Origin of the sequence: Chlorogloeopsis sp. ULAP02, assembly GCF_038404745.2 — a bacterium.
Classification (GTDB): domain Bacteria; phylum Cyanobacteriota; class Cyanobacteriia; order Cyanobacteriales; family Nostocaceae; genus Chlorogloeopsis.
Genome location: NZ_JAYKTT020000049.1, coordinates 1 through 57,671 on the forward strand (window position 1 = coordinate 1; position 57,671 = coordinate 57,671).

The 57,671-nt window shown below is 42.4% G+C and carries 50 protein-coding genes and 2 pseudogenes (1 of these 52 running past the window's edge); 12 read left to right on the top strand and 40 right to left on the bottom strand.

The window, feature by feature from the left end:
• On the top strand, positions 1-1,364 hold a 1,364-nt coding region (locus U2718_RS16935), incomplete at its 5' end, for a hypothetical protein (RefSeq protein WP_411813314.1).
• Between the two features lie 301 nt (positions 1,365-1,665).
• The gene (locus tag U2718_RS16940) at positions 1,666-1,893 is read left to right on the top strand and encodes a hypothetical protein (protein ID WP_342001744.1); all 228 of its coding nucleotides are present in this window, start codon (positions 1,666-1,668) and stop codon (positions 1,891-1,893) included.
• Between the two features lie 182 nt (positions 1,894-2,075).
• Here the strand turns inward: U2718_RS16940 and holA are convergent, their stop codons facing one another.
• From holA to U2718_RS17000, 12 genes are all read right to left on the bottom strand, one after another.
• Complete coding sequence (gene holA / locus U2718_RS16945) at positions 2,076-3,029, bottom strand: DNA polymerase III subunit delta (RefSeq protein ID WP_342001742.1); 954 nt, start codon at positions 3,027-3,029, stop codon at positions 2,076-2,078.
• Positions 3,026-4,462: a DNA polymerase III subunit gamma/tau gene (gene dnaX, locus U2718_RS16950; protein WP_342001740.1), complete on the bottom strand. Its 1,437-nt coding sequence runs from the start codon at positions 4,460-4,462 to the stop codon at positions 3,026-3,028. The genes holA and dnaX overlap by 4 nt, the downstream gene beginning before the upstream one ends.
• Positions 4,463-4,708: 246 nt before the next feature.
• Positions 4,709-5,062 (bottom strand): XisI protein, encoded by a 354-nt coding sequence (locus U2718_RS16955; protein WP_099066952.1) that lies wholly within the window; start codon positions 5,060-5,062, stop codon positions 4,709-4,711.
• A 253-nt stretch (positions 5,063-5,315) separates the two neighbouring features.
• Positions 5,316-6,767 carry a DNA polymerase III subunit beta gene (gene dnaN / locus U2718_RS16960; RefSeq protein ID WP_342001737.1) on the bottom strand — a complete coding sequence of 484 codons (1,452 nt, stop codon included), beginning with the start codon at positions 6,765-6,767 and terminating at the stop codon, positions 5,316-5,318.
• Positions 6,768-6,966: 199 nt separating this feature from the next.
• Positions 6,967-7,518, bottom strand: a complete 552-nt coding sequence (locus tag U2718_RS16965; RefSeq protein WP_342001735.1) for a WGR domain-containing protein — start codon at positions 7,516-7,518, stop codon at positions 6,967-6,969.
• Positions 7,519-7,809: 291 nt separating this feature from the next.
• Complete coding sequence (locus U2718_RS16970; protein ID WP_342001733.1) at positions 7,810-9,426, bottom strand: AAA family ATPase; 1,617 nt, start codon at positions 9,424-9,426, stop codon at positions 7,810-7,812.
• Entirely contained in the window at positions 9,423-9,680 is a 258-nt protein-coding gene (locus tag U2718_RS16975) for a hypothetical protein (RefSeq protein WP_099066956.1), read from the bottom strand. Before U2718_RS16975 ends, U2718_RS16970 begins: the two co-directional genes overlap by 4 nt.
• A 241-nt stretch (positions 9,681-9,921) precedes the next feature.
• Positions 9,922-10,128, bottom strand: a complete 207-nt coding sequence (locus U2718_RS16980; protein ID WP_342001729.1) for a DUF2997 domain-containing protein — start codon at positions 10,126-10,128, stop codon at positions 9,922-9,924.
• 3 nt (positions 10,129-10,131) lie between these two features.
• Positions 10,132-10,578 carry a DUF1257 domain-containing protein gene (locus tag U2718_RS16985; RefSeq protein ID WP_342001727.1) on the bottom strand — a complete coding sequence of 149 codons (447 nt, stop codon included), beginning with the start codon at positions 10,576-10,578 and terminating at the stop codon, positions 10,132-10,134.
• Between the two features lie 373 nt (positions 10,579-10,951).
• Positions 10,952-12,028, bottom strand: a complete 1,077-nt coding sequence (locus U2718_RS16990; protein ID WP_342001725.1) for a hypothetical protein — start codon at positions 12,026-12,028, stop codon at positions 10,952-10,954.
• A 153-nt stretch (positions 12,029-12,181) separates the two neighbouring features.
• On the bottom strand, positions 12,182-12,304 hold the full coding sequence (locus tag U2718_RS16995) for a hypothetical protein (RefSeq protein WP_342001723.1): 123 nt from the start codon (positions 12,302-12,304) through the stop codon (positions 12,182-12,184).
• A gap of 30 nt (positions 12,305-12,334) precedes the next feature.
• The gene (locus U2718_RS17000) at positions 12,335-13,216 is read right to left on the bottom strand and encodes a tyrosine-type recombinase/integrase (protein WP_342001721.1); all 882 of its coding nucleotides are present in this window, start codon (positions 13,214-13,216) and stop codon (positions 12,335-12,337) included.
• On the opposite strand from U2718_RS17000, the gene U2718_RS17005 reads away from it, so the two are divergent.
• The 3 genes from U2718_RS17005 (at position 13,207) to U2718_RS17015 (ending at position 14,745) form a co-directional block, all read left to right on the top strand.
• Complete coding sequence (locus U2718_RS17005; protein WP_342001719.1) at positions 13,207-13,338, top strand: hypothetical protein; 132 nt, start codon at positions 13,207-13,209, stop codon at positions 13,336-13,338. The two genes, U2718_RS17000 and U2718_RS17005, sit on opposite strands and share 10 nt — an antisense overlap.
• A gap of 206 nt (positions 13,339-13,544) precedes the next feature.
• Entirely contained in the window at positions 13,545-14,084 is a 540-nt protein-coding gene (locus U2718_RS17010) for a hypothetical protein (RefSeq protein ID WP_342001718.1), read from the top strand.
• Positions 14,071-14,745, top strand: a complete 675-nt coding sequence (locus tag U2718_RS17015) for a hypothetical protein (protein WP_342001715.1) — start codon at positions 14,071-14,073, stop codon at positions 14,743-14,745. Before U2718_RS17010 ends, U2718_RS17015 begins: the two co-directional genes overlap by 14 nt.
• Positions 14,746-14,817: 72 nt before the next feature.
• Here the strand turns inward: U2718_RS17015 and U2718_RS17020 are convergent, their stop codons facing one another.
• From U2718_RS17020 to U2718_RS17035, 4 genes are all read right to left on the bottom strand, one after another.
• Positions 14,818-16,344 (bottom strand): vWA domain-containing protein, encoded by a 1,527-nt coding sequence (locus U2718_RS17020; RefSeq protein WP_342001713.1) that lies wholly within the window; start codon positions 16,342-16,344, stop codon positions 14,818-14,820.
• A 26-nt stretch (positions 16,345-16,370) separates the two neighbouring features.
• Complete coding sequence (locus U2718_RS17025; RefSeq protein ID WP_342001711.1) at positions 16,371-17,591, bottom strand: AAA family ATPase; 1,221 nt, start codon at positions 17,589-17,591, stop codon at positions 16,371-16,373.
• A 38-nt stretch (positions 17,592-17,629) separates the two neighbouring features.
• Positions 17,630-19,054 (bottom strand): hypothetical protein, encoded by a 1,425-nt coding sequence (locus U2718_RS17030; RefSeq protein WP_342001709.1) that lies wholly within the window; start codon positions 19,052-19,054, stop codon positions 17,630-17,632.
• 166 nt (positions 19,055-19,220) lie between these two features.
• Positions 19,221-19,505 (bottom strand): hypothetical protein, encoded by a 285-nt coding sequence (locus tag U2718_RS17035; RefSeq protein WP_342001707.1) that lies wholly within the window; start codon positions 19,503-19,505, stop codon positions 19,221-19,223.
• A gap of 371 nt (positions 19,506-19,876) precedes the next feature.
• Between U2718_RS17035 and U2718_RS17040 the strand changes: the two are divergent.
• Positions 19,877-20,119 (top strand): annotated as a pseudogene (locus U2718_RS17040) (transposase family protein); the annotation flags it as partial.
• A 157-nt stretch (positions 20,120-20,276) separates the two neighbouring features.
• Here U2718_RS17040 and U2718_RS17045 read toward each other — a convergent pair.
• The 3 genes and pseudogenes from U2718_RS17045 to U2718_RS17055 form a co-directional block, all read right to left on the bottom strand.
• Complete coding sequence (locus U2718_RS17045; RefSeq protein ID WP_342001705.1) at positions 20,277-21,773, bottom strand: ATP-dependent RecD-like DNA helicase; 1,497 nt, start codon at positions 21,771-21,773, stop codon at positions 20,277-20,279.
• A gap of 6 nt (positions 21,774-21,779) precedes the next feature.
• Positions 21,780-22,139: pseudogene (locus U2718_RS17050) on the bottom strand (phosphotransferase); the annotation flags it as partial.
• 30 nt (positions 22,140-22,169) lie between these two features.
• A complete protein-coding gene (locus tag U2718_RS17055) occupies positions 22,170-22,331 on the bottom strand; it encodes a hypothetical protein (RefSeq protein ID WP_342001703.1) in 162 nt (53 codons plus the stop codon).
• A 153-nt stretch (positions 22,332-22,484) separates the two neighbouring features.
• Here U2718_RS17055 and U2718_RS17060 point away from each other — a divergent pair, with 153 nt between their 5' ends.
• Positions 22,485-25,205: an ATP-binding protein gene (locus U2718_RS17060; protein ID WP_342001701.1), complete on the top strand. Its 2,721-nt coding sequence runs from the start codon at positions 22,485-22,487 to the stop codon at positions 25,203-25,205.
• 324 nt (positions 25,206-25,529) lie between these two features.
• Here the strand turns inward: U2718_RS17060 and U2718_RS17065 are convergent, their stop codons facing one another.
• The 8 genes from U2718_RS17065 to U2718_RS17100 all read right to left on the bottom strand — a co-directional run bounded on the left by U2718_RS17065 (position 25,530) and on the right by U2718_RS17100 (position 38,092).
• Complete coding sequence (locus U2718_RS17065) at positions 25,530-26,450, bottom strand: hypothetical protein (protein WP_342001699.1); 921 nt, start codon at positions 26,448-26,450, stop codon at positions 25,530-25,532.
• 272 nt (positions 26,451-26,722) lie between these two features.
• Positions 26,723-28,342, bottom strand: a complete 1,620-nt coding sequence (locus U2718_RS17070; RefSeq protein WP_342001697.1) for a hypothetical protein — start codon at positions 28,340-28,342, stop codon at positions 26,723-26,725.
• Between the two features lie 17 nt (positions 28,343-28,359).
• Positions 28,360-29,091 (bottom strand): hypothetical protein, encoded by a 732-nt coding sequence (locus tag U2718_RS17075; RefSeq protein WP_342001695.1) that lies wholly within the window; start codon positions 29,089-29,091, stop codon positions 28,360-28,362.
• Between the two features lie 92 nt (positions 29,092-29,183).
• The gene (locus tag U2718_RS17080; RefSeq protein ID WP_179075923.1) at positions 29,184-30,302 is read right to left on the bottom strand and encodes a hypothetical protein; all 1,119 of its coding nucleotides are present in this window, start codon (positions 30,300-30,302) and stop codon (positions 29,184-29,186) included.
• A gap of 310 nt (positions 30,303-30,612) precedes the next feature.
• Positions 30,613-31,431 (bottom strand): hypothetical protein, encoded by an 819-nt coding sequence (locus U2718_RS17085; RefSeq protein WP_342001691.1) that lies wholly within the window; start codon positions 31,429-31,431, stop codon positions 30,613-30,615.
• A 33-nt stretch (positions 31,432-31,464) separates the two neighbouring features.
• Positions 31,465-34,812 carry a hypothetical protein gene (locus U2718_RS17090; RefSeq protein ID WP_342001689.1) on the bottom strand — a complete coding sequence of 1,116 codons (3,348 nt, stop codon included), beginning with the start codon at positions 34,810-34,812 and terminating at the stop codon, positions 31,465-31,467.
• Between the two features lie 597 nt (positions 34,813-35,409).
• Positions 35,410-36,042: a hypothetical protein gene (locus U2718_RS17095; protein ID WP_342001688.1), complete on the bottom strand. Its 633-nt coding sequence runs from the start codon at positions 36,040-36,042 to the stop codon at positions 35,410-35,412.
• 22 nt (positions 36,043-36,064) lie between these two features.
• Positions 36,065-38,092, bottom strand: a complete 2,028-nt coding sequence (locus U2718_RS17100; RefSeq protein ID WP_342001687.1) for a hypothetical protein — start codon at positions 38,090-38,092, stop codon at positions 36,065-36,067.
• A 291-nt stretch (positions 38,093-38,383) separates the two neighbouring features.
• On the opposite strand from U2718_RS17100, the gene U2718_RS17105 reads away from it, so the two are divergent.
• Complete coding sequence (locus tag U2718_RS17105; protein WP_342001686.1) at positions 38,384-41,461, top strand: hypothetical protein; 3,078 nt, start codon at positions 38,384-38,386, stop codon at positions 41,459-41,461.
• Between the two features lie 70 nt (positions 41,462-41,531).
• On the opposite strand, the gene U2718_RS17110 is transcribed toward U2718_RS17105, so the two are convergent.
• Positions 41,532-44,903, bottom strand: coding sequence for a hypothetical protein (locus U2718_RS17110; RefSeq protein WP_342001684.1), 3,372 nt, complete (start codon positions 44,901-44,903; stop codon positions 41,532-41,534).
• A 252-nt stretch (positions 44,904-45,155) separates the two neighbouring features.
• On the opposite strand from U2718_RS17110, the gene U2718_RS17115 reads away from it, so the two are divergent.
• Positions 45,156-45,482: a hypothetical protein gene (locus U2718_RS17115; RefSeq protein WP_342001680.1), complete on the top strand. Its 327-nt coding sequence runs from the start codon at positions 45,156-45,158 to the stop codon at positions 45,480-45,482.
• Positions 45,483-45,610: 128 nt separating this feature from the next.
• Here the strand turns inward: U2718_RS17115 and U2718_RS17120 are convergent, their stop codons facing one another.
• Positions 45,611-46,753 (bottom strand): hybrid sensor histidine kinase/response regulator, encoded by a 1,143-nt coding sequence (locus U2718_RS17120; RefSeq protein WP_342001678.1) that lies wholly within the window; start codon positions 46,751-46,753, stop codon positions 45,611-45,613.
• Positions 46,754-47,578: 825 nt separating this feature from the next.
• Between U2718_RS17120 and U2718_RS17125 the strand changes: the two genes are divergently transcribed.
• Complete coding sequence (locus U2718_RS17125) at positions 47,579-48,295, top strand: response regulator transcription factor (RefSeq protein ID WP_342001751.1); 717 nt, start codon at positions 47,579-47,581, stop codon at positions 48,293-48,295.
• A gap of 74 nt (positions 48,296-48,369) precedes the next feature.
• On the opposite strand, the gene U2718_RS17130 is transcribed toward U2718_RS17125, so the two are convergent.
• From U2718_RS17130 to U2718_RS17155, 6 genes are all read right to left on the bottom strand, one after another.
• Positions 48,370-49,284 carry a ThiF family adenylyltransferase gene (locus tag U2718_RS17130; RefSeq protein WP_342001676.1) on the bottom strand — a complete coding sequence of 305 codons (915 nt, stop codon included), beginning with the start codon at positions 49,282-49,284 and terminating at the stop codon, positions 48,370-48,372.
• Positions 49,275-49,967, bottom strand: a complete 693-nt coding sequence (locus U2718_RS17135; protein ID WP_342001674.1) for a hypothetical protein — start codon at positions 49,965-49,967, stop codon at positions 49,275-49,277. The genes U2718_RS17130 and U2718_RS17135 overlap by 10 nt, the downstream gene beginning before the upstream one ends.
• A complete protein-coding gene (locus tag U2718_RS17140; protein WP_342001672.1) occupies positions 49,951-50,709 on the bottom strand; it encodes a hypothetical protein in 759 nt (252 codons plus the stop codon). The genes U2718_RS17135 and U2718_RS17140 overlap by 17 nt, the downstream gene beginning before the upstream one ends.
• Positions 50,682-51,506: a hypothetical protein gene (locus U2718_RS17145; protein WP_342001671.1), complete on the bottom strand. Its 825-nt coding sequence runs from the start codon at positions 51,504-51,506 to the stop codon at positions 50,682-50,684. The genes U2718_RS17140 and U2718_RS17145 overlap by 28 nt, the downstream gene beginning before the upstream one ends.
• A gap of 258 nt (positions 51,507-51,764) precedes the next feature.
• Positions 51,765-52,202, bottom strand: a complete 438-nt coding sequence (locus U2718_RS17150; RefSeq protein WP_342001669.1) for a hypothetical protein — start codon at positions 52,200-52,202, stop codon at positions 51,765-51,767.
• A 5-nt stretch (positions 52,203-52,207) separates the two neighbouring features.
• Entirely contained in the window at positions 52,208-52,852 is a 645-nt protein-coding gene (locus U2718_RS17155; protein WP_342001667.1) for a hypothetical protein, read from the bottom strand.
• Positions 52,853-52,976: 124 nt separating this feature from the next.
• Here U2718_RS17155 and U2718_RS17160 point away from each other — a divergent pair, with 124 nt between their 5' ends.
• Positions 52,977-53,540, top strand: a complete 564-nt coding sequence (locus U2718_RS17160) for a Uma2 family endonuclease (protein WP_342001664.1) — start codon at positions 52,977-52,979, stop codon at positions 53,538-53,540.
• Positions 53,541-53,861: 321 nt separating this feature from the next.
• Here the strand turns inward: U2718_RS17160 and U2718_RS17165 are convergent, their stop codons facing one another.
• The 4 genes from U2718_RS17165 to U2718_RS17180 form a co-directional block, all read right to left on the bottom strand.
• Positions 53,862-54,440 carry a siphovirus Gp157 family protein gene (locus tag U2718_RS17165; RefSeq protein WP_342001661.1) on the bottom strand — a complete coding sequence of 193 codons (579 nt, stop codon included), beginning with the start codon at positions 54,438-54,440 and terminating at the stop codon, positions 53,862-53,864.
• A 2-nt stretch (positions 54,441-54,442) separates the two neighbouring features.
• Positions 54,443-54,628, bottom strand: coding sequence for a hypothetical protein (locus tag U2718_RS17170; protein ID WP_342001659.1), 186 nt, complete (start codon positions 54,626-54,628; stop codon positions 54,443-54,445).
• Between the two features lie 157 nt (positions 54,629-54,785).
• Positions 54,786-55,232, bottom strand: coding sequence for an HNH endonuclease (locus U2718_RS17175; RefSeq protein ID WP_342001656.1), 447 nt, complete (start codon positions 55,230-55,232; stop codon positions 54,786-54,788).
• A 2-nt stretch (positions 55,233-55,234) separates the two neighbouring features.
• Positions 55,235-55,465, bottom strand: coding sequence for a hypothetical protein (locus U2718_RS17180; RefSeq protein WP_099068956.1), 231 nt, complete (start codon positions 55,463-55,465; stop codon positions 55,235-55,237).
• A gap of 181 nt (positions 55,466-55,646) precedes the next feature.
• Between U2718_RS17180 and U2718_RS17185 the strand changes: the two genes are divergently transcribed.
• Positions 55,647-56,267 carry a hypothetical protein gene (locus U2718_RS17185; RefSeq protein WP_342001653.1) on the top strand — a complete coding sequence of 207 codons (621 nt, stop codon included), beginning with the start codon at positions 55,647-55,649 and terminating at the stop codon, positions 56,265-56,267.
• Positions 56,268-56,419: 152 nt separating this feature from the next.
• Here the strand turns inward: U2718_RS17185 and U2718_RS17190 are convergent, their stop codons facing one another.
• Positions 56,420-57,671, bottom strand: the 3' portion of a protein-coding gene (locus U2718_RS17190) for a hypothetical protein (protein ID WP_342001651.1). It continues 104 nt past the right edge of the window; the window shows 1,252 of its 1,356 coding nt (coding positions 105-1,356); its start codon lies beyond the right edge, outside the window; its stop codon occupies positions 56,420-56,422.

Consider the following 57,671-nt stretch of genomic DNA (forward strand, 5'->3'; position numbering starts at 1 on the left):
AACAGCAAGAAATAAGAGAATTTGATTGGATATCTGTTCTAAGTCTCTGCAATTGGTTAGCAGAGAAATCTGAGGAATTCAAGAAATCTCAAACAATTTATAATGACCCCACCAGCAATTGGCTCGAACCTTGCCGAACAGTGGTAAACTTGCTTGGAGTCGGACTGAACGTTGATACAATAGCAATTCAGTTTAATTTTCGTAATCAGGTTTGGAACATCCTCAGACTTTTAACTCAACATCCAGACCCCACACCACAAAGAGAAATGGAGTACCATAGCTCAAATAATAATTATAGTGACCTGGCAATTAATACTGTTCGCGGGAAAGCAATGCACACAGTTGTTCGCTATGCCCTCTGGATTCGTCGCCACTTTGAGCAAATACCTGAGAGTGCAGAGCAGTTGCAACGAGGTTTTGATGAAATGCCAGAAGTACGGCAGGCACTTGATGAACATCTTAACCCAGATATAGAGCCATCTTTAGCAATACGCTCAGTTTATGGTCAGTGGTTTCCTTGGCTGGCTTTACTAGATCCGCTATGGGCAAATCAAAGCATAGGAAAAATATTTTCACAGGATGAGACTTTTAGCAATCTGCGACGTGCTGCTTGGGAAAGCTACATTAATTTTTCTGGTGTTTATGACAATACCTTTGATTTACTACATGAGGAATACCGCTATGCAGTTGAACAAATCGATCCCACTTTGATTGAACAAGAAAAACTGACAGATACTGATAAAGGCCTTGCCAATCACTTAATGACTTTCTACTGGCGTGGGAAGATGAATTTGGATGAGCCAGGAGCATTACTAGCACGATTTTTTGAGTTAGCTTCTGATACGTTGCGTGGCTATGCTCTTGAATTTGTGGGGCGAAGCCTTAAGAACACACAAGATGAGATAGATCCGCAAATCCTTAATAGTCTCCAATTGCTCTGGAAGAAGCGTTTTGAAACAGCGTTTAATTCTGCTGAAACTAGTTCCTACGCTACTGAACTTGCTGCTTTTGGCTGGTGGTTCGGTTCAGCAAAATTTGAGGACGCTTGGGCTATTGCACAGATTAAACAGATTCTTGAGTTAACTGGCAAAGTAGACCCTGATTTTTTGCTGCTGGAACGTCTAGCTGTACTTGTTGATACGATGCCAGAATCATCTGTCGAGTGCCTTGAACTGATGATTAAAAATGATAAGTCTGGTTGGAGTACCTATGGTTGGCAGAATGAAACTAAGGCTATCCTCAGTAAAGCTATTCAAAGCACCAGTGGCCAAGCAATAAAAACTGCTGAAAATATTATTCAAGATTTGGGCAAACGCGGACACTGGGAATATCGGAATTTACTTCCTCCTTCTGGAAGCAAATAACCCTATTTCGTCAAAGTGGACAGTAAGTCATCCAGCGAATGCAAAACTTAATTGCTTTTTCAGTTAAAGGATCTAAATTAGCTGTAGATTCATCTAAAGTAAAAATTGGTGGATTATTGATGATTGCCCTGGCGATGCCTGCGGCGGGCTACGCCTACGCTAATCGCTGCTTCTGCCCTCACTGCGCCCGATACTGTATCATATTTTCGCGGAAATTGGCTAAATGTAAGAGGCTGAGGCTTTGGATTTAGAGATTAAAATAGAGTTAGTAAAGGTAGAGTTTACTTGATTGGGAGGTTCTATGATGAACTTACAAGAAATTATTAATTCTATTGAAAGTTTGCCTACAGAAGAACTGGACTATTTGTTTGAGTTTCTCCGTAAAAAAAAGGAGGAATCTAGAGGGGATAATTTTTGGGAGGGATTACAAAAATTTAGAAGCGTAATCCAAAGCGAGGGGATTATCTTTACTGATGATGATTTCGCTGACTTACGAGAGCGCAGTGTGGTCAGAGAAATTGAACTATGAGCTTGAAATACTTACTTGATACCAATATTCTCAAGAGAGCCAGCACGTCCTATTCCTAAAATGAGAAACATAACTTGTGAAAGTTTTGTTAGATACTAATATCATTATTAGTGAATTTGGATTTTAGACTGAAATCAAATATACAATCCAAAATCCAAAACTCTCAGTCAACTTTATGTTGATTAAGTTAACTTAAATAACCTGCTAACACTAAGAATTATTAGCAGTAAATCCTTACTTTCAGCACCCCTCTTAATAGACATTTCCAAGTCCAGCATCATAGTTACTGCTTTAGCTAAAGTATTGATAGTTGTATTTGCTACCTCCTGACGCAAGTAGTAAATGCGATTAGGATTGCTGATACTGCACAGTTGAGCTAATTCACTATCTTTCTTAACCCCAGAAACAATTGCAGACTTAACCCACAGCCAAGTTCTAAACTGTGTTAGGAGAGTAGCAACAATCACCATTAATGGTTCCGATCGTGACAGTAAATCATCCAGCAGGTGCAAAACTTGATTGCTTTCTCCTTGGCGAATAGCAGATGCCAGTTGTAGGCTATTCTGAGTCTGACATGGCACTAACTCTTTTACTTCTCCAAGTTCAAGTTGTCTGCCATTACCATAAATATACAGTTTGCGTAACTCTGTGGCTGCACGAGTCATGTCGTTACCAATTGCTTCTGCTAGATATTCCACTGCACCCTTTGACAGCACCAGCTTAATTTTTTTAACCTGAGTACTGATCGCTTTTTCAATTAAATCAGTACGCCAAGGTGGTATCAATGGAAACTCCAACAACTTGGCATACTTGACAAGATGTTTGTAAATCTTCAGGCGCTTATCTACATTGGTGGCGACAAACACCAGAATTGTGAATTCAGGCACTTGAACAAGCTGCTGCAAAGTTTCTAACTCAGTATCACCCCACTGCTTGAGGTGGCAATTTTCCACAATCACCAGTTTTTTACCACCAGTCAGGGAACGAGTGCGAGCTACGCTGATAGCTTGGTCAAGGTGATCGGCTGGAAATCGGTGATAGCAAAGTGTGAGCCATTGGGTATCAATCTCTGCTTTGTATTGGTTGAGCTGTTCCTGGATGGCATATTCGTCGTCACCTGTCAGCAAGACAATCATCCTTTTACCCTCCCATTACTGCTCTTGTTTGCAGTTTTAATTAGCACAGTCATTGGTTTTTGACTTTGGGTAGCTCGTTGCAGCATTTTAGCGATCGCCTCTTTACTACTCTCAAACTTCTTGAGGTAAGCTGGTGTAACCTCTAAAATTGCCTTGTCACCTTGCAATTTAACGAGATTTGCATGAGCCAACAGCTTTTGATTGCTGGGTTTAGCTGTATCCATCACAGAAAGCCAAATTTGAGCCAGGTTAGCGGTATTGGCTGCAACTGCTGGTAACAATTTGCTATCATGCCCTTTGTCATTTACAGGTTTAGCAGTTAGCGTCTTGGTTGCACTGACAGGCAATAAACTGGGTATCAGGTTCAGTAAGCAAACTTCTAGCCACACAGCAGCATTTACTGTGTACCGAAGATAGTTTTCTGCTTTTTGTAACTCTGTTAGAGACAAGTTAAGCGTCTCGAAATTCCAGTGATTTGCTAAAGCCTTGAGTTGAGCATAGCTAACACAACCAGTTAGCAGGGATTGGTCTTTGGGTGCAGACTTGATAATCAATAAATCTCGGTATGTTTGCAGTAAGTTGGAGAGAATCAATTTGGGCGTTTTTCCAGAATCTACTAAAACTCTTGCTACTTGCAGCAAGTTAAAGGTGTTATTCGTGGATATTGCCTGTAAAATTGACATTAATTCTGTTTCTGTCACACCACCAGCAATTTCCATGACATGATTGGCAGTGATATCTTCATCTAAAAGACTCACCTGACCGAGTAATTGCAGTGCATCTCTGAGTCCACCATCGCCCAGGCGTGCGATCGCTGTTAGTGCCTGATCATCAATAGAGATAGATTCTGCATCTGCTACAATACCGAGGTGCTGCACAATTGCCTGAACAGACAAAGTGCGGAAATTAAACACCTGACAACGGCTGACAATGGTAGGTAACACCTTGTGCAATTCTGTAGTGCAGAGAATGAATACTACATGAGGTGGCGGTTCTTCAATACACTTAAGTAAAGCATTGAAGGCGTTACCGGTTAGACAATGGCACTCATCGAGAATAAAAATTCGGTAACGTCCTGCAACAGGTGCTAAGGTACTGCGCTCAATTAAAGCACGGGCATCATCTACACCATTATTAGAAGCAGCATCAATTTCACTAACATCTAGGCTATTACTGGTTTCAATTGAACGGCAGGATTGACAAATACCACAAGGTTGGTCAGTTGGTTTTTTAGTGTTGAGGCAGTTCAGTGATTTAGCAAATATCCGAGCAGTTGAAGTTTTACCTGTGCCTCTAGAACCTGTGAATAAATAAGCTGGTGCAATTTGCAGGTATTTTACAGCATTAGTCAGAGCAGTTTTGATGTAGGGCTGTCCAACTAATTCGGCTATTGTCTGGGGTCGATATTTTTGATGTATGGCGACTGTAGACATAGGATTCATTAACCTTAAGTTGTCGCCCTTACCCCTGTTAAGGGGGTGTAATTTTGAATCCAAAATAGGCTGATTTGCTCAACCGTTACCAGTAAGATTTACCAATACCAGAAGTTGAGTACACCTAATTATTTAAACGTTGAAACAGGTGGATAAATTTATTGAATTTATAACCGAGCTATAGCGATTTTAGAATTCATATCCTTGGCTCATACAATGCTAAATTTCTATTTTTTACCTGTCTCCTTAAGCAGTAGCGAATTCTGTTAAACCTCGTTTACTGGGATGATGGAAACCCAAAACAATATCGGCTTGGGGTATTCCGGCTGATAGTAAATCATCAACAACGCATAAATTAGTTGCATCTTCTTCCACCCAAACTTTGCCGTTTTTAATGCAGAGATAGATGATAATATACTGTATTTGCTTTTTGTCATCCCAACCAAACCTAAACCAAAGATATTGATCTCTTGTTTCATCAAAAGCCAAGCGATCGCTTACTTCAACTCCCGCATCTTTTACAACTTGAGTCTTAGTAGTTTCGTAATACTCAGTCAATATTTTCTTGATAGCATTGCGATATTGGTCTAGCTTATCCATTGCCGAATTTCCTCCTTTTCTGTATTTACAACTATTAACAGCAGGTGATTTTCATTAATAACTGCTTGTTTGGTATTTTGGCGGCAACTAGTCGGATATTTACCGCCAAAATGCACAGTTTCTATTTGTCAAAATCGAGGATTTTCGTTTATATTGTCCAGTTTTGTCCAGAGTTGCTCAAATCCCCGTCTAAAATAAACACTACTCGTATCCAAAACAACCTACAAAACTTCAAGATTGCGGTTAACATTTATTAAGTATTTAGAGTGTACAGTGGCAATAAGAATTGACGCATTTCCATTTGCAGTTCTGGATTTGGTCTATCTCCATAAGGAACCAACATGGCAGGATGATCTGATTGTTGCAAGTGCATTTTGATAGCGGAACTAGGAATTGCTTTGGCTGCTTCTACTAAATACTTGAGGTTAAACTGGATATTCAATGACATTTCTGATGGTAGATGAGCAGCAATAACCTGATCGCCTTTGCCAAACTCCCGTTCAATTGATAATCGTAACTGCTGCAAACTTCCATCAAACTGTAAATAAATACCTTTCTCTTTTTTATCTGTTAACACAGATAAGCGTTCCAGTGCTTTGACTAAGAATGCTTTTTCTAGGATTACTTCTCGGTCAAAGCTAAATTTTGCCAATAGCTGTTCGCAGTCAGGGTAAGTTCCTTCCAGACATTGACATCTGAGGATAATATCTTGCCAAGCAAAACCCAAGCGATTACTTTGGGCATCATACAACAGATTAATGAATTCGACAGAATCATCCAAGTTACGCGCTAGTTCCTTGAGGACTCGACCGGGAATAGTAAATTGTATCTCTGAAGATTCTACTTGTTTACGGGGTTTTCTACCAATTCCTTGAGTTGAAAGTTCAGTGGTTGCGACTCGATGCCCATCAGTACCAATAAACTTTAACTTCTCCTGTGTAAGTTGGATATGAACTCCGGTCAAGATATATTTATTTTCATCAGTGCTAATAGCATAAATCACACCTTTCAAACCATCTTTGAAAACTGTTGTTGGCAGAGGAATGGGAGTAGCATCAATTGTAGAACTAGGTGGAAATTCTTCAGCACTAATGCCTCTAATTTCATATTTTCCATCAGCATCAGATAAACTGAGAGAGCAGATTTTGGTTTGCTTATCCTCATCATTAAGCTGTATAATCTGAGTCTGACTACTAAGGCTAATATTACCATTAGGGCAATGCTTAACTATTTCAAATAGCATTTCTACTGGCACAGTGATTTCACCCTTGAGCAACACCTGGGCTTCAAAACTTGCCTGAATTATTAATGCTAAATCAGTAACAGTTAAATGTATCTGTTGTCTTTCGACATCTGCAATGATTAGAACATTAGCAAGAATCGGATGGGTAGGTTTAGCTGGGGTAGCACAACTAACTAAAGAGAGTGCATCGTGAAATTTAGTTTGTGAGCAGATTACCTCCATTCCTGATTCTATAAATGGTTGAGAGTTTAACTCTGATTTGGCAGAACGTTTATTAGTACGCTTATTTGAGATAGGCTCAGTTGAAGTATCAGCATCTGAAGATGTAGGTTTTTTCTTTTTACCTGTAGATATTTCTGGGATATTTGCTGATACTTCATTTTCGCCTTTAGGATTAGCTACACTTGTTTGTTTTGTCTGATTGGCAGGCTTTACCCTTTGTTTCGATGCTGTTTGAGTCATGATAATTTCTTTCTGGTTGCGTCATTGTTAGAAAGGTGACTGCGATAGCAGAAAATAAAGGATGTGAAGTTTTGAATCAGATGCTTTTACTCTGTGAGACATACGGAAGTTTACTGATATATCCCATTTAAGCGCTCTCAAATAAGCCTTTATTCTAATCGTAGCTTTGGGAATATCTGGCTCCGCTCCTGAATTATTTCTACAAATGCCTCCAAAAGTTCTTTCCAATGCTTTTTAAACTGATAACTTTGCTGTTATTAGCAGATTCTTCTGTAGTGTTATCAGCCAGCACAGAATCAGTTTCCAACAAAGAGTTCAGCAGTGATAGTTGATGTTCAACATCTGCCACATCGCGGTATATTCGAGACGGGTCTATTTTCATTCCTAAAGGTGTAGGAACGATTTTCAAATATTGGTTTAATGTCTCTAGATAATTTCTATTGGCAAATTGTCTTTGTGCTACATAAGGGCGCAAAATCTCCAGTAATTGGATAGCTCTTTTGATTTCTAGAGAATCAGAAGTACTATCAATTTGAGGTTGGCTTTCTCGGTAGCCTTTCATTTTCTTCTCAGCCACGAGATTATGAAATTTAGAAACTGCTTGTTGATAATTACCGAAAGAGTGAACTTTTTGCTGAGATTTGTAGCCGACCCTACCCCACTCAACAGTTAGATTACCTTGCTCAACTTTTGCACTCCAGAATTTGTTACTGTTCTGAGCTGCATTTACAAATATTAAGTAAATTTCCATATTTTTGACCTAATTTAAAGTACAATATTGCCATGTCAAATGAACATCTGTTGTTAAAATGTTCATTTGATAAAAGCTTCAAATCATTACTAATTAGGCATTGCCAAATTAGTAAAAATTTAACGTGGAGTAACTTATTTCATTTTGTCGTTCGTTTCTCTTTTTAGGCTGCGCCCTAAGCGAAGCTATGCCGCAGGCTTTACGAGACCCTATTCGCGATGGGCTACGCCCCCCTGTTCGCGATCGCTCACCGCAGACATCGCTTCTTGGTCTTAGAAGAAGCGCATTTATCTAATTAGTGCGGAACCTAGAAGTGCGAAGACCTTTCTTAGACACCTGCACAGGACTGGAAGCTGGTCGCGCAATCTTTGACCAAGACTGCATCCGTTCAACAGCAGCAGCATCTTGAATCGCTAAAGGGGTAATGTTTTGCTGACAATTTTCCAAATCAGCCAGTGTGACCTGCTGAGGTCTTCCCTCATCGAAAGCCAGTAGAGCTGCTTCTGATGCCAGGGTTTCTAACTCAGCACCACTAAATTTGTCGGTGCCAGCAGCGATCGCCTCTAAATATTCCTGTGGAACTTCTATACCAAACCGTTCCAAATGAATCTTGAGAATCTGGCAGCGTTCCAACTCAGTAGGCAGGTCAATGAAGAAATTCTCGTCAAACCGCCCTTTCCTTTTGAACTCAATAGGCAGCGCTGTTGGATCATTACAAGTTGCCACCACAAACACCCCCGCCGTACATTCAGACATGAAAGTGAGGATATTTCCCAGAATCCTTTGTGAGACTCCAGAGGTATCGCCATTAGCTGAAAGTGCTTTCTCGACCTCATCAATCCACAAAATACAGGGTGCAATAGCTTCAGCAGTCTTGAGTGCGCGGCGGACATTGCCCTCAGATTCTCCAACCAGGCTACCAAGCATCGAGGCAATGTCTAATTGCAGCAGTGGAAGGTTGAGTATGGTTGCAATGTTTTTCGCCACTATCGATTTACCTGTCCCTGGTGGCCCTGCTAGTAGCACCCCTTTAGGTTGGGGTAGATTTAGCGATCGCGCTTCTTGGGAAAATAACCGGCTGCGGCGTTGCAACCAATCCCGCAATAAATCCAAACCACCAAAGGGTATAGTCGCCGGTTTACCTAATTCGATACCCATCTGAGCCAATAGGCGGGTTTTGTATTCGACAACCAAAGGGATGACCGTAGTATCAATTACTATACCTTTAGAAGTTAATCGCTCCTTAACAGTGAGCCGGAGAAAGTCGCTAATTTCCTCCAAGGTTAGCCCTAATGCTGCTCTTGCGAAGGTTTCTTTATCTTCAGTGGTGAGAGATACGGTAAAAGTTACCTCTTGCTCACTGGCAGATTCTTGCAAGTACAGCAAATATGATTCTAAGTGTTCTTGAATTTGCTCAATGCTGGGCAAAGGAACTTCACAGCAAGGAATTAGTCTCAGCAAGGATTCGTGCAGTTGAATGTTTTGACCTAAAAACACAATTCGCTTTTCAGTCGGTTTGAGGCGATGGTACAAGTTTTTTACTCTGGTGAGGACTTCCCAACTCAATTGCAGAGAGTTTTTACCGACAAAAGGGTGAACATCTCCCAGGATAAAAACCCCATTACCGCCGAAATTGTTGATGTACTCGAACACATATATTAAAGGGTCTATGTTAGGAGGCTTTTTATAAGTTTCGACTGATTTGAACACCAGTCCACCGTCGTCAGCAATCAGACATTGCTCCAAGCCGGAAACTCCCAAATTCCAGAAGTACACAGGACTGTTAAGTTTGTCCATCACTTCAGTAGTTAACCACTGAATGATAGTGGCTTCTTCGGGGGACAGAACTTCTAAAGCCACGATGGGTATTTGAGAATCAATGGTGGTAATCAAGTTTGATAGTTTCATTGTTGCGAATTTTGATCGGGTACGGGAGAAAGTTTTTCGTGAGTGGTAACAAGATGCACGACTACTTCGTAAACTTCGGCATCGCCGTTAAACACTTCAGCAACTCCAGAAGAATTTGGATGAGCAATGGCGGAAATTAGGGCATTAACTAAAGCGCACAGTCCCTCCGCATTTCCTTTGATAATTACTGGTTCCCGCGCTCCTTTTGAGGGGTAAATATGGAGCATCGGATAATCTTCAGGTAGTTCGCTCATAGAAAAATTGTGCGGGGGAATTTTCCTCGTTCCCCCATCGAATGTTTATAGGTGGAATGACACGAAAACAAGGAAGAATTATTAAAGTCCCCTATCTTCTTTGTCTTTCCACTTTCCCTTGTCATCATTTATTGGCGTTGCATAAATGCGGGATTATTTATCTCACGCAGAGACGCAGAGAGAATAGGGAGTTTTAAATTTCAATACGTAAAATTTCATCCCATAATTCAGCAATGCCCATTTATTGGTACAACTGTTGTTGATGAGTAATCGTGCTACGAAGCTGTTGTTGAGATTCTGGTTTGTAAGTGCGATCGCCCTGTACCACACCCAAAGCTTCCTCAAAGGGTTGGGTTGCTTCTAGACATGACAAACCCTCAAATCCCTCGGCTTCTATTTTCACTTCGCCTGTAACAGTGTCAAAATGTATCAATATTGCCCGTTCCATAAGTTACCTCCGTACTTGTTGAGTTTGCTGATGTGTTGAAAATGCAAGACGCAGGGTATGTACCTGACCGTTGGTTTCTTCTGTAATGCTGCATTCTCCCAGATGTTCTTGTAACTGGGCTGCTTTAGCGCGAACCATGTTCTTACCGTAGGCTTCCATGAGGGTGTGAGAAAAGAAGTTTTCTCCTAGTCGAGGTACAGTTTCATAGGCATCATGAATGAGTTGATACACTCCTGCCTCTCGATCCCACTTAAACCCGATATCTGCGCGGACACTTAAACTACGACCAGGGACAACAATCTCAGCACTTTTCCCTTGGGAGTCGCTGTAATAACCTCTCAGCGATTGTGGTTTTTCATAAACTTGGACGGTAAGCTGCAAATTTTGTAGAGCTTGTACTAAGCATTCACGGTTAGTTAGTTTTGTAGTGACAGTTGAAAAGTGTGACATTTCCTACCTCTAAATACTGTGGATTGGTAAATTAATGGGAACAGTGGTGATAGACAAGGAAGCAAAAAGTTCCTACCTATCACTTCCCCTCTTAGTTCCGTAGCAAGCTTGGGAAGTGTGGGCGTATTATTTTGCTCTACAACGCCACTTGACGCCAGTCGCCTCAAGTCGGGAAACCCGCCCACAGCGCTGGCTCCTTTATGCCGAGAAACCCGTCCACCCTTCGGGTTCAGCAGTCCCCCAGACGCTCGAGGACTCGCTAACGCTGCGCTATCGACGGGAACCGCCAAGATGGGGGCTGCTTCACCGCAATGGCTCCCCCACACCTCGTTTTCGATCAAGGACGATACAGACACATTCTTGATTGTTTTTTCTAGCGAAGTTTGAGAGACATCGCTGTGGCTCTGGTTAAACCCATGCCCTCATCACTTGCTAATCGTTGGAGATGGCGTTGTTCATCCAGAAGCTTGAAGCAAATTTCATCCATTTTTTCCTGTAACTGAGAACGCCCTTGTGAATCCAGCTTTTTGGCATCCACAGAAACGTTTTCGAGAATATTCTCTAGATGAGTCATCATTTGTCCAAGACTGCTACCGGCTTCAAAGCTGGCGTTAGCCAAAAGCATTTGGACTTTCTTGAAATGACGTTCCATCTTTCTCTTGAAGTTGACTGGCTTGCGTCCTGGTTCCCAATTGCTCAAATCTTCGAGCAACTGGGCTGCTAGTTGTTCACCGAGAGCGATCGCTGATTCCCTCAGTGTTTGTTCTAAATTTCTGTCATACTGTTCGATAAATCGAGTTATTTGCCCTAAGCATTCAGCTTGTTTCTCTGACAATTGTTCACTGATGGCGGGAATAATGACAGGACGACCAATTACTACTTGTAAATAGTCCTCTAGTTCCTCTAAACAGGGAAAAGCTTTGGCTAAGTTCTGCTTAACTTCTTGTTGTTGTTCTACAGATAATTGCCAAGCATTGAGTGAAAGAAATTTGTCAATACGTTCTTGATAGTCTGTGTACCCCTTTTCATACTCTTCTTTAAGTTGAGTGCGTAAAACAGGTGCAATATTATCTCGAATTCCGATTAGTTGATTCCAGACCAAGGGCGCTAAGTCTATAGGACAAATCCAATCACCATTGTCATAATTCATCCATTCTTGGACTGAAGCAATTTCTTGCCTTAGTTGGTTTGCTGCTTCGTCCAAAGCTTTGAAAACTTTGATGCCCTTTAAACCAACTTCTGAGGTTGTAACCTTCACTAAGTCAGATTCTTGTTCATCTTGAGAATATTTGAGAACATCTGTCCATTTTGGAGCATTACTTTTGGTTGTCTTCTTTAACTGAATCTTGAAACGGATGCGAGTTTTATTCAAATTAGAGATGTTATATCTTTCAACAACAGCATCTTTTAGAAATGTTTCGCTTGAATTGCTAATCACTGCTGGTACCACATTTACTAGGAATGATAATGTTTTCCCCTTCAGTAAAATAAAGCGAAAGCTTTACCTTATAGCCACTAAATTTGGCTATGATTTTTGTGATTTCAACCATAACCTTGCCACAAGTGCGTTGCAGTTTCGCTAAAGAAATCTCATCTTTGATATCTACAAGATATTGGGCGATCGCCTACGGCGGGCGCTTTGCACCATCGCAGTTTGCCACTTTTGGACATCTTCATCAGGATTGTTGCGATTGGCTTTGCCAGTGCCCCTTGGGCAATCGCACAAGAGCGATAAATGGAATGTGGAAGATTGATTTCAGTGACCTGCCCCAGACGAAGGGTTGTGCTTGCGACGCTTAGTTTCATAAAATGCTGCTTCCGCCGCTTTTTGATCCGCTGCCTTCGTGTAGCGACGAAAGCTCTGCACAGACTTGTGCCGCGTCAAAGTCATCACATGATACGGGTTCATGCCATCAAGTACTAAATTCGTCGCGTAGGTATGCCGGAACTGATGGGCATGGAATGGAATGCCCGTCTGCTGTCTCAACTGTGTGACGAGTTTATCGATCGTGTCATAGCCAATTCGCGCTCCCGCATTGCGCCGTGAATGCGACACAAACAGCGGACGCTCCGGCTGCAACACTTCTCCTTGACCCTTGCGCCAAGCTAAGTAAGCCTCAATCTTTCGCTGCCCATCCTCATCCAATGGCACCACGCCTTTACTGTCCGCTTTATCCTGATGCACATGGAGCCGGACTCCATCAAAATCCTCAATGTTCAGCAGCGTTGCCGCTTCTGCTCGAATGCCGTGTTGCAGCACCGCGATCAGCGCTAAATTGCGCTCCCTCAACCGCGTTTCGGCAGCGGCAGCTAAAATTCGCTCCACCTGCTCATCGCTTAAATTCCCAGCTTCCGGTTCCACCAAATTGGGCAACTGCACTTCGAGGGTTGGGTCGCGATCGACATAGCCACAACGCCATAGCCAGCCATAAAACGCCTTAAGTGTCCCCAGAATGCGCCTGACGGTTGCATTCGACAACACTTGTTTTCCGTCTTCAACTCGTAACAAATGCGCTTTGAACTGTGCCACCTGGTGCGGTGTCACAGTTGCCCACGCTCGATCAATCCAGCGCAAAAAATGCTGCAAATCCTGGCGATAAGCTTTTTGGGTTTTGGGAGAGAGCGATCGTGCCTGCAAATACTCCTCAACTCTTACCATTCGCATTTCGGTTGGCTGGGTTGGCTTTTGGAGTTCGATTGAATCGTTGCGATCAATTTGAATCAGGACGGGCGTGGGAACGCTTTTGCGGGGAAGCATAGTACATTTGTTCTGAGCAGGATATTCGAGATAACTAATCTTCTCTCGAATAAGACGAGTCTAAGACAAAATAGGCAATTGTGGTAGAATCGACGAAAGCAAAATTAAAAACGCCTGCTATTTCGTTGCAGTTTTTTGAGGAGAGGATGCAGGATAAAAATTGCAATTTACTTCAGATTCTGGCTTTGTCCTGATGATTTAAAATCCTATGGCTCAATCGTCATCCCGTTCCGTATCGAGACGTTCAATCCCCCTCAAATGTCAAAAGTGCGCCATGCTCGATGCCGCTCAAGCACAAGTCTTGCATGGAGCTGAGGGCGATAATTGCTGGAATCCGAAGGTGTGCTACAGCCGTCGCTCGTATGCTCGTCATCGCGATCGGAAAAATCAACAGCGCAACCGCCAGCGCCAAGAAACAGTTGTTGAACTGCCATCGGTTGAGATCGAAGCGTTCACAGATTTGCATTACGCGGTGTTAGTGGTGTACCGTCAAGCCAAAGCAGAATCGATCGTTCATGCTATTTCTGCACAGGTGTGGCAGGGGCAGACTCAGATTGGGATCGTGCAACCAATTCATTGCGTTGGCATGGTGCCTGGTCAAATCCATCAATATGTGAGAAAGCTGCTCGAACTGCTGGAGGGTAAATACGGTATTAAAAAATTTGCTGCTTTAGAACGGCTTGACCCTCAACTGTGTCCGATTCGTCCTTGCATCTATCATCTACAGGTGAGTCATGCAGCAGGTTGAATGGCTTGCCCTGACGGTGTGGGATGTTCTCAAGCAGGCTGCAACCGAACCCGAAGGTGCAGATTTGGCGTTACTGTGGCAAGAAGTTGAGGCAGCGATCGTGGATTTGGATTGTTCGAGTCAACTGAGCGTGGTAGGGGAAGCGATCGCACAAATTACCGATGTGTTTGAAGCGCGCTCGCAATTGACGTTCGAGGAGATCCAAGCAACAACGAGCCATGATGGTCCAGTTATGCCGGAAGATGCCTTTGATCGCTATGTGCGGCAAACAATGCAAATTGACTTTGAGCAGTACATCGAGCCGTTAATTAATTTACCGCATAAAGCACCCCAATTCAGTGACGTTGACGATACACAATCAATTGTTGCTCCAGTTGATCGACACGCCTTAATCGATGCGTTGGCAAAGACAGAACTCATTGACCCAGAAGTGGCATATCGACAAGCGATCGCCGCTTCGCACGAAGAGGATGTTTCCCAGTGGGGGGCAGCGATCGCAACGCGGTTGAATCAGTACGATCAGGCGGTACCATTGCTAAAGCTACAGCAATCGTTGGGAATGCCGCTGGTGCATGTCTGGCTAGGGTTACTGCTGAATGGATTCGTACTCGAACAACGCGGGGAATTTTATCAAACCAAGCATGTTTGGGTTTTGCGATAATGTCAGACTAAAATCACTCGACACTCAGGCTGTTTTGGCTCTCTACATTCAGCCTCAAGAGCGATTTCTAACTCAAATCAAAAATAATTCTTCAATTTGATAGTCAGCTTCAGGGCTTAAATCTCTAATTACCCAAATGCGATCGCTGAATTTTGTCAGATTTTTTTCATTATGCTTTCCAATTAGAATGGAGAAAATATTTGTTTCCAGGTGCTGTTTGTGAGCTTTAAGTTTTTCTAGAACGTCTTGGCGCATATCACATAGAGCATCTGTAATCAAAACAATATCTGCTTTGTGCAAGCTCTTGGTGTTGTCTAAGCATTTAATAGCTTCTGTCAAAGCTGGTTCCCAATTTGTACCCCCACCACTGTAAAAACTCAGCATCGAGTCCAGAAATTTCCGGTAATCATGATGTTTTGGTGGAAAATCATCTGTCTGCCGAACCCTAGTATCAAAATGGATGACACGGAAGTGGCGCTTATCCTTTTTCGCAATTTGCAAGAGAACTGCTGTTACTGCTTTGGCCCACGTATCAGGGAGTCCCGCCATTGAGCCAGAAGAATCCAGGCACACAATCAACGGCCCCTTAGACTTTTTCTCCTTGCCTACAATTTTGTACTGAAGTAGAGAATGCTCATAGTACCCTTTGGCGAATAAAGGAAATAGTTCTGGTTGTGCGAGTTTTTGAAGTTCGCAAGGCAGGAGCCGGGATAAGTTATTTCCTAGTTCAATAGTGCTGAGTTCGCCAAAAGCATTTTCTGTTTTAGTACGGCGCTTTTTATCTGCAATATCCTTCAAGGAGCCTGACAGCTTTGCAATCAGCTTGAGTTTTTCGTTGGTCGCAATTCTACTAGCAAGCTCCATCTTCTGGGCCGAGTCAACGGTCTGCTCTGTTCCCTCTTCTATGCCCCAGCTTAAACCCATCATTTCTAGCCATTGGGAGACTTGTGATAATTTCTCCTCAGTTTCTGCTACAGCGGCTCTTATCGTTTGCCGGATTTCTGAGGAGTCCAAGCCTTGAGTATAATACTGGGCATCTTGCACCGCTGATTTACCCAACAAACGTAGTGCTGCCACCACTTCATCTGTATCGTTCCCGACTGAGCCAATCAGGTCGTTGAGTTCTTTTTTCTCCTGTTTGTTGAGATTAGACATCTGCTGGAGAATTTTTGCTGGAGAGGCGGAAGAATTTTTAAGTCGCTTGATGAAGTCTCTTAATTTTTGTGGGTCTTGTAACTTATACCCCGGTTGAGGCAATCGGTCTAACACTGTTTTGCAGAATTCCATTGTCGCTACTCCAGAGGCCAGTTGATTACCCTCGCACTGCCGTACCAAATCAAGAAATCCGATTATTTCTGAAAATTCATCATGGAGTTTTTCTGCCCAAGCACTCTCTGGAGGTGATGGGTCTAGTTTGTCCGGTGCAGGTTCGTAGTATAGCCGATGAAATATTTCAACTGTAAAACTCGCAAACCCTGGCAGCCGATGGCCCTTAGAAAACAATTCATCAGCATGAAAAGTAATCGCAAACTCCCTACAGAACAGCCGGGAGAGACTGCTAACTTCATAAACAAACGGTGGAAACTCTTCGGGAATCATATTTCATATTCTAATTAGAATCTCAATTATGAGTAAACTTTTTCTTTGTATTTGGCGACCTCTAACATCAAATCTTCCCTGATGTCTGTCAGCATTCGCTTCGCTCTACGGACATTCTTACCTTGGTTCTGGGAAAGCAACTTCTCAATTTGACGAGAGACATCCTCTAAATGCTTGGCAGCACTATCCGCCGTGTCAATGAGATTTTTCTCTGTGTCGTTACGAGGACGGAGGTCGTATTCTTTTGCAGCAAGTTGTACTTTTTTCACTTCTTCTTTGGCTGCGTCATACCAGTTTACTGCCTGCTGATTGACATCAGGGATAACCTGATTCAAAATCTGCGCTATCTTTTGCCGCTCCTTGGGTTCTTTTTTCCATACACAATCAGGCAGTAGATCGTGGAACGACTCTATATATACTTCAGCATCGCCCTGAACGTAGGCGTGTGCTTGCAAAAGCTTCACCAACTGCTGGAGTTTGCGATCGCTGATGTCAAAGCCTTCTCGTTCTAATGCAGACTGACACTGAAGCAGCGATTCCACAACAGGGTTAGGAAAAAGTACCTGAGCAGCTTGTGCTTGTAAGTGCTTAATTTCTTCCAAGGTTAGCCGAGTAGAAACAGCGAGTAAAACATTGTTTCTGGCACGATAAATGAGTTCCCGCCGGGAAGCGGTCTTTTTAACGTAAGATACCCAAGGACGATATACGAAACGGTCAACGAATGCCCGTAGTTCTTCGTCTTCCGGTACATCGTTGGCGGCCCCACACAAGAATAGTAGTGGCACTGGTTGCGGGTCTGGATTCTCAAAAACCCGCTCGTTGAGCAGTCGCAGAAGGGCATTCAACGTGGTTGCATTACAGCGGAAGATTTCATCTAAAAAAGCAATATGGGCTTCTGGCAGGCGGTTTTTAGTGTTACGGATGAGTGAGTCCTGCTGCTGCAAGGCAACTAGGGACGGCTGCCCCAATAGTTCCTCTGGTGGTTGGGCACGTTGCAGTAAGCGGTCAAAAAACTTGGCTCCTTCAATTGCTCTGCACAATTCCTGAAGCATCCAAGATTTGGCACACCCTGGCGGCCCAAATAACACTGCATTGCTATTGGTCAAAAGTACTGCCAATACACCATCGATAACGGTGTTACGTTCCAGAAAAATTCTGTTCAGTTCCTGACGCAACTGCCCAAGCCGTTCTTCACAATTTGAAGCAGTTTTATCGTTTTTTACAGTAGTTGGGGTAGTTTTCGTCATTTTCGTATTCCAACTAGAATATGAAATTTTTATTTAAATTAAAATCCAGCGTCTAAATCGTAAGGTGTCGTTGTTTTTCTGTTTGCAAAACCGTTTATTGGCTGTTTGAGTTCACTGTCTTCATCATTCTCCGAAAGGTTGTTAATAGCTTCCTTCAATTCTTCGGTTGGTCTTTCTTCAAGACCTATTTGTTTGCGAACAGCGTTTTCTGCCTGTTCCCACTTCTGTTTCAATGATTTACTGCGGATGCGTAACAAAGCATCCATAGCCGCCAGTTTGCCCTTGAGCTTGTGGAACTCTTCTGGTGACGGAGAATCAGCCAGAGTCTCAAGTTGTTTGAGCAGTTCAGTATAATCAGCATCGAAGGTTAAAGCTTTAGTCAGCTGGGCGATGCCAGCACTACTTGATTCTTCTTTTACCCGCTCCTTGAGCATCATCCTAAAATCGTCCATTAGGACTTGAATCTCTTGTAAGTTTTGTTTGTCGTTTTGGAATAAGTGTTGAATCAGCCCTGCTTTTTGTACTATTGGCTCAAGACTGGGATCGTACTGAGTCAATGTCTCCAGGCGCTGCTGTAAGGTCTGCCACTTTTGGATTGTGCGAAGAGTAGGCTCTTGTTGACTGCAAGTCATACTTGATAACAGTTCTGCTAATTTTCCGTAAGCTTCGTCTCTGCTTCTGGTCTGGGCATCGTAAAGGGTAGAAAGTAGAGTTTGTTCGAGGGTTTCTTGTGAACGACGGATCAGCGCTAGTTTCGATTGTTCTATTTTTAATGCTTCTTCTTCTAGGATTTGCTGGGCTTGTGTGACTTGTGCCTGGGCATCCTCAATTAAGGAAGGAATCTTGATTGGGCCTTCCACCACAACTTGTAAGCACTGTTCTACATCTTCTTGAGTGGGATAAGCATCTGCATAATAGGTTAGTGCTGCTGAGAGCGCTTTTGGTTCTAAATGGGCTTGTGTTAGCACCTGATGCGCCCAAGATAAGAAGGCTGTAAACTCCTCTTCATGGGCAGCTACAATTGACTGTCGCAATTCTTGTGCTTCTTGCTGCATCAGATCAATCGCTTCGAGGGCATCGGGTAGCGAAGCTTCATGAACGAGGCGAAAGGGTTCACTCAACACGGTGTAACGGTTGTAGATAATCTTCTGCCGGGCCTGAAGTTTATGAGCGGCATCTTTTAATCGTTGCGAAGTGTTGGCGCGATACCCACCTTTAGCCGTATCTTCTAACAACTGCATGACTTCGGGGTTAATGCCTAAGTGCAATCCTGACAAACGCAATGTCTGTACACCCACTCTCACTGTTAGCTTGAGTAAGTAAACTGGTTCAAGTTTGAGCTTGTTCCATTGTCGCTGTTTTTTACTCAACGTCTGACTGGCTAATGATGCTTGTTGTCGGTTAGTGAGCCTTTCGGCGACAAGCTTTGAGATTAAATCAAGTTGTGGATTTTGATTATTCATATTCTAGTTAGAACATGGTTTTTGTATTCTAACTAGAATATGAAATTTTTACAAGAGCTTCATTGGTATCTGATTATATTGATTGTATTTAAATCAGAAGGAAGCTCCAAAAGATGAAGAAATTATTGAGGATGACATTAGCAGTGTCTGGTGTCGATCATAAAAGTCATTGCATTTGATCCCACCAGATTTTCTCTCCTGTGTAGTGTTTGTCAACTTGCTCCTTCAAGAGGGCGATCGCTGTCGGGATATCGGGGTAAGGATGGCGTTGTACAAGTACCATTAGATCCGGGCGTGCAGCCGCTTGCTGTCCTGGTACGTATAGCTCGGCAAGGTAGCACTTGCGGCGATTATCGTACCATACGTCGATAATACAGTCTTTATATTCCTCAGAGTGCTTTAAATCCTCTTTGAGTAAATCAATCATACTTTGCTCTATTTTGCATTGCATGGTATCTATCGCCCATCAATAAATTCCCATATTATTGTCTGAAATTCAACCTACATGTACGATTCGTCAGTCAATCGCTTGACTCTGATTATCAAACAACTCGTCAATCTTGTGTGGGTCAGAAACCAAGGTTCCTCGCTCGTCGCGGAAGGTGCGATCGCTTGAGTAAAATTTACTATAAATCTTCTAAAGATAATCTTTTAAAGGGCAAGCAGAAAATGAAGAGAAAGTAAGCAGTCAGACTGCTGTCTTATTGCCGCGATCGCTCCTAATCAGGCATACCATTAAGTAGATTAAGTAGTTGGACAAAATTAAATTCATTCAATTCCCAAAAAATGAGCATAGCCAATGCTACTGCGCTGACAGAAAAAATGGCATCGGTTTTTAGTAAAATAGAAGACCCTCGTGTAAAAACAACTCGCGTTCATTTATTAGCAGATATTCTAATCATCGCAATCTTATCAGTAATCGCAGGAGCAAAAGGATGGGAGGACATGGAACATTATGGATTGAGTAAATATGAATCGTTAGAAGAATTTTTAGCTTTACCTGAAGGCATACCAAGTGAAGATACATTTCGACGATTTTTTGAGCGGATTAACCCAAAAAGATTTCGTTCGGCGTGTCACCACCTTGACGGTACAAATCTCAGTAACGTCGTCATTGGTTTTCGTGTTGGGTGTAGGAACCCCGACTTCTCTATAAATCGGGGTTCTCATTGTTCACGAATGATTAATCTGAATTTTGTGTCGAGATTCCTATACACCATTGTCACCGGATAACTAATATCCGTTGTCTAGCCCGTGAGCTAGAAACATAGTACAAACGATTAAACTCTCTAATCTTGGCCAGTACTGCCTTACTGTCATCTCCTCGTTCTGGATAAAGTCGCTTACTCAAATCTTGACCATCAATACCTGCTTCTAAGAAAGTGCTACCTTGACTATTGTGAACAGTTAATGCAAAGCAGTTTCTGATGTTGGCAAACTGCTCTAAATGTTTGTAGTACTGCTTCCACAGAAAGGGATTACGCTTGGCACTTTTGAGTAAACGTTTGGTTTCTTGGTCAAATTGTTTTTGCTCATCTTCATGCAGAACATAGATTTGACGCACAATCCCTTCATCTGTCTCTACCTTTAACCTCCAAGTATCATAGTTGTTGTAACGATCGCCAAAGACATCTAAAACAGTAAACTCTGTAGATGTAGAAAGAATCGTAGTTTTACCATCAGGAGCCATCACAGGATCTCTGGTGATTAGTCTCTCTCCAGGAATAAAGCGATTGATATTTTCACCATATAAATGTGTGCGAATCTGCTGATTGTAAAAGTCAACTTGAGTATTAGTCCAGGATAAAATTCGGAAACAATCTGGGTTTTGAGCAAATTCTTTAAACATCTTTTTGCAGGCATAACGCAGCAAAGTTTGACGTTTAACTATCAGTGCCCCATTACTTTTATCAGGCAGATACTTGGCATAAGGTTCAAATGGTAGTTTACTTTTAGTAACTGCATAGCGAGAAGCAGTGACAAACTCTAACAAAGGGCTACCAGTTCCCTGACGCACAACTTGAGTCAATACTGCTTTATCTGGTACTTGAAAACTAGGGGATTTTCCTTCATTAACTGGATTTAACTGTGCTGGGTCGCCCATGAGAATAATTTTGATTTTTGTCCAGGTGGATGATTGGTTAGCAACATCCTCAATCCAGCGCCAGAGTTGTTTGCCAATCATGGAACATTCATCAATAAAGACAACATCAAATAGATTGATGTAAGAAGGCCCAGTTTGGTCAAGCATTTTCTCTTTACCTCTAGTTACCATACCCAGTCCTAACAACTGGTGAATGGTGAAGAATTCTACCCCAGTTACGCCATTTTCTGCCGCCATGCGTTGCAGCACACCTACAGCTTTATTAGTGGGTGCAGTCAGTACAACTCGCTTACCCGTAGCGACAAGAACTTTAATTAGTTGGAATACAATAGTTGACTTGCCGGTTCCAGCATAGCCAACCAGCAGAAATAAAGCAGCCATCACGGTCGGCTGTATAAAAGTCCACATTGCATCTAAAGCTTTTTGCTGCTGCTGGGTGAGCTGAAATGGAAAAGAACCTGTTGCAGCGAAAGTAGGAAGTGTTTGGATCATCATCGCTTCGCTAATTCCATTAATTGATCCACTCAATGCAGCGATAGCTGTTGGTTTTGCTTCTCCGAAAAACAACACTCCTTCGGATTTGAAGAATATGTTTCCATATCCATTCGGTATCATTAGCAATCAATATTCTAAACCAGCCATTTGCTGTTCATGTGTGGACAGCATCATCTGTGCTAGTTCTATGTAAGATTCTTCACCTGTTCGCAGTACGAACATTGCAATCATGACAGGGTAGGCACAATACAATTCGACGATGTGATCGTGCATTCGAGGCCAAACTTGACCCCCAGACTGTTGGTACTGCTGAAGTAGATGAGAGAGTGCGGATTCACCAAAAATGGCGTAGTAAAGAGCGAAGTCTGTTGCTGGGTTGGCAACCGAGGCTTCTGTCCAATCCAGTAGTCCAGTCACTCGGTAGTTCTGGTCAACCAAGATGTGTCCTGGGTGTAAGTCACCGTGGGTGAGTGCAGAATGTACAGGCCAGTACGTGTCATCGTCTAACCAGTTATGCTACCTCTGCCAGATCGTCTCCGAGATATTGAGTAGGTGTTTTGCTTGCTCCATATTATGGGCGAGAGACTGCCGAACCTCAGATGGCTGTAGCACCCTGACACCAGCCTTGACTGCTGCATCATGATTAATCGAGTGCAGGGCGGCAAGTGTGCTAGCCAAGGAGTTACTAGTAAATCTTACTACGCAGCAATACGTGTTTTAATATACCGAATACTCTAATATACTGAAAATAGTTTTTAGCGTAGGCGTGGCCCGCCGTAGACATCGCTCGTTTTTTATCCGGCCTCACTTTGGAGTGTTGCTCCCATCTCTATGTTATTTATCAAACAAAAATACCTGCCCTACAGGATTGCATTTTTCAGTGTGGGAGTAACCTTGCTAGTAAAGCTGGGACTAGAGCATCTAACCGGAATCACAAGTTCTTTCAGCTTGTGGGTGATTGCTATCTCTATAAGTACTTGGTACGGTAGCATTATTTCAGGATTGGCATCAGTGTTTTTGGCTGCTTTAGCTAGTCATTACTTTTTTACAAATCCATCTTCTACTCTCGATAGTCTAGAATTTGTATTATTTGTTATCGAGAGTCTATTAATCAGTGCGCTAACTGATAACTTCCAGTCAAGTAAACAGCAGTCAGATACTGATAAAACAGAAGCCCAAATCAATCTAAAAGATTTATTACAGAGTCAGCGTTCACTTCGCCAAGGTGAAGAACTATACCGAACATTAACCCAAAATCTACCCAATGGAGTAGTTTTTCTCTTCGATCGAGATATGCGCTTTATGGGTGCTGAGGGTACAGAACTGCAAATCTTTGGTTTACCAAAAGAAGAGTTTCAAGGTAAAACGCTGCACGAAACTGTTCTCCCTGAGATTTACGAAGTGATAGAACCAGTTTACCGTAGTACCTTACAGGGTACTCCAATGTGTATTGAAATCCCTTATAACAATCAAGTTTATCTAATACACACTTTTCCAGTCAAAGATGAAAATAGCAAAATTCTGACGGGCTTGGCAATCTTCCAAAACGTTACGAACCGCAAACAAGCAGAAGCAAAAATTATCAAGTTAAACCAAGCTTTAAATCGACGAGTTAAAGAATTACAAACTTTGTTAGAGGTGATTCCAACTGGCATTGCCATTGCAGAAGATCCAGAATGCCGAACTATTCGAGCTAATCCGGCTCTTGCCAAACTGCTGGGCATACCTGTTGACGCAAATGCCTCTCTCAGCGCTCCTAATGATGAACGTCCAACTAACTTTAAAGTTTACCAGGATGGCAGAGAACTAGCTCCAGAAGAACTGGCTATGCAATATGCTACCACTCATGGTGTGGAAATACTGGATTCTGAGATTGAGGTGGTTCGTGATGATGGTGTGAGAATTAACCTGTCGCAGTATGCTGCCCCTTTATTTGATGAAGATGGAAAAGTGCGGGGGTGTGTAAGTATATTTCTAGATATAACCCAGCGCAACCAGGCAGAAAGAAAATTGCAAGCTGCTAGAGATCAGTTGCAGACTGTACTGGAGGCTGTACCTGGAATTGTATCTTGGGTCAGTTCCGATTTGTGCTATTTAGGTGTCAACAAGCACTTAGCTGATAGTTTTAATTTGTCTCCCGAAGCTTTTGTTGGTCAGGATATTGGTTTCTTAGCTAGTGGTAATGGGTTTCGTGAATTTGTGCAAAAGTTCTTTGCTGGAGACCAATCTGAAGCACTATATGAGTTGAAATCCATAAGCGCAGATCGTAGCTATTTAATTGTGGCTCAAAAATATGACCAAAACAGAGCCGCGTTTTTAATCGGCATTGATATCACTGAACAAAAGCGTGTAGAGGAAGAACTGAGACAAAAGACTGAGGAACTGGCAGAAATAAATCGAGTAAAGGATGAATTCGTCGCTGTCTTGTCTCATGAGTTACGTACTCCCATGCATAATCTCCACGGCTGGGCGCAACTATTGCTAACTGAACATGAGATGGATGAAGCACTGAAAATTGAGGGACTGGAAACGATTGAGCGGAATGCCCGTCTACAAGTTCGCTTAATTGACGATTTGCTGGATCTGGCTAGGATGCAGAAGGGTGAGATGAATTTGGAAATCGAACCTGTTGACCTAGCAAGTGTAATTCGGTCAGCAGCAGATACTATTCGATTGTCAGCCGAAACAAAGGGCATTCAAATTCAGTTACATCTTGATGCTGCGGTGTCCAACGTTTTAGGTGATGCCATTCGTTTACAACAAGTGGTTTGGAATTTGCTTTCAAATGCAATCAAGTTTAGTTCCAAGAATGAAACTGTAGAGGTCAGGTTGGAACAAGTTGAGTCTCAAGCTCAGATTACTGTTATTGATCAAGGGAGGGGCATAGAAGCAGAATTTATACCATTCGTCTTTGAACGGTTTAGTCAGCGTGACGCTTCCACTACTCGTTCTGCTGGAGGATTGGGGTTAGGACTTGCGATCGCTCTAACAATTGTACAACTCCACAATGGCAATATCACGGCAGCCAGTGCGGGATTCGGCAAGGGTTCGACATTCACGGTGAGGCTACCTATCGTGACAATGACAAAGCAGTTGAGTAATGAGGAGCTAGTAGTAGGAGAATTGCTGCATAGCAATCAGAAAATTGCCCAATTGCATAACTTGTGCATTTTGGTTGTGGATGACGATGCAGATGCTCGGATGTTAATGCAGACTGTTCTTCAGAGCGCCGGAGCAGATGTATTAGTGGCAGCATCAGTAAAAGAAGCATTGGCACTTTTAGAACAGCGTAGGCGTAGCCCGCCACAGGCATCGCCCGCTCTACTGATTAGTGATATCAGTATGCCAGATGAGGATGGCTTTACCTTAATTCGTCAGGTTCGCTCCCGTACTATAGAGCAAGGGGGACAAATTCCGGCGATCGCTCTCACTGCTTTTGCTGAAGCCAAAAACGAGCAACGTATTTTAAAAGCAGGGTTTCAACTTTTTATTGCCAAGCCAATTGAGCCAATAGAACTCGTGGATAAGGTGGTTGAAACGTTAAAAACCTAATTACTCCACCTTCTTCGGTAGAGTTAGGCAACTAGAGCAGAATCAGCAATTTTTGGTAAAAGTATGGTGAAAATGGCAATTCTCACCATGATGAACGATTTCATTTACCACAACGTACTCTAGGCAGTACTTAAACGATCGCATCAAGGGCTTGTTCTAAACGTTCGACAGTATCTATTGCGTCTTGAATTTCTTGTCTTGGTGCGATCGCAAACGCATTAGAAATGTCTGGTTTTGCCATTTGTCATACTGAACAGAATGACAGAAGTTCAGTTTTTACCCGTCAGCAGTATATCAACTATTTTAGAGTTGTTGACTTCCTTTCTATTCTCCCCAAGAGCGTTGCTGTCCTAGTCTGAGTAAACGGTCATTTAAGGCGATTCTTCCTAATTCAGAAATAACCTCAACTGGAACACCAACAGATGTAGCTGCTTCTGGGATTGTTACTCTGCTATTTCGCAACAGAGATAAAACTTGCTGCATTTTAAGAACAACTGGATCGCTTTTGTTGGTGTAACCCCGATTAATAGCAATTCTCAGCCCGGTTTCAATATCATCTACTCTAGCTCTGCGATTTTTATCTATCAATAGTGTCTGCTGTCCAGCGATTGCGCTACTTTCAGAAGCCACTTTGCGTCTACGTGCAGTTCTGGGGGCGATGCCTTCTCTTCTCCTGTTGGAGACGCTATGCGTAGCTTGCTTAAGCGTAGGGGTACGAGAGGCTGCGCCAACGCCAACGGCAACGTCTTCTGGTGCGTCCGCTATGCGTAGCTTGCTTCCCCTTGGGGGTACGATCAACGCATTTGCAATCTGAATACCTACATACCCAGTGTTTCTACGCACTGGGACAATATCGAAGTTATAGAGTCGCTTTTGTCCCGCTTGGTCTACAGTTTGGACAAGTAAGTTAGTAATGGCAGTAGTGGTAGCCCCTGGAAACTTTAACGGTTGGATTGCCCTCAGAAAGATGGTTGTAGCGCGTCCGCTTTTTAAATCCGTATCTGTGGTGTAGACGAGTCGTGAAGGGTCTGCTACCAAAATGTAGGCGATCACCTCGTCGGTTTGAGTGAAGCTAATAGGCGTAGCACGTCCTGGAGTAATTTGAACCTGAATTCTGTTGTTTGCAGCCATATCCCGTTCAATCAAGCGATATGCAGGAGTTTGTGCTTGTGCCTGTACAACAGGTATCGTCACCCCAAATAGTATTGTAGTGCTAGTAATAATAAGAGTGGCAAATAGTTTCATACCAATGAAAGAATTTTGAACTAGAAGTTTTGACTTATAGGCTGTTCTAGTAATCTCAAAGATTAAGTTGTAGAACGTTCAGTTTGTATCTATTCAATAGCCAGGATGCTGTATATGAATTGATTCCAATTTGTTTGAATTTTAAGCATTGGTGAATCAGGGGATGATTTCGTCCAATTTGTCAGGAATTTTCAATGGTTTCAACCGCCAATTCATCCCGCATTTATGCAACGCCGAATTTTAAATTGCTGACTACCCGCACTAAATTGGTATCATCGTTCAACTTTTAAAAAACTATTGACGACAACGGAGACTTCTGTACCTTCAGATAAAAACTGGATATTTGGGCGTTGTAGTAATTCCTGCACTGCTTGGTCAGAGCGTCTAGACAGACGTTCACTGACTGGACTAAAAAAGCCTTCTAGGGCCGCCGCCCAAATCTGAGGATTAGAGTTACTAGTAATAGTACTTTGGTTAAAAGTGCCACTAGAAACAACAGTGCTAGATTGAGTGCGGGGCTGATTCACTATGCTTCCTACCTTACCCAAACTACTGAGTAATCCAACTAACAAATCTTGTTGGGCAATATCTGTCCCCACATCATTCAGCTTTTTAGCAATTAACGGTTGCTGTCTTCGACCGCGAATTAACAGAGTCTCAGCTGGGATGGTTTCCTGTTTGACTGTGCCTTGGGAGTCAGGGTAAATAAGCGCGATCGCACTAGCAGATACCAAGTTATTCTTTTTACCTACTGCCACTGTTTTCGTTACTAAAACAGTACCAGCCGGGAGTGCCACCGTGCCATCTGTGGCTGTGAGAGGTTTGGTTAACTCAATAGCAAAGCGATCGCTCTTATTATTTCCTTCCTGATCCCAAATCATCGGCATGATAATTCTACCTGGGGCAGATGTACCTAGTGCTACCTCTTTAGTTTCCCCTACATTTGGAGGTACAGGGGTACGATTTAAGATACCTACCATTCCTGGAGTCAAGTTATCAGTTTTACTGTCAGTGCTTTTGGAGCCAATTAAAACTGTTTGAATACCAGGGTCTTCGGGAGTGGAAATGGATGCCCTAGCTGTTGGTTTCGAGGCTGTGGGAGTTTGAGTGTTAACTACAATTTCTGACTGAGTTTCAGCTACTTTAGAGTTACCAATTTGCGACTGTCCCAAGCTAGCTAGTTGGTTCCACTTCTGGAAAGGATCGACATTACTTTCAGGCTGTCGTATTGGTGGTGAAGCTTGATAACTTACAGGATTGGGAGAAATATACCGCACTACTGGGGGCGCAGGTTGAGAAATTCTGACAGGAGTTATTGGTGTTATGCGTGATGCAGGAGTTGTGCGCGGTGAAAAAGTCTGAGGAGATGGCGTTGGTTTGGGTTTATTTTGTAAGGTTGGATTTGGGGATTTAGCAGCAACAGGTTCTACTTTAAGTTGTTGCCGTTGGTCTTGAAACGCTAATCTGCTTTTAAGTTCGGCAGATTCATCCAAAACTGGTTCGCCTGTTGGAGATGGAGTAGGAGTTTGCACTACTTGTTTGACAGGAGGTTTAGGTTGGAGAAATCCAAACCAGAGCAGTGCTACAGAGCCAATAACCATTCCGACTAAGCCAACTACCGAACCTAGTCGCACACTAGGTTTTTCTGCTAAAGGTCGCTCTACCGCTCCTTCTGCATCTTGTTTCAAGCGATATTCTTCGGAAATGAGGTTACTTGCGGTAGGGTTATAACCTGCCAACAACTGCTCCTCTTCAGGGCTGATATCATCATCAGCGACCAAAGTGGCTTGGGTAGAGCGATGATTGCCGTTAGTACTGTTAAATTCCGGCGAATAATCAGCAGAATTTTCGTTTAGGTAGTCAAATTCATGGTTTTGATTTGAATTGGTCATAATTCTACCCTTTTCCTTTAGCGTCGTTGCTGAGAATTGAACTCAACCATCTTGGTAATTTGCAGTCCAGACGATCGCACTTCATAAATTTTCTGTTCTACCAGGGGGGCATCTTTACTTAAAGGAGATCGGGGAATCTCTACTGCTTGGACGGTAAATGTGCGGTTAAAAGGAATACGCTCATCTCTACCAGTAGTGCGGTCAACTAAAATGCGGGTAGCAATCATGTCTATTTCCCATTCCCCAGGTCGTACTGCTCTTGGTTCTGACAGATAGGAAATAATAGTGGTGCTACGCAGCTGACCTGAAAAGAAGCTAGTAGGAACTAATTCCGCAATCTTCGGTAGAGAAGCTTTGGCAAATTCCGGTTCTAGCAGCAGGGAAGCAAACCAAGTATTTGTGGGAATGCGCCCATTTCTACCAACTTGAATGCCTTGGTCTGGTTGATTAGTGCCAGTGAGTTTGTCATCCCAGTTAAATGTTAGAGTTGTCCAGTCACTAACTACCTTTTGAATTACAGCTGGATAACGCCAGTTACGGTCTTGCTCAGAAATGTAGATTGTCTGGCCATTTACCAACTGGGCAAAAGTCGTCTTGCGATCGACAATTTTATTGACCCTGAAAGCGGTGAATAGAGTCAACAAAAATATCAAACCGTTAAATGCAGTTAGGCAGATAAAGCAAACAGCTAAGAGGTTTTTGGCTTCTGGAAGCAATGGAGCTTGAAGTCGTTTAATTTGCAGAGTCATACCAAATTGGCATAAGTAGTATTGTTTGAAAATCCACCGAACAGCCTTGTGTTAAAGGTTTTTAATCTAAAATCCAAAATCCAAAATTGGTATTACCCCCTGCGGAGTAAAGCAATACTGGTTGCAGTTCCAATGGCACTGCTAAAAATATCGATTAAGCCTTTGACATTGGCAGAAATACCGTTATAAATCGCCATTCCCCCACCTCCAGCTATCAATACCGCCAAAACTGGTGCAAAGATGCTCAGGAAACATAAAAATGCGACATCAGATGCTAATTCAGCGCCAGATTTCACCAGCACAACGGCTGCTAAACCCACTAAAATGTTGTAACCAAGTTGAACACCAAACAAGGAAATAAACCCTGTCAGCCACGCCCAAATAGGACGACCTTGTAATGGCAGTAAAGATAAACCAACTGCGATCGGTGCAAATAATGCTGTCAGCAACAGAGCAGCTTCCAAAATATTTACAAAGCCCCATTGCAGGGCATAGAGGATAAAGCGAATGATGGGGATGGCAGTATCTCGAAACACACTACCTGGATCATTGGCAAACTGAACAGCAGTACCAATTTGACCAGGTAAAGTTCTATTCCAGAGAAAACTACCAAAATCTCGTAGTGGTTGGAGTGGAGATTTTGCTTGCTCTTCAGCTTTGGTAACAATTGCCTGTGCCTGGGCTTGCTTTGAGTTCCAACATTCAACTAACTCTGTACCGACTTTTCCTTGACATTCGCTATAGAGGTTTTCTAGCTGTTGTCTAGCGATACTGCTAATTGCCACATTGGTAATAGCATCTCGAAATGTTAGTTCACCAACTTGAAGCTGAAGAACGCTTTGCACTTGGTTGTAAGCGAAGCCTCGGATAACAGTAATTGTCTTCGCCAGCATATTGCCGTTAGCCCCCAAGAAAATCATAATCACGATGGGCCAAACAAAGATTGATGCCAGTTCTGACCATGATTGTTTTTCAATGATTTCCTTGCCAGTGGTTAGCGCCACAAATAAGATGCTGGCGGCTCCCAAGGTGATGCCCAATTTAATCAAGCCAATCCATAATGCTGAACCGAGCGGATCTAAAGTAACTAGCCAGACGGTATTCCACGACTCAACTGTGGCGCGAGAAAGTTCTAAAGAACTGGAGATAATTTCTAGGGCATCGGATTCTCCGCCTGTTACTGGAAATGATTGAGCAATAATGTGGATCATGAGTGTCGAAAGCGTTAGCGATCGCAGCTAAAATTGACAGGACTTACGGATAAAGAATAAGTTCGCGGATCATCCCATTGCCGCAGCCTCTCGTAGAGAAGGGAAGACACGAAGAAATGGAAGGTTTTGCGTAAGTTGTAATTGATTTACAATGTCTAATTAATTACTTAGAGCTAGTACAGCACGACATAAATAAACCAACCATAGCCGTACTCTTAAAACTTGCTAGTAAATAGCTAAAAAGGTTGATTAATCAGCTTTTTGACTTTTGACTTCACGGCGGTACTAGCTCTAAGATTCCAATTGGTAGCTACTGCTTGTCAGAACCAAGGGTAATGCCACCAGGCATGATCAATAACCCCGCCTGTTGAGTGGCAGCATTACCTGCGGCAACACTCTTACGGCGATCGGCAGTATTGATGGCTGAAAGTTCCTTGGCTGTTTGAGCGGTTAAGGTGTTACTTAATGCCCTGTCAATGCGTGCTTGCTGGGCTTCAATAAGCATCCGCTCGTTGACGCGACTGGTAAGGGCAGTCTGTTGGGATAGGTTTTGCAAAATCTGTTGGGTAACATCTAAACTTTGGGATTCCTCACCCAAGCTGACGCTTTCTTGAGTATCTTGTTGAGTAGCTTGCTTAATTTGAGCCATCTGACTTTGGGCTGTTTGGCTCAAAGTAGCCTGATTAGCGATCTCTGTGGCAACTGTTCTAGTAGCATATTTACCAAGGTCTTCACGGATACCATAAGAGCTTTGACCATTGGTTTTGTTCTCCAAAGTTTCAGACAGCACGGTGCCAGGGTCGTTGTTGGCTGAACCGTTCATGATTCCTGCCAAAACTTTGTTTAAATCGGGAATTTGAATTGCACCCAAGGCAGAATTAAGCAGATTGCCAAGAGGATTAAATAGGTCATTTTGAGCGAAATTTTTGACATCTCCCACAAAATCATTGATTTGAGATGCTGTGTCTGAGGTGAAAATACTATTACCAGTAGTTTTGTTACTAACAGCAGCAGCTACTGGATCTCGACCGTTGTCTTGAGTACGAGCAAGGGCTGGACTGGCGATAGAACCAAGTTCCAAAATTAGAATCAGTGCCATCAATCTGATAAAGGTAAGTTTAGATTTCATGATTTACCCTCCTTAATGCAGTTTTTAGATATATCAACTTGCAATCAGGCTACTTTCAGCCTGTTGGCCATCGTTACTCTCTTGGCGATCGCCTTTTCCTTGCAGAGATGCTCTGCTTTGGTAGGGCTTGTCCGCAGGACTTACGGCTGGGCGTACCCAATCGCGCAATGCTGCGGTTTGATCTATCTCTTGACCAATATGCTTAAACCCTTTGTTTTCCTTCAAAGCAGGAATGTAAGCATCGGTAAACGCTCTTAGTCCTAACAGGTTGCCTTTGGGGGTATCTGGATACTGAGCCATCACCCGTTCTCGTGCTTCCCGTTCATCCTGGTTATTGGCAACACTGGCCAGCATCATTTCGCCAGGATAAAAGCGGGTACGCCAGAATCTACCACCTGTTTCTACTAGCCAACAGGAATAAAGGTCGCTGGTACGGGGCAAAAATGCTTCAGTCGCATTCTGACTGATAATATTGACGGGATAGCTCAGATACTGTTGGAAAGAAGCAATACCGCTACTGGTAATACGTCCAGTAATCCGATAGGTCATGTTCTGCATAATTTGAGCGCCTGTCGAACACTCGCAAATGGTATCCGGGTCTTGGGACAACAGCAGAACAGCAATGCCTTCTTTCCTTCCCGTGGCACAGGTTTCGCCTATAATCTGGGCAAAGCCATCTTTACGTAACAATACGGAAAGCTCATCGCCAATAAACAAACTTTTAGGATGGGATAGTGCATTACGGATACAGGCACTATGGGCGTTAATTGCCATCAAGTAAGCATCCTGTTCGTTACTCAATCCACTGAGGGCAAAGAATTTAATCGCCGGTAATGGGGAAAAAGTGCTGGGACGAGCGATCGCTTTCCCCAATCTAGATGCGAGTAAAGCACTAACCTGATTCTGGATTTGGTTGAGTGCCTGTCGGTCAATTTCTTCAAAGGATCTCAGATTAAGGCACTCTCTAGTGCAGAACTTGACGAAATCTGGTAGCGTGGGTATCTGCTGCCATTCTGGTGAAAGCCACCCCATCTCAAAGGCTTGGTTGTAGCGAGTAATAATTTCTGAGTCTTTTAAAAATACGTCCAAAGCTTTGACTAGCAAGGCATCAACCCGTTGAGCTAGATGAGGATTTTTGACTTTACCCATTGCGATCGCTGTTAATGCTTTGCGAATAAAGTCCTTCCAAGATTCCATGCGCCGTTCCCGTTCTGACTTGTCGAACCGTCGCAAATCTGGCGGTTCCAGTAGGTTACTGCTGCCACTGGAAATATCGTAATATGCTCCTTGCTCGCCTAAAAGCTCAATTGCCGTTTTGAAAGTGCTGTTACCACTGGCAGAGATATCCATACCAACAACGGGAATATTGTTCGCTAATGCCTCTAGAGCAAAGCGCCATCCCAAAACGCTCTTTCCTGAGCCGGAAGTACCTGTAATTAGAGCGCGTCCAATCTGCTGGTGAAATAAGTCAACATAAATAGGCTTGCCACCACGACTGGTAAGGAATTCCACACCTTGTTTATCGATGTTTTTGGGGACAGTTAGGGGCATGATTCCAGCCACAGTATGAGTATCTAAAGTTATTCTGCGTTCGCTGAGATTGCCTCCGTGCAGCAACCATTTGCAGGTAATCGGTAGGGTTTGCAGCCAAATTTCCCAAGCAATATTACGCTCTCGAATTACTTTGGCAGTCTCAAAACTGTTAGCCAATAAGTTGCAAGCGTGGGTTAACTCTTGGGCACTGTGACGATAAACTAGAAATACAGGCGCACAGTGCAACGCTTTTGTCCCTTCATAAAGTCGTCGCTGGGCTTCAAAGGATTCCTCCTGTTTGATTTCCGCTCCAACGTCGCGTCCCTGTCCTTTGGTTATGGCTAAAGTACGGGCTGTTTTGGATTGTTTTGCCTGACGCGCCAGGTTGTCTTGGATGAAGAAGTCGTTGCTGCGGCTGATTTCAATCCAAGCTTCTGTATCGTGGACGTAGCTGGAAGCAAGGATTTTCCAAACCCACTTTAGCTGCTCTTGGGCATTAGACCAACCGACGGGGGGATCTGTTACGACCACGACTCCACAAACCTTGCTTTTACCTGTGAGGTAAACTCGGTCATGATCTCCCCGATGTTCGGGACAAGCAGAACGTCCCTGTTGTCCTTCAATTAGTAATGTACAAATATGTTTGTCGGTAGTTAGGGTTTCTGTTAACTCCAGTCCCGTCTCAGTCTCCTTCAATGTGATGACTTGAGGAATAGGAGGTGCCGCACCCTCATTAAATCGATTCCAAAGCCACTGCCACAAATCTGTAGCATTGCAAGGTGTTACTTCTAACCCAATTTTGGTATTGAGCAGCAATTCCCACTGAATGAATCCTTGCTGAAACCCTTGCAGTAAGAGCTTTTTGAAAAACTCTTCTTGGTAAATGCGTTTGTTCCCTGTAATCAATTCAACTGCCCAAGAGCCAAATTTTCTACATTTTTCAATCAGTCCACCCACAAAATCCTTGTGCTGTGAACCAGCTTCATCATCGCTCGTCCAAGTACAGAAGGCGATTTGGTTCCAGATTTGGCGAGAACCTGCTTCCTTGAGTTGTTCCACCCGCAATTGCTCGTTGCGAAGCAGCACAGAAACTGGTTTCAAGTGGCAATCGTCTGCTAAGGCAGTAAGCGGGGTTTGGCGTTTGTGAGGTACTCCCTTGGTAGAGCCTGTCTGTAGGGAATATGACTCAGTATCATCACTATAACAGCCTGTACAAAAGGTAATTTTTTCACCGGGGGGTAGTTCTTTCAAACCCTCTTCGATAGAGTGGGCAAATTCGCTGACCTCATTTTCATGGAGTATGTCATGCAGTCCAGCGATGTGGAACCCAAACACGAGTTGATACTGAGAGTTGCCTTTATCCAATAACAGGGCAGCTACTTCACGATCATCCTTCTTAATTTCTGCAATACAGCAGATGTTTACCTCATTTTGGAAGGGCATGAGCTTACTTTTGCCTCCATATTGATTCGGTACAATCAGCGGCTTGAATCGGATTTGCACTTGCGAGTCTGCATAACGCCGACGCACCCACCAGGGTCGATATTCGGGAATTGGTGAGATGTAAATACTGTTACTATTGCACCACTCTGTTCCCGGTGGATTACGCCATCGATCTAAAAACTGATGGGGCTGTTTGCCTGTGAGAATCCACCAACTGATAATTAGCCAGAATGAGGTGGCAAAGAACCAACCCATACCCAAACTGAGTAAACCATTGGTGAGAACATAGCAAACTACAATGATGGCAATCCAAGGAAGTAGCTGTTCAGCCGGAATTGGCCCAATGCTGGCTTGCTTGCCTAGAATCCGATTGACTTTGATGAATTCTCGATTGTCTTGTGCCATATTTTTGTAATTCTCTGGTGCTGCATTAGTAGTCAGTCAACCAAGAAGTGACAAGTTAAGATAAGGGATAAAGGGGAGAATAAGATTTTTCTTCTTGTCATAAACCTCTCAAAGTTGCTTTGACGAACTATTAGCAGGATTTTTCAGCTTTTCCAAAATTTCTCAATAACTGACACCGCCCAAATTTTCTGAACAATATGTTATGAATCTGCCATCTTTGACAGCCCTATTTAACAAGAAATAATTCAGGAGTCATGAGTCAGAAGTCATGCTGAATTATGTAGGAGTGGTAGATGAATGGTGAAACACTACACTAAATCTGCATAAGCTGTCGCGTCTTTACTTTTCCAAAACATTCTCGATATATCAAGGGTTACGGTTGACAAAAAGTGCAAATTGTATGTGCGACAGCTTATTGAGTGGTCAAGTTTCATAGTGGCGAGTCTAAGAGGAAAGTGACGCTACTTAGTAGTTAACAGATACCAACTGCGGGGGCTGCCGTTGCGACTTTCCGCGCTCATCCCCCACTGATGAATTCTGACGAATATTTTCTGACTTCTGAATTTTTATTTAGTGGGTATAAAATTCAAGTTGGGTTTAGTTTATGGCTGTTGTTCCTGTGCCATTACCGACAAATATGAAAGTGATGACATCAATGGCAATTACGATGGAGAACGCCAGACCAACTTGAGTAACAATTGGTCGCCAGTCGTTACCTTGCTGTGCTTGGTTATAGGCAAATAGAGAAGCAGCAGCAACCAGCAGCAAGAATGCACCTCGGATGAGGTTGAATGTCAAACCAACAACGTTTGTATCCAGAGTGCTAGTGGAACCGCCTCCTGCTTGGGAACTTTGTTGAGCTAGATTGTTGAAGAAGCTTTCCAACCCGCTTAAGAAAATAGCTTGGGCTGGAGTTGTAAAGGTATCGAGTAAAGCGGTAACAGTTATAATGGCGGCAACAATATGCCAGAAACGAATTTTTCTACCTAAATACTTTTCTAGAATTGGTACTGTCCGAATTACGTACCCAATACTCAAGAAAACAATGGTGGCACATCCCAAAATAGTGACGAATATGGGTTTGGTAGCTAATAAATAAATTCCAATCGCAAGACATAGTAAAATGAAAAGTAAGTCAGTGCGGTTGATTTTCAGGTTTCTCAAGTTGGTTGAAAATTTACGAGATGACAGCAGTTTTAACTTAGAAATGTGAGATTTTGTGTTGTTCATTTTTCTCTTCTCGTTTGTAGAATTAAACTTGCATTTCTGGTTTGCTGGCTTTTCTTTGAGTTTGTTTCTGGCGTTGTTTTGCAGTATCTTTATCAGTCTGGGCTTGGGTAGAGCGAGTTGATTGCTGATTGTCCAGTAGCGCTTCTATCTCACGCAGGGGAATGCTGCACTGCAAAATCTCCGGGGGTTGCCCTGGTACTAAAACGGCATCAAGCACTTGTTCATCGTTACGATTAGGGTTAAATCCTTGAAGTAGCCGTGTACCATTGGGCAGTTTTACTACTTCAAACTCGTATTTGACTTTGCCCTTTTCAGTCCAGGTGAATGTCGGTTCATCGTTGCTGTTAAATCGGTTAGGTAGTTGTTCTTGAAATTTTTGAATTAATGCTTGGGTACTGGCTTTGAGGGCGTATTCTTCTTTCGACTGTGGAAGTTTGCAGATGCCCGTCTTTTCATCAGAGGTGAGATTGTCTTGTGCGATCGCCCACTGTCCCTGAGTGCGAGTACCAGCAAAGAGTGTTTCACCTTGGGTATTTTCTAAGGCGATCGCTACCTGTTTGTCCTGTGCTTCTACCCATAAAGTTTTGTTACTGGAAATGGCGATACCTGCTTGGGGTGATTGGTCAAATAATTCACCAGCAACTTTGGCAAACCCCACTAAAGCATCAGCACAGGCAGCTTGTTGTTGCTGTGCTTGGCGTTTCGTCAGATGTTCTAAAATGTCAACCTCTGCTGGTGGCTGATTAGCAGAGTTAGGTGGGACAATATCTGCATCAGTTTTTGACTCGACAGCAGTAGAATTATTTTGTGGTGCTGCCATCTGTTTTTCCAATCGGCTAACTACCATTTCTAAACGGTCAAGTCGCTTAGAAAGAACTTTCAGGTAGGCTTCAATTTGGTCAAGCTGTTCGCTGACGCTGGCATCCTTATCTAATTCAAATGGTTGTGATTGGTATTTGGGGTCTAGTTTAGAACCAAGATTGTCTACTTTTGAGCCGATTTTGGTAGCAGCTACAGCCAGTGGATTGTCTGCGGTTGATTCTTCAGATACAGTTTGAAAATCTTGAGACTTTTGAGGCTCTGATGAGTCCGGCTTTGCTTCTTGCAAGCGACTGGCTATGTTATCTACGCGGTCATTTTGCCGTTGCAGTTCTTTGAGAATTCGTTCAAGCCGCTTTTCATCAGCTTCGGCTGCTAACTGTTCCAAAACACCTTGTCCTACCGCAATTCCCAGAGATGCCAGTTGTCCTGTTAAGCCTGCTAAATTCACCCCATTTACTTCTCGTCCGTTGGTGGCAGCTGTGGCACTTAAACGCGAAGCTTCGTCTAGAGGCTCTCTGGATTTGGAGTTTTTAGCAGCAGTTTTATTGGTATTAGCTCTGTTCTGAGTTTTAGAGGATGTTTTAGGCTGAGAATTACTTTGGGTTTTAGTTGAAGTTTTGGCTTGAGTTTTGGCTTGAGTTTTAGTTTGGGCTGCGCTAATACGACTAACAGATGGTTGGTCTTCTTCATCTAAGTCATCTAGGTCGTCTAGTTTAGTGTTTAAATCATCATTTAATAGGTCGTCTAGTTCGTCGTTTATATCATCTTTTTCTTCATCTAAATCGAGTAGGTCATCTTCTAATTCATCATCGAGATCGTCTAGTTCTGTTTCAGCAAAACCGCAAATTTCTGCAATGTTAGAAGGGGTGAAGTAGTTTTCATCTTTGCTGGTAATTCCTTCGAGGTTTTTAATGAGGTACTTACCACTGGTTCTGTGGTTGGGATCGCTGGTGAGGTAGAAGCGATAGCCTCTAATCTCGTCATCATCCCCACCTCCTACACAGAGTTCTACTGTGATGGGGGCTTTACCCGATTCCTGGCTATAGTTTTCTACATAGGCTTTAAAGTCTTCGTGGGACTGGATAGAATCATCCTGAATTGAGGATGCGATCGCTTTATCCAATGTGTTTTCAATATGGCGGAGTTTGCGGCGATCTGTCAGGTTTTCCCATGAGCGATTTTGAGAATTTTGTCTTTGCTTAGGTTTGGTCAGTGTTTTGGTAGCCATAGGTACTCAAAGCTGATTGCCTTAGCAATTAACCTAACAAGACTTTATCTAGAAACAGCTAGACCAAATGGCGATTTATAGATTATCCAGTTGGCTAGTATTGACTCCTGATGTCACGTATCCTGACTAAAAAAATTGGTTTTAAGCACCTAGTGAAAAATTTTTGAGTAACTAAGGATTAAGTGGATCTAGCTCAATAATGATATTTGCATATTCTTAGTAAATTTTTGCAACATAAGTAAGAATATCCTAATATCTAGTTGACAGATATGTAATAACTAAGGTTTAAAAATGAGTGGAAGTGGCGGCGGTGGTGGATACGAATATCAGGCACAAGCAACAGCATATATCGCTGCTCACATATTGACACAGCGACCATTACGTTGGATTGAACACTCAACTATGGATGTACCTATTGCTGTGGCAGCAGAAACAGATGGCCCAGGAGATGATATTAATATCACACTTACAGATGGCACATTTATAGAGCTTCAAGCAAAACATGGTCTAAAGAAAGATAAAAAGTTTTGGGAAGCGATTATTAAATTAACTCGTGGTCTTGCAGACGATCCATTGCTATATGGCATTTTATTAACTGACTCTACAGGAAGTTCAACAATTAGAGATGACCTAAGCCGGGATATTGAGCGACTTGGGCAAGGACGAACAGACAGTTTAAAAGAAATAACTGATGAATTTATATCAAAGCTGAATCAGGAATATATTCCTTATAATTCAGAAATTTTCAAGCGTCTTCGGATTGTTATTGCCGACTTTGATAACTCTCAGAGAGATGCAAAAACAGCACAAACTTTACTTTCACAAATTATAGAAAATCAACTCCAAGAAGAAAATATTTGGAATGTATTGGTTGCAGAAGGTATAAATCTAATTACTAAGAAAGGGCGGCGTGATGCCAAAAGTATATCACATCTCTTAAGTCGTGGAAACATTCAATTACGGTCAACGGGAGCGAATCCCACAGCTTTATTTGTTCGCTACATAACTCGGTTAGATGAGTCAATGCTACTGTCTAAGGCACGCTGTATTGCTAGTTGGCAAGGTGCAGGAATTAAAGAAGACGAAGCAATTGCGCTTGCTGATGATATGTCTATTGGTTTACCTCCAAATGAGCTAAAGCTTTTGCCAGGAAAAATAATTATTATAACTGGAGAAATGGGAATAGGAAAATCCTTGATTGGCGAGCGTTTATTTCAAATTACAATTCAAGAAGCTAAGGAAAATGTCAATACTCCATTTCCTATTTTTTTAGAGGCAGAACAGATAAAAGATAATTTACTAAAAAAAGTAATACAAGAAGATGCTAATGATTTCTATAATCCTGCAAATGAGCCTAGTTTAGTAATTATTGACAATGTAGATGATATTGGAATCACTAATGCAGTTAAGCTTCTTAAAGAAGCCAGGATTCTTATCAAAGTATGGAAAAATACGACGATAGTTCTCATTAGTAGACCCATCATGGAGTTTGTGAATGCCCCAGAGTCAATAACAGTTAATCTTCTTTCCAAACAGGAGGCTGAGGCACTAATCAAAAGATTATCGGGACGACAATATTTTTCTTACCAAGGCTTATCCGAGTCGGTTCAAGATGCAATTCTCAGACCTTTATTTGCAGTTATCCTTAGTAGTTACTTGCGAGAGTCAGCTATCTCGATACCTCAGTCGAAGGAGCAACTTTTATCAAATCTAGTGGAGCGTTCCCTTCGTCCGTTACGGGAACACGTACTCAAGGCAAGCAAATTTTTAGAGCAACTCGCAGCAGCTTGCATCGATAGGGGCAGTACAATAGTTCCATCAAATGAGATTACTTCCTGGAATGAGCGACAACAGCTTATAGATTCAAGATTAATTGTCGAAAATGCTGATAGCTTACGATTCCCCCTGCCTATTTTGACACAATGGTTTGCTGCTCAATCTTTAGCATCGGATAGTTCCCTAATCGAGAAAATTGCTAAAGACCGACAACGCCTTGAGCTTTGGCAATATCCTCTGGTAATTGCTGTTGCTACCTTTTCGCCCAGTCAAGTATCTAAATTGCTCACTCCTATCGTTACAAATCAACCTGCTCTAGCAGCTAATATAGTAAGCGAGGCACTAGCTTTTCATGGACGTTCAAGAAAGATTTCATCTCTATCTTCTTTGGAACTTGGGCAACAGGTACGAGACGCTATGCAAGCATGGGTTAGTGGATTTAAAGCGTTCTCATCACCAATTCCTTTCCTTCAGGAAAATGGAAAATTACCTACATTAGGAGTGCGGTTGAGTCAAAGAGTACTGGGAACAACTTCACCTTCAGAAGCGCCGTTTTCAACGGCATGGGTAGAGGTTGCTTGGCATTCTGGTAATGAAAACCTGCCGGATGTCGTTGAATTACCTCCAACTGAATTACCTCTAAGCACAGAAGATTCTGATTATTTATTTTCATTGGGTTGGAAGAGTATTCAGGGGTTTCTTCCTTATTCACACGTATCCTGGGCATGGAAATGGACTCTAGAACAAGTCATCAGTTCTCTTTTAAAGGAGAGATCATTCCCAGTAGAAGCCGGATATTTGTCCTTGGAAGCTGCATGGTTTGGTGCGCTCTTCATAACTCAGCGGCATCCTAAAAAATATCCTAACTATTCTTACCCAATCCCTTTATATGAACTTGAAGCTGTCCTTGTCAAAATTGGTGATTCATACTTCCCACCAGTGTTTCAACATTGCCTAACACAACTTAAGATTGAGATGGAAGCAGCTCGTAGAAGAAAACAAACTGATCTGTGTTTACCAAATTCTTTCATAGTCTTTAGGCACAACAATTCCATATCTAATGAAATCCTGCGAAAGTATGTGGAAGATATTTATTTAGGTGCATTTGAAGGTTATCAGCAATTAGTTAACACTTTATATCCTCAATTTCTGCCTAAACTTCCACTAGCATCTATTCTCCCAGCTAGGTTAGTAGGTGTTATAGTGCCACCTAGTTCTAGCTCAAATTCAGTTACTTGGAGTTGGTATTGGGAAGCGTTACCTGAAGGTAGCTTCAGTGAAGTTAAATTTGAATTGAGGGATTATCCACTTTCAGAACAAGAGCCTACTGTACAATCAACTTTAGAAAAAATACAGTCTTTATATCCACAATGGGTAAGGCACTTTTCAGTAAAAACTGACTCTATATCTTCATCTAGATTTCCTATTTCAAGAGATATGTTTGGATCTTATCCTATGACTCATTTAGCTTATAAATGGCTTTGGGAAGACCTAAAACAAGTCGAATGGATACCACGCAATTCAAATTTTGATTGTTCTAATTTTCAGCCTTGGTTGCCCTTAAAAAGCTCATATCGATCTGGAATGGACTAAAATTAAAAGCTAGAGAATTTTTTACAGCAACGCAATCCAGTCGCACATTTAAATAATCTCCTTTGCCACTTTAGTTCAACTCTATATCCTGATTCATAACATGGTGTCCATTATGTGATAAATCATGCTTTCTGTGAAGTAATCGCTCTCTGTCTAAAATCATCGCTTCTAGCTCACTGGCACGTTCTTCTGAAAGTGGAAATATCTCCTCACCCGTCTGGAGATTGCCTCGACAAATCGTCCGCTTACCTTCATTTCGCACAATAAAATCACCACCGGGTTGCACATAAGCAGTCCAATGGCTACCTATCTTAAACTGCTCAATTTCATTACTTGCAGATTGATTGGCTTGTCGCTGTTCGTAGGTGATAGCGATCGCCCCTACTAAATTATCAAACATTTCTTTACGCCAGAGTTCACGGTGAATGGCTCGGAATTGCCCAGCAGTATCTAATGTTGATTCTGATTCCGGTAATGGAACTTCTGGCAGATTGATTGACTCAGGATTAACCTTGAGAATAATACTAGAGCCATCTGGTTGCAAAGTAGCGGCAAATGTAGCACCAATTGGCAGTTTCGGACTGTCAGGAGCAAAAGTGCCTAAATTCTTGCCATCAATTTGTAATATCGGTGTACCGTTGTAACGATAATGCTCTGGGTGTGATTCGGGTAACTCAAAAACTCCTACTTCCAAAGTAACGCTGCGCTTTTTCCATTGCTTACTAGCAAAGTTTTCATTGGCGAAGTGATTGTATTTGATACCCAACACTTTAATTTCATCAAACTGAAAATCCTGAAGCTGTTGACATACTTCCTCTGTAAACAGGTTATATGCCAAAGCACCAACACCTGAATCCTGACGTGATGTTGCCCAACTATGATCTGCTGGCGGGATAATTCTTAAATCCTTCGGAATATTAAGTTCATCTAAATCGTTAATGTTTTCGCCAAATTTAGCTGCTAATTTATCAACTACTTTGGGGGATAAGTCTTTCAAAGCAAATTCAATCAGAGGTAATTGAGGATGAATTGTGGCATCAAATTTAATTCCCTTTTGTTCTAAAGATTCTTTCCATTTAATAGCACCTGCACCGAAAGGAACACTCAAAACATAAATATCCTGTGGTAATGCAACGCTGGGCAGTTCATAATCGTGCTGAAACGAAAACGTAATTTCCATCTGTTCTGCCAGCTTTAAACAGTCTTTGCGATGCCGATCTAATTCTGGACGGGTGTGTTGTGTGTGCCACAATGCCGCTGCCCCTTCTCTGCGAGACGCTACGCATTGGCGGAGCTTGTCCGCACGACTTACAAATCGTTCCTCTGAAGTGGGGAATAATTCATCAATTTCCGCCCGATAGCTTTCGTAGAGCTTCCCTAGTTCCTCATTAAAGGCTTCCCTGTCATCTCCCACCCGTTCTTTAATTTCGTCTCTAGCTTGCTGAAACCTTGTTTTCAGTTCTTCTGCCCATTCCAAGGCATCTACAGATAGCGTCTCTTTGGGAAACAGGTAGCGAAACTCATGCCTATCTCTGCTGCGAATGCGTGTTGGTTCCCACAAAGGATTGACAACAACTCTTGCAATGACGTTGATTGAGCCGGGAGCATCCGCAGGCATGGCAAAAGAGCGATAAAGCCGTTCATCTTTCTTAAAGTCAAAAAAGTAACTGGGGTGAGACTCTGACCATTTTTTGGCATCGGCGAGTAAATTTTCCCCGCCTATTTCCTTGATATCTTCCAGTCTTTCTGCACTTTTGGGCGAATCTACCTCAACCTGAAGTGCCTGAAATAGACGGTTTAGTAGCTTCCTTTGTCGTCTGCCAAATCGCTCCACATTCTCCCCGTCTTGGGGCATCGATGACTGTACGCGCCCAATATTTGTTGCTACTAGCCCTACTTTATTTTGACTGCTGGCAGCAGCAATCTCTGCTAAATTTTTGTATTTTAAGTTGCCTTCTTCATCTGGAATTTCCGTATACGCCAGCTTAGGGCGTTGTTTAACTGGCTCAAATCGTCCTGGTTCACCTGCGCGGAGAGTTTCTTGAGCAATATTAGGCAGTTTACTAGCAGAACTGACCATTAATTGGTCGCCGTCAAAATCGGCTTGGTGATATTCCTCGGCATCCTTGGGGTGAATCCAAACTACGTTGCGAGTTTTCCTCAATTCTGGGTCGTGGATGTTTTGGTAGAGGCGGATGTTGTCTGAGTTGACGATGGGATAACGAGTGAGAATGACATCTCCTTCCGGTAGATGGGGTACACAGATTGTGCCACGAGTTAGGCGATCGCATGGCATTGCCATACCCGAATTATGGTTGTATCCTCCTTTAATCGCTAGATCGCGCCATTGATTGGCTATGTAATCGGTAGCAAACTTGCGGAATTTGGGGGTTTCAATCAATTGACCATATTTATCGCTGCGTAAGAGGGAAATCCAGCGAGATTCCTGTGCTTGGTTGTTAGCATTAGCCTCAATTTCGTTAAAAGCTTCTTCTGATTGCTCTTGCTGCGATCGCTGTTGTTTGTCATATTGTTGGATGATGTATTTTGCCAACACCAAGGGATTGCGCTGCAACTCGGCAAGTTCTCTAGCTTTTTCTTCAGTGGGTTTACTTAAATCTTGTTTAACTGCTTCTTCTGAGTACCAAATGGTAAACTGCCAACTATTATCGTAGCTGGTGGCTTTGGCGTTACCTCGATTACCGATTACCGCTTGAGGAAACTCATAGTCACCGCAGGGTATCAAGTTTTTGAGTTGTGACTTTTTAATGCCTTTAATTGAGGAACGATCCACAATAATGTCGTAGCCTTGGGCATCGGTCAAATTCGCATCGGGCAGGAAAGTACCTTTGGACAAGAAACTGGTTTTTGGGTACTGGGAATTATCTAGTTCAGCCCAATTACTTCTCCAGGCAAACCGAAATTGGAATGGACAATTGCCTTCTCCTCCCAATTGTTTGGCAAGTTGGGGCGAAATCTTGCCGTGACAGTCTCCTGTTTTATAATGAGCATACTGTGGGTCTTCAAAGTCTACAATTTTAACTCGCAGCCCTGTAAAAGTTTCTGAGCCTTTGTAGCAATTACTAACTAGTAAAGAACCATAGCGACAGGCAGTATCCGGTTCTGTAGCGAATAAGCGTCTAATTTTTTTATGCAGTGAACCATCAGCAAAGTAATAACTATTGCCAGAACTGAAAGCTAACTTGCGTCGGATTCCATCCTGAAAAGTTCTTTGTCTTAAATGGTTGGCATCTGGATTTTTACTGTCAATTTTAACCAGTAGTAGAGATTGTAAATCTTTTGCTTCAAACATCTGTTCAAGCAGAGAATTTTTAATGATTTCTGGTTCAGATAAATATCTCCCCTTACCATTGTTATACGACCCATCAAAGATAGGTATGCTCAAACCAGAACCTTCTAAGACTCTAGTGGTTAAATCCATTACCAATAATCTATTAGACAGCTTATCTAGCAAGCATGAGACTCCAATATTCACCTTGGCACGAAATTACACTCGATAAAATCATCCAAGTGGACAATTTACTGATCTCATGGCAGGCGGTATTTTATACGGTATTAGCTCTGCTTGCAGACTTCCAAGAAAGTTAAATAGCTGAACAGCGCTTTTAATCGTATTATCATTTTCCCATTGTGTTACTTAAACTACAAAATTTTGAACCTGCCACTAGATTTTATGAATAAAAGAATTCAACGACTAGAAGATGGTTTATTAGTAATGCTTTATGACGATGACCCAGATTCACCAGGAGATGAGTTGATCACTCCTTCTGATGATATATCCCAAGATGAGCATTACCCCGAATATGCTCATCTGAAATCTGGTGAAAGCATAATAATTAAGGAAAATCCTATCAAACCTACATCAGGTTCTTATTATCCAAGTGGATACGAAGATTTAGATGAATTTCTCAATAGCGATCCTGGGGCAATTGATCGACTAGGTGATGAAAGTTCAACTACTCGTGGTTGGTATCCACCTGAACCAGATGAATCTTGGTAAAACTTCCCTTAAGAGGCACGCATTAATAAGTTAATTTTTTGAATAACTGAAAGCCTTGGTTATCATTTTTTTGATAAAGTAGGTAAGTTATTTTGGTGCAAATCCTTAAGCTCGATTTCCCAAATTTTTTATGCTGATAACATTTCTGAATAAACTGTTTGCACAGGTAAATAAACTGTGAAGATACTGCCTTTTCCAACAGTCGATGAAACAGAGATATTCCCTTGATGGGCTTCAACAATTTGACGGGACAAATATAATCCTAAACCGTTTCCCCGACGTTGATGCTTGCCCTGTCGAAAGCGATCAAATAAGAGTAATTGTTCTTCTGGATTCATGCCAATACCTGTATCCTCTACTTCAATCGTTACCCCTTGAACAGTGGAATTGAGGCGAACTTCTACTGACCCAGCATCACTGAAGCGAATGGCGTTACCAACTAAGTTAGTGAGAAGTCGTCGTAGTTCCAGGCGATCGCCTTTAACTCTAACTAAAAAAGCTTCAGTACCCTCTGTCAAAACAGCTTTGAGAGTTAAATGTTTAACATCAGCCAAAGGCATTAGTTCTTGCACTACTTGCTGACATAATTCCCACAGGTCAACTACAAAAAAATCCAAAGTTTTACCTCCAGCTTCATACTGGTAAACTTCTAACAAGGTATCGACCATTGACAACAAAGTTTGGTTACTCTGAGCCATTTGTTCTAAAGATTCACGCATTGCTGATAAGGTATTGCCAAAAACACCTCTTTGCAGCAACTTTAGGAATTGGTCAGCAGCTATCAACGGAGTTCGCAGGTCGTGAGTCAGACGGGTCACAAAATCTTCCCGTCGCTGAATGAGGAACAGTTGTTCGTCCATACTGTGTTTCAGTCTCAACAAAGCCCGCACCCTGGCCAGTAATTCCTTCTTATCTACCGGCTTGCGAATAAATTCATCTGCACCTGCATCTAAACCTTTGACGACACTTGATTTTTCAGAACCTGTCACCAGCAAAATTGGGATAAAAGGTAAGTTTGAGTTGTGCTTAATTTGCTGGGTAACTTCATAGCCATCCATATCTGGCATCACCACATCAAGCACTACCAAATCGGGAGGAGATTCGGCAATTTTTACCAATGCTTCAGCACCACTGTTGGCTATGATCACGTTGTATCCCTTCAGCTTTAAAGTGACTTGCAGCAAACGGAGGCTGTCAGCTGAGTCATCCACCAGCAGAATTCTTTGGTTTCTTTGTTCTGAAGTTATATTCCAAGATAAAGTGTTTTTCATAAAACGCCTTTAATAAACCTAATCCCTTCCGAGTAGAGAAATAAAGTAGTCAAGCTAAATTTCGTTGGGAAAAGTGTAATTTCAAGCGCCATGCTGACCACTACACAGCGATGAACATTCATCAGAATTTTCTGAAACTCAAGGCATTGGTCAACATAATTCGTAATTTGTAATTAAGAAACTGGTTATAGTCTCCGATCTCTGGTATAACCTTATGCTTGGGGTCTAAATCCCCGGCGTTGCTGATTTCATGTATGAAAACGATTGTGCATGATATCAAAATCCTGTAGGGACGTTGCAACTGCTAGTCTCTACATCTGGATTTATACCGCAATTGAGCAACGCCAAATCCCCCATCCATAACGTAATTACGAATTCGTAATTACTAATTGTTAATCTGCCTATGTGTAAGAGCCAGGGTTCTCGTTTAGAGATAAGTTACATCCTCCTGTAAGTGTGATGTGGACGCAAGTCAGAATAAACTGTGTTGGTTTCAGTCTAACTTCAGTACTTTTATATGTTTTTATACTTTAGGAAGATTTTTTCAGAGAATTTTCAGATTAAGCTATGTCCATTTTGAACACTGGAGCTTTTTCAACAGCTGTTGAGATATGTAGCCCTTGATATATGAATTTTTCAATCAATACTGTAAAAACTACTGGTTTCAACCTGGATGAGGTTTAATAACATTGAAATGCCGCTTTGCATCTCAAGAGCCACATTTTGGCTGAATAGCTAAAATTTTTCGTCCAATGGAGTAATCCTTTCCTTGAAACCATATTCGACAGTTAAAAAAGTATAGTTACCAAGCTGCTGAGGTAAATGATGGTAGATATTCGAGTAGCAATTATTGAAGACCATAGCTTAACACGGATTGGTATGCGTAGTTCTCTCAACGAGCAAGAAGGTATTCAAGTCGTGGGTGATGAAGCTACAGCGTCCAATGGGTTGAAACTGCTCCAAAGTACAAAACCAGACATAGCGATCATCGATATTGGCTTGCCGGATAGAGACGGAATATGGCTGGTGCAGCAGTTTCGGGAATCTCTAGCACAGTCAGCAGCACAGACTAAAGTCATGATGCTCACTTCCTTTGCCAAGGAGCAAATGGTACTGGCAGCGTTTGCAGCTGGGGCAGACTCTTACTGTGTGAAGACAATTAAGTTCGAGTTGTTGCTGGAAGCGCTGCACATGACCCATGAAGGTCAGTCGTGGATTGACCCAGCGATCGCTCGTATTGTTCTCAAGCATACTCGTACTGGAGCTGCGGCGACGGTCAAACCGAATGCTACTCAAACGGTAACGATCTCTGCAATTGACCCAGAACAAGCAAGCATTCTGGAAGCAGATCCACTGACAAATCGGGAACTGGAAGTCTTGGAGTTAATTGTCCAAGGCTATAGCAATAACGAAATTGCCCAAAAACTCTATCTCAGCTTGGGAAGTGTAAAAGTATATGTGCGTGGGGTTTTGAACAAGCTTTGTGCAAGCGATCGCACTCAGGCGGCTGTATTGGCGTTGCGGGCTGGTTTGCTTAATTGAAGTCACTGTACAGTTGCTTCTGTACAGTGCTTGGTTGTTAACTTGAGAGGGGAGCGATGTCTACGACGGTACGCCTACGCACAGGAGTGACCCAGGAGAATCACCTGCATAATACTGACTTGCGTCGTATACAGGGATTTTCCGCTACCACTCTCTAAGTCGAAATAAGTAGCAAATCGTCGTAGTTTCCCCGTCGTCAATTGCAACAAATAATCAAATGCTTCCGCAGCAACTCGCTGGTTAATGCTCAAGGACTGGCTATTGAGCAAGGCCATTTGTTCACAGGATAAGTTGTTGTCTGCCAACTCTTCTGGTTGTGAAACCAGTAGGTCGGGTTGCTGTACGGTTGGCGCAGGTAAGCGAAAGCAGCCTAAAGCCTCGAAATGATAGTCATTGGGGTTACTAGACAGATGAGAACCTAATAGTACCTGACCACTACGCTTGGAGTTACCGCAATCCAAATACCAAACGTGAGGCGCAGGGTGATGAGTGTTGTGCTGAAGTACTTGGGTAATTGACTCTCTGGCTTTGGCATTATCTACGCAAGCAGTGACAACAATCAGGGTATTATAACTGGGGAGAATCCATTCGGGTTGGAAAGGTTGAGCGATCGCTGTAACTTCCATTTTCCAAGCTAGGGAGTAGCGCAGTGCCAACGTTTTGGCTTTGTTGAGTTCGATTTCTGCATCACAGAAGCACTGGCGTAAAACGTTAGCTGACTCAACATAATCCGGGTCAACAAAGTAGAGTTTCACCTGTTTACCTTGCTGAGAAAGAACTCTACCTAACCTAACCAAAGAAGAAGCCAACCAAGAACCAGTACCGCCGCACCCAACTAGCCACAGTTCTATCTTCGAGTAGTTGACAGTCACGACAGGAGAAGCATTTGCCAAATCAAGATTTAGCTCCATAGTACAGTTGGTTAAAGTTGATATAGGTATTGGTGAGGGAACAGACATTTGATTTGCTAAATTGAAATTCACCTCCATAGCTTCTCCATCCCATTTACAGGTGATACATCGGTACTGTAAAATTTACAGCCAGATGAAAGTGAGACATCAACCATAAAAAAGTCTCCGTCGATGTCAAACACTGCTCTAGCAGGTACATCCCAACAGTGGCGAAACAGTCCAACCCGTATTTTAATCTCTGGTTTCAGTGTATTAACTCTACCTAGTACCCCATAGATACGAAAGCCAGATTCGTCAGTATTATCAGTGGTAGAGAAAAAGGCAGGTAAGGAACCGTGGGAATGGATGTCTACAGCCGCTTTCTGGTGGGAAGAGTCACTCCCAGAATTAGTTGGCTGGCAGCTAGTTGGAGTTTGAATTTGGTCTGGGACTTGTAAATCCCAGCCTGCATCAGTACAGTGGAGGTGAAAAAGAATTTCATGAAATTGATTGCCAGCTTGATAACTCAACCGCCACATTTCCAGTAGTAGCGGTTTGGGAATTAACGGAGTGACTTTGAGATAAGGTGTTAGGTGAGGTAGCCCTTTGATAGTTTGGGAACACAAGCAAATAGGCATTAATACCTCTATGCCAGGACGAATGGCTCTAGCAAAGATGCCATTTCCGGCATAAAGGTACTCTAGTCCACTGCTAGTGTGTGTTGGTAGAGAAGAAGATGTGACAATTTTGTAACCAATAATGCCTTCAAGCAATGGGTTCATTAAGGATTTCCTGCACAAGCATAGCAACACTTTTCTGATTGCCGATAGGCACAAGGTCAAATACAGGATAGGTTGCACGTCTGCATCTTTTGTGCAGTTTTAGAAGTTGCTGACGAACATCCTTACGGTATTTTTGTGATTTATTTATTGTTAAATGGTTGGTGAAAAGACTGGAAATAAATAAATTCCAAGCACGGTTAATTGATAGACCATTAGCAGCAGGTGGTTCGTTCACTCCCCAACATACCTGTCCAGAATTGTAGACATTGGGTAGTGGCACATGAAAGGCTGGTGCTTGAGGAGTAAACTCCTGTTTTTGAATTGCCCAAACCCAATACTTTAATCCCTTGCCTACAAACACCATTGCAGGTAGCGGAACGGTTAAACAACCAAGTTCATCGCAATTGATCGTATGAGTAGCTGGTGGTATGAATTTTACCAAATATGTGTCTGTACTGCCTGTTCCCCAGCGCACAATTCCTGGTTCCATCCAACCAGTATCAATTGGTTCGTGGCTGAAGGCAGTTCTCAGGGTTGCGGGTGAAATACATTTGTAAATATGAGCATCGGCAATTTCTTTGTCTTTGTGATGGAAGATGTAAATGCCATCCAAAAACAGCAATTCTGCTTGAATTACTGGAGATTTTCGGGGAGGGTCTGCCAAAATTGCTCGTAAAATCTCGCCTGATAAAATTGCTGTAGATGTAGTTTCGATTAATGTGGTTTCGATGCTTGTTTCCATAGTTTTAGTAGGATTTGAGCATGAGATTTCAAGTCTGCTTCTAGCCAATCAATTAAGTTGGCTGCACAGTTCAGCATTCGGTTAGCTTGCTGCCATTTTCTGGTGAGTAAATCGATAGATGCTTTTGACCAAGGTAGAGAGGTGCAGTCAGGTTGGTAATAATAATCGTCTGCGTACTCGTCCAACCAAAGGTTTTTAGTTTCATGGTCTAGCAGCTTTAAAGTTAAAGGCAGAAACTTTAAAGGATTATCTAAGTGATGACACTGCCATTTCAGTTTTTTGAGGTCAATTTTGTCTGGGTGGTCGATGTCACTATAGGTAATTTCGTAAATTGCAAATTCACTATCAAACCAATCGCTACCTTCTGGGTGTATGTCATCGAGCCAACAGCGACCGTCATGGCTAAAGGGTAAAAGTAGTTGCCAACCATCTTTGAGATGTTCAATTTCTCCATCCATTGTCCAGTCAATACCCATTGGGGTAATAGGAATGCTGTGCAATCTTTGTTCGTAGGCTGTTTCTACAGTCCAGTGGGATAACGGAAGTAGATGAGTGTAAATCAGTACAATAAATTCCAGTTCTCTAGGACTATGGCAATCTACATCTGTAAGTGGGTAAATAGGAGTTTGGCTGGCTTTCCATTCGGTAGGGAAGTAGTGCTGATACAGTTCTAGTAAGGAGTAAATGTTGAGTTGGGTTTCTAGATATTCAAGTGATTCAGTGGCATCTAAGGTGAATTGGCACTGACTAAGGCTGTAAATCGCCTCTGCCATGCTGATGGGTACAAGGTGAGACATATTATTAGCGGCAACTCGTCATTCATAGGAACGAAATTGAAGAATAGATAGAGGTAGTGGTCTAGTAAGGCAACTTTACTGGGTTAATAGCAGCTAAGCTAGAAAAATTCCTCTTCTCCCCCTGCCTGCCTCTATCCGTTATTTTTGGATTGACACAGTAGTAGGGTGTGGAAGGTGTAGTTCAGTCAATATGCAAACTGCTGTAATTTGGATAATAATTTACCTCTCAAGTCAATTTCCAACTCCTTTTGTCAGCACTCAAAAACCTTCAGGGATAACGCTATATGTGGGAGTGCAGGCTGTTAGGGATTTTAGGGTTTGGTTGAGTGACTGAGAAAATTCTGTTCCAGCTGCGATCGCCTCTTCAATTTCAATTGATAGCTGTGCTGCATTTTGCCAGTCAATTCCAGTGATGACCTGACGTTGACGCATTTGGTAGCACATTTGGAATGCGGGGTTGATTTCTTCAGGAGCCACTATCAGGCAATCTAGAGAAGAAGTACCTTTTTTACCGGGCTTCTTGATGATGTGGATGGGTTTTCCTGGTTGACGCTCAATGTCTGCGTTTGCCAGTTCAGCGCAAAGAGGAGTAAAAGCATCCCGTAGTAATTGGTCGTCAACGGCGATCGCCTCCGGAATCCAGTGTTGTTGACCTTCGTAGATAACAAGTAATTTGTTGCTATTTGTAGTAATCATGGCATTTAAAACAGTGATATTTGCGTAGTATTACTGGCTGGTTTAGTAGTATCTGAGCTAGCAGTTTTAGTGCTAATTGGAGTCTGGGCAGTGGGCGATTTATTGGTTTTGACAGCTTTAGTCTGGGCTATATTCCGGCGAATTTGGCGATTAGGAAAATCGGCTTTCAGTTCGTCCAGTAGTTGAACAATTGCAGGTGGTAAATCACCGAGTTCTTCTTTATTGAGCATGGCAACTACGGGGAAATCACCGTGACTGCTAGCAGCAATCATTACAGGTCTATCTCCTGTTTGTTGTGTAGGTAGTAGGGTGATAACGATTTGAACTTTGCATTGCTCGAAAATAAATGGTTCTAATTGATTTACCCTGTTGGTAGCAGATGTTTCTATGTCATCGTCGGCTAACTGATGAGAGTCAATTTCATCTTCGGCGTAGCTATTTTCATCACTTACTGGTTCTAAAAGTTGCAAAAAGTTAGGTTTACCTGCACGCAAACGTTCCCTATCAAATAGCAATCCTAAAGCTTGGAATTGTTCTTCGGCAGTGGTTTTTCCCTGTTGTTCTGAAATGTAAGATTTTAAGGTTTCAGATGTAACAGTGAGATTGGCTTTGACAATGGCTTGTTCTGGTGTTAGCCATTTTGTAGTCATAGCTTTTTTGACCTTGTTAACTGGTGTGCAAGCAGTTGTGGCGGTAGCCAGAAGTAAAAACAGTTTTTCAGATTACGGTACTGCTAGACTAAAACATATTCCCTTTGCTTTTCTCGACTGAGTTATGTCTATGGTAATTACCCAATCTCTGACCCTGGAGGAGTTTCTCAAGCTACCAGAAACCAAGCCTGCCAGCGAGTACATTAATGGTGAGATTATTCAAAAACCAATGCCAAAAGGGAAGCATAGCCGATTACAGTTAAGGCTGTGCAACAGTATCAATGATGTTGCCGAAAGCCTGCATATTGCTTATGCCTTTCCAGAACTGCGCTGTAGTTTTGGTATCCGCTCAATAGTACCTGATGTAGCGGTTTTCAACTGGTCGCGTATTCCCTTTGCTGCTGATGGAGAAGCACCCAATGATTTTCTGCTTTCTCCAGACTGGACAATTGAAATTCTTTCCCTTGAACAAAGTTCAAATCGAGTCACAGGCAATATTCTCTATTGCTTAGATCATGGTTGCCAATTAGGTTGGTTGATAGACCCAGAAGATCGTTCCATTTTGGTCTTCCGTCCAAATCAGCAACCAGAACTTTTGCAAGGTGATGAGCGTTTGCCAGTGTTAGCCGGGATAGACTTAGAATTAACTGTTGCGACTGTGTTTGGTTGGCTAAAAATGAGCAGTTAGAGAAACAGCTAAAACAAGTTATCTACAAATTTTTGATAACGTAAAAACAGGAGTTTCAGCCATCGTGAATCAGGAGTATTCACCATTGGTTTAAGAGCATAGATGCTTATAAGGCTTGTCGTTAAACATCGCTTGCTTATGAGCTAGGGGTATCGCCTGAAATGCTTACTAATAGATTGTTTTGCTCCCTCCTTGTATTTACCTGAAATGTCGGCTGTCTTGACTTATAAAAAACTTTTTGGTTCGCGTATAAGTAGCAGCCAACAAAACAGTAAAATTCCTGCTGTCGGCTGATAAATTAGTTAAAGCTATTGCTTATTGCTAAGTTAAAAGTGAGTCTTTGAAGTCGTGAATTGCCGTTGCTGTCAAAGCATAAATAACTCGGCGCTTACGCATGATGTGAGTGCCATCTACAGGAATACCTTTCTTCCAAGCAGCAATGATAGCTTTCTTGTCTGCTGAGTAAACAGTCTTTTCTCTGCGGTATTTTGGAGACAATTGTTCTGCATCTATCAGCACCTCACAACTTGGCGGATTTTCTTTAATTGTGATGCGAAGTGAATTACCAATCATTTGCTCAGGTAGAATTCCTGCGGCGGTTTGTTCTAAAATAGTTTCATCTAATTTTTGTCGCCAGCGTTCTAGTCTTAACAATGCTGATTGATGTACAGCTTTTAGATGTTCTAGTCGTTGTTTAATAGCCGCTATTTCAGCATCCAGTTGCAATGCTAATTCTGCTTGGATATCAACAACTTCTTCCTGAACTTCCTGAGTTTCCCAAATAGCGGTGATGATAGCAGCTTCTTCTTCAGGAGTCTGACAATTAGTTAGCTGTTCCCAGAGATGAGCAGCAGTTTGGGAAAGTCCTGCTAAGGATTGTTGAGCGAGTGTTAAATTCATGACTACCACTCCTCACAAACTTGGTAGTATTCATATTCAGCTTCAATCTGTTCTAAAATAGCTATAGTGCCTGAATCTAAATTAGTATTGTCAGATAAATTTGAAGTGACCTTTTGTGTAAGTTGAGGATTTTGATGAGCAGCAGTAGTTGAATCAGGTGAGGTTAGAGTTGTTATCAATGTTTGCATAAATGTTGCTTGCTTAACACCAGCAATAGTAGCGCGATAGCGCCTCTGGGAAGCAACCGCAGCAACTTTATGTGCCGATGGCTAGGATTTCAAACCCTGACACAAATACCCGAAAAAGTTTAATTTATTAGTGTTTATTAAGATGGATATTCTTTTATTATTGACGTAGATCATCAATAGGCGGATGCCAACCTGCTGTTAACCAAAGTTGACGGGAATTTAGAATAAATCCATCATCGTGGTCTTGATCGTTAAAATCAAAACGACTGCAAGTTGCACGACCTATAGGAGTTGTTCCAATGATATTTAACCCATTTTCTGTCCAGATAAAATGCTCTGACCAATTTTGATTTCTCGGATTAAATAATGGAACTTCTGTTTGTGTTTCTGGATCAATCCCAGTTGTAAAATTATACCGTCTTTGATTACAACGATGACAAGCTAAAGCCAAATTATTGAGATCGTCTGTTCCTCCTAAAGATTGAGGAATAATGTGATCAATTGTAAAGGGTGTTGCATTTGAGCGTTCTGGAGAGTGACAATATTCGCACAAGTATTTTGCCCTTTTACGGACGTTTAAGCGAACAAAATTGTTGATAACCACAATTAAGACGCAAGTTTAGCGTTGATAAAACTAAAGATTTTTTCTAATTCCAATAAACCAGCTAATTCTGCTTGTTCATCTGGATTGAGTAAATTTTCTTTATTTTTTTCTAATAGTTCCTCTAAACGAATTTGTAACTCTTCAGTAAAAGAAAAAGGACGAAACTGATCGGAAAGATTAAGTTTTATTCCATTTGGTAGCCAAGATGAAGGCTGTTCCATTAATTCTTTCATGGGTATCTCCGTTAATCAAGTATTCATATTGCTGACGGCGGATGAGATTAGGGGGTTTCAGGTCACGGTGAATAGTATTATTATGCACTTGGTCAGTATCTGAGATGAGTTTTCTTGATTACAATTAGGGTTGATACTTGCGAATAAAAATTATTAAACACGAGCAGCCTGATAAGTACTAATGTCTACTGGCTATTATCCGGTTATTCTTTATCCACCACTAGCAAGGCGCTTTACTAACGACGATCGAGGAAAGGGGTATCTAAAAGCGTTGCTTCAAGGATGCGTTGCATTACCAGATGGGAATGGTACAGCCAAGCAAGGTGTGAGCGAAAAGGAGTTTTTTCGCCATTTACTGTGTGCGTTTCCAGGAAATCTTATCTGTCAAGCGGTTGAGTTTGAGATTCCAGGTTATCCTCAACGCTACTCGGCTGATTTTATCCTTTACCATCAATCTTCTGGGTTAGCTCTCGATATTGAGATTGATGAACCTTATGCTGGAGATACAGGTAAACCTCACCACTGCATTGATGTTGATGATGATAAAATCCGTAACCGTTTTTTCTTAGAACGCAATTGGGGTGTGGTGAGATTTGCAGAAGTTCAGGTGGTACGTCATCCTTGGAGTTGTTGTAAGGCGATCGCTCAAATCATCGCTAGGTTAACTGGAGATGATAGCGTATTCATATTATTGCAAAGATTGGCTGATGTACCTTTGCAGAAACAGTGGACAAAGCGTGAGGCTAGGCTGATGGCTAAGAACAATTATCGTCAGTCTTATTTACCGAAAATGGTAAAATAAAACTAGAGATAGTATCTTCAATACTCATCTTGAATAGTCATATACTCTCCTCAAAATAGGGCTACCGTGTACACATAAGTATTTGAGAGTTGTCCCACACCGTTTTAATCCTGTACAAAGATATGTGTACACGGTAGATAATTGGAAGGGTGTTACATCGATTTTGTCAACCTTGCGTTAACTAATCTTTTTGGTTTTTTTACGCACTGTTTGTTTGATTTTCGGTGTGATTTCCACTCACGAATGCTCATGACAATTGAGCCAAAGTCCCGGCTGGCAAAGGCTGTTGTTTTATTTGCACTGTGCCAAATTGTATCCGCCTCAGTTGGTTCAAGTGGAGGTGTACAGCGATCGCAATATCGGTCAAATAGTTGGCGTGGTTCGGGATGATAAGCGATTCGGTGTCTGGTAAGTAAATTAGATGTACCTAGTAGATTACGAGCTAATTTGTAGCCAGAATTGTTTCTGTTTCCCTCAAATTCACCATAAGTTAGTAAAGTGCGATCGCTCTTCGTTAAACAGATAGACAAAGGAACAGACACTCCGCTAGCGCGTAGTTGTTTAAGAGATGAGCGATTATCTCTGGTTGTAGCCTGTATTACTGTTCCTCGTCGGCAATGCAAGGTTGAGCGAGGGACAGTCACAGAAGGTTGCAGTAGCACTGCTTGTGGGTCGATAACTTCTCCATTTTTCGCTCTTGTGAGAAGTTGTACCCACTTGCACCAACGTTGCTCAGAAAGTTCGTAGGGAAATAAGGCTGTAGAATCAAATGCGGTTTCTAGCTCTTCCACGTTGTACTGACGGTTTGACCAATGCTCTAGGGTAATGGGGATAGTTGCACTTAATATTCCATCCACCACCCGTCTGCGAACCATACCTGGCAGTCTCATGGAACGAGCTAAGTTGCAAATTGCTGGATCTGCGTTTTGGATAATCGTCAGTTGGCGATTGAGGTACAGCCATTCAGCAGGATTCAAGAAATGGCTGCATTTAAAGTAAACATGCAGAGATTTCCCACCTGTATAAACTACGGCGGCGGGTTCCAAATTGATTTCATCCTTTAGCCGATCTACAGCTTGTCGCTGCTCAACTAATGCCAAATCATCAATTTCGTAGAATAAACATTGGCATTGACTAACGTGCTGATTGCTGATGCCCTTGTCTGGTTGGTTGGGGTAAAAGCTGACTGTAGCACCAAGATATGACATTTTAAATGCCAATGCCCAACCATCAGCATAGCGTTTAGGTGTCAGTCGCCAGCAGGTGTTGCCCTGTTTGTCTCGACCTCCGTAAGTGCAGCAGTAGAGTTGAAATCCTTGCTGGGTGATTTTACCGCAGAGAATGTAGTGGGAGTAGACAAATTGATCATTGCGGTAGTAGTGATTCCAGTTTTTAGGTATCATT

Excerpts from the sequence above, each read along its gene's own strand:
- U2718_RS16940 (WP_342001744.1), top strand. The coding sequence starts at position 1,666 with ATGATGAACTTACAAGAAATTATTAATTCTATTGAAAGTTTGCCTACA.
- holA (WP_342001742.1), bottom strand. The coding sequence starts at position 3,029 with ATGATTGTCTTGCTGACAGGTGACGACGAATATGCCATCCAGGAACAG.
- dnaX (WP_342001740.1), bottom strand. The coding sequence starts at position 4,462 with ATGTCTACAGTCGCCATACATCAAAAATATCGACCCCAGACAATAGCC.
- U2718_RS16955 (WP_099066952.1), bottom strand. The coding sequence starts at position 5,062 with ATGGATAAGCTAGACCAATATCGCAATGCTATCAAGAAAATATTGACT.
- dnaN (WP_342001737.1), bottom strand. The coding sequence starts at position 6,767 with ATGACTCAAACAGCATCGAAACAAAGGGTAAAGCCTGCCAATCAGACA.
- U2718_RS16965 (WP_342001735.1), bottom strand. The coding sequence starts at position 7,518 with ATGGAAATTTACTTAATATTTGTAAATGCAGCTCAGAACAGTAACAAA.
- U2718_RS16970 (WP_342001733.1), bottom strand. The coding sequence starts at position 9,426 with ATGAAACTATCAAACTTGATTACCACCATTGATTCTCAAATACCCATC.
- U2718_RS16975 (WP_099066956.1), bottom strand. The coding sequence starts at position 9,680 with ATGAGCGAACTACCTGAAGATTATCCGATGCTCCATATTTACCCCTCA.
- U2718_RS16980 (WP_342001729.1), bottom strand. The coding sequence starts at position 10,128 with ATGGAACGGGCAATATTGATACATTTTGACACTGTTACAGGCGAAGTG.
- U2718_RS16985 (WP_342001727.1), bottom strand. The coding sequence starts at position 10,578 with ATGTCACACTTTTCAACTGTCACTACAAAACTAACTAACCGTGAATGC.
- U2718_RS17010 (WP_342001718.1), top strand. The coding sequence starts at position 13,545 with ATGGCTCAATCGTCATCCCGTTCCGTATCGAGACGTTCAATCCCCCTC.
- U2718_RS17015 (WP_342001715.1), top strand. The coding sequence starts at position 14,071 with ATGCAGCAGGTTGAATGGCTTGCCCTGACGGTGTGGGATGTTCTCAAG.
- U2718_RS17020 (WP_342001713.1), bottom strand. The coding sequence starts at position 16,344 with ATGATTCCCGAAGAGTTTCCACCGTTTGTTTATGAAGTTAGCAGTCTC.
- U2718_RS17025 (WP_342001711.1), bottom strand. The coding sequence starts at position 17,591 with ATGACGAAAACTACCCCAACTACTGTAAAAAACGATAAAACTGCTTCA.
- U2718_RS17030 (WP_342001709.1), bottom strand. The coding sequence starts at position 19,054 with ATGAATAATCAAAATCCACAACTTGATTTAATCTCAAAGCTTGTCGCC.
- U2718_RS17035 (WP_342001707.1), bottom strand. The coding sequence starts at position 19,505 with ATGCAATGCAAAATAGAGCAAAGTATGATTGATTTACTCAAAGAGGAT.
- U2718_RS17045 (WP_342001705.1), bottom strand. The coding sequence starts at position 21,773 with ATGATACCGAATGGATATGGAAACATATTCTTCAAATCCGAAGGAGTG.
- U2718_RS17060 (WP_342001701.1), top strand. The coding sequence starts at position 22,485 with ATGTTATTTATCAAACAAAAATACCTGCCCTACAGGATTGCATTTTTC.
- U2718_RS17065 (WP_342001699.1), bottom strand. The coding sequence starts at position 26,450 with ATGAAACTATTTGCCACTCTTATTATTACTAGCACTACAATACTATTT.
- U2718_RS17070 (WP_342001697.1), bottom strand. The coding sequence starts at position 28,342 with ATGACCAATTCAAATCAAAACCATGAATTTGACTACCTAAACGAAAAT.
- U2718_RS17075 (WP_342001695.1), bottom strand. The coding sequence starts at position 29,091 with ATGACTCTGCAAATTAAACGACTTCAAGCTCCATTGCTTCCAGAAGCC.
- U2718_RS17080 (WP_179075923.1), bottom strand. The coding sequence starts at position 30,302 with ATGATCCACATTATTGCTCAATCATTTCCAGTAACAGGCGGAGAATCC.
- U2718_RS17085 (WP_342001691.1), bottom strand. The coding sequence starts at position 31,431 with ATGAAATCTAAACTTACCTTTATCAGATTGATGGCACTGATTCTAATT.
- U2718_RS17090 (WP_342001689.1), bottom strand. The coding sequence starts at position 34,812 with ATGGCACAAGACAATCGAGAATTCATCAAAGTCAATCGGATTCTAGGC.
- U2718_RS17095 (WP_342001688.1), bottom strand. The coding sequence starts at position 36,042 with ATGAACAACACAAAATCTCACATTTCTAAGTTAAAACTGCTGTCATCT.
- U2718_RS17100 (WP_342001687.1), bottom strand. The coding sequence starts at position 38,092 with ATGGCTACCAAAACACTGACCAAACCTAAGCAAAGACAAAATTCTCAA.
- U2718_RS17105 (WP_342001686.1), top strand. The coding sequence starts at position 38,384 with ATGAGTGGAAGTGGCGGCGGTGGTGGATACGAATATCAGGCACAAGCA.
- U2718_RS17110 (WP_342001684.1), bottom strand. The coding sequence starts at position 44,903 with ATGGATTTAACCACTAGAGTCTTAGAAGGTTCTGGTTTGAGCATACCT.
- U2718_RS17115 (WP_342001680.1), top strand. The coding sequence starts at position 45,156 with ATGAATAAAAGAATTCAACGACTAGAAGATGGTTTATTAGTAATGCTT.
- U2718_RS17120 (WP_342001678.1), bottom strand. The coding sequence starts at position 46,753 with ATGAAAAACACTTTATCTTGGAATATAACTTCAGAACAAAGAAACCAA.
- U2718_RS17125 (WP_342001751.1), top strand. The coding sequence starts at position 47,579 with ATGGTAGATATTCGAGTAGCAATTATTGAAGACCATAGCTTAACACGG.
- U2718_RS17130 (WP_342001676.1), bottom strand. The coding sequence starts at position 49,284 with ATGGAGGTGAATTTCAATTTAGCAAATCAAATGTCTGTTCCCTCACCA.
- U2718_RS17135 (WP_342001674.1), bottom strand. The coding sequence starts at position 49,967 with ATGAACCCATTGCTTGAAGGCATTATTGGTTACAAAATTGTCACATCT.
- U2718_RS17140 (WP_342001672.1), bottom strand. The coding sequence starts at position 50,709 with ATGGAAACAAGCATCGAAACCACATTAATCGAAACTACATCTACAGCA.
- U2718_RS17145 (WP_342001671.1), bottom strand. The coding sequence starts at position 51,506 with ATGTCTCACCTTGTACCCATCAGCATGGCAGAGGCGATTTACAGCCTT.
- U2718_RS17150 (WP_342001669.1), bottom strand. The coding sequence starts at position 52,202 with ATGATTACTACAAATAGCAACAAATTACTTGTTATCTACGAAGGTCAA.
- U2718_RS17155 (WP_342001667.1), bottom strand. The coding sequence starts at position 52,852 with ATGACTACAAAATGGCTAACACCAGAACAAGCCATTGTCAAAGCCAAT.
- U2718_RS17160 (WP_342001664.1), top strand. The coding sequence starts at position 52,977 with ATGTCTATGGTAATTACCCAATCTCTGACCCTGGAGGAGTTTCTCAAG.
- U2718_RS17165 (WP_342001661.1), bottom strand. The coding sequence starts at position 54,440 with ATGAATTTAACACTCGCTCAACAATCCTTAGCAGGACTTTCCCAAACT.
- U2718_RS17170 (WP_342001659.1), bottom strand. The coding sequence starts at position 54,628 with ATGCAAACATTGATAACAACTCTAACCTCACCTGATTCAACTACTGCT.
- U2718_RS17180 (WP_099068956.1), bottom strand. The coding sequence starts at position 55,465 with ATGAAAGAATTAATGGAACAGCCTTCATCTTGGCTACCAAATGGAATA.
- U2718_RS17185 (WP_342001653.1), top strand. The coding sequence starts at position 55,647 with ATGTCTACTGGCTATTATCCGGTTATTCTTTATCCACCACTAGCAAGG.